Origin of the sequence: Morganella sp. HSTU-ASny43 (genome assembly GCF_022819185.1) — a bacterium.
Lineage (GTDB): Bacteria > Pseudomonadota > Gammaproteobacteria > Enterobacterales > Enterobacteriaceae > Morganella > Morganella morganii.
Genome location: NZ_WSPG01000013.1, coordinates 56,153 through 100,280 on the forward strand (window position 1 = coordinate 56,153; position 44,128 = coordinate 100,280).

The window sequence follows — 44,128 nt, forward strand, 5'->3', positions numbered from 1 at the left end:
CGCCGATGCCTGCGTTTTATCATCAGCCGGAAACGGTGCAGGATATTATTGACCAGACGGTCAACCGTGTGCTCGATCAGTTTGATATTGCATTACCGGAAGATTTATTTACCCGCTGGAGCGGGGCGAAAAATCCCCGCTCTGCACAGCCGTAATCTGAATCACCCGGCCGTTTGTTTCCGGCCGGGCTCTGCATTAATAGTCCGCCGGACTGTCCAGTAAATCCCGCAGTGCTTCTTCCAGATTAATAAACTGACAGCCGAACCCGGCTTCCTCCAGCCGTTTCGGCAGGGCATTCTGACCGCCGAGTACCAGTACCGCCGCTTCTCCCATCAGCGCCTTCACCACAAATGCCGGAACACGCAGCAGATGCGGGCGGTGAAGGATCTGCGCCAGTACCGCTGCAAACTGCTCATTATGGGACGGATAAGGCGCGGTCATATTGAACGGGCCGTTCTGTGCGGGATCGTCGAGCAGAAACAGAATGGCGCTGACCATGTCACTGATATGGATCCACGGCATATACTGACGACCGTTACCAATAGGGCCGCCAAGACCGGCGCGGTACACCGGCAGCAGTTTCGCCAGCGCGCCGCCTTCCGGGGAGAGCACAATCCCGGTGCGCAGCAGACAGACGCGGGTTTTCTCACTCTGTGCTTTCATCGCCAGGGATTCCCAGCGGTCGCACAGAGTGTGGGTGAATTCCTGATTCGGCTCGTCATCCTCCGTCACGACGGATTGTCCCTGATCACCGTACCAGCCCACGGCAGAGCCGGAGAGAAACACCGCCGGCGGCGTTTCACTGGCATTGATAAGCTCACTGAGCCGTTCGGTTATCTGCCAGCGGCTCTCACACAACAGCTTTTTCTGCTCTTCACTCCAGCGTTTATCCGCGATAGGCTCACCGGCGAGGTTAATCACCGCATCGATGTCATTCAGATGTGTTATATCATTGAGTGAATTAATGTTTTCTGCGGCTGAGCAAAAACGGGAATAGACTTTCTGCGGTGAGCGGCTCAGAACCACCACCTGATATTTCCGGGCAATCAGTGCCTGCACCAGCGGAGTGCCGACAAGTCCGGTGCCGCCTGTGATCAGAATACGCATAGATGCTCCTTCTGCCGGTAGGTTTCTCTGACTATAGCAGTTTTTGCCGCCGGGGGATGTGATCGGCAAGAAAGAAAAACAATCATAGAACCGCTATCAATTCTTGATATACTGATTCAATGACCATAATGGCACACTATCATTATTAGTTTGGTATATAAAAGCGGTATAAAGCAGCGGCCCGCGGATTAACAGCGTGTGTCACTGAAAAAACAGAAACAGCATCCGTAATGCTGATAAAAAAGAAAAGGTTAGAGGATGGAACAAGATAGCGCTATCGAGTGGGTGGACGTGGTCGATGAGAATAATGATGTCATCGGCCAGGCGACCCGCGAGCAGATGCGGGCGGAAAACCTGCGTCACCGGGCAACCTACATCGTTGTGCATGACGGCATGGGAAAAATTCTTGTCCAGCGCCGGACTGAGCACAAAGACTACTGCCCGGGTCTGCTGGATGCCACTGCCGGCGGCGTGGTGCAGCAGGGCGAGCTGATGCTCGATTCTGCCCGGCGCGAAGCAGAGGAAGAACTCGGGATCGCCGGTGTGCCGTTTGCCGAACACGGTCTGTTTTATTATGAAGAGCCGGTCTGCCGTGTCTGGGGCGGGTTATTCAGCTGTGTGACTCACGGGCCGTTCGCGCTTCAGGAAAGTGAGGTATCGGAAGTCACCTGGCTGACCCCGGCAGAAATCACTGCCCGCTGTGACGAATTTACGGCCGATTCACTGAAAGCACTCTCACTCTGGCTGACCCGGAATAATCAGAATTATACCCCGGCAGAGCGGCAGAAGCCGGTTGCAACGCCTGAAGCTGAAATGAGCAGCGACAGCGAATAAAAAAGAATAAAAACCGGAGAAGCCTGCAATATGCAGGCTTTTTTATATTTAAAATACGGTGAAATAAAACGCAGGCAGTAAATATATCGGCAAAATAGAATATTATCAGAGACAGTTCAGTATAATTTGTATTATTCCGGTTTCTGGCTTTAATCATTTTCCTGTAGAATGCCGTTCTGAATACAGATAATAATATCAAACCATAAAAACTTCCGTTAACGGCATGAATTACAATGATTTTATGTAATAGGCCTTATGCTTTATTAAAAAATATTAAATAACAAAGCCCGGTTAATAAGAATTATCCGGAAATAGACGGAAGATGATAAAATACAACCTGAACGAGAATAATGATGAGAAATAAATTAGCAGGATGGCTGTTGTTATTACCGCTGCTGCTCACCGCATGGGGTGCATTTCAGTATTGGCGCATCAGTGATGAATATCAGGCTTACCAGTATATTATGTCAGAAAAAGCGGAGCTTCAGCGTCTGATTGCGGAAGATCTGAATACACAGATTACCTACGATGACGGGGAAACTGTGTCTGCCGGTCAGCAACTGGGGATGATTAACCGTGATCTGAATAAATACAGCAGCGAAATTGCCATGATTCTGGCCAGGGCGGGTGTCAGTCTGGGAACTGTCGCCACCGGGATTTTATCACTGCTGTTTGGCGCAGGGGCGATTTATCTCTGCATCAGCAGCGGCCGGGCTGCCCGGCGCTCCCGCGATACGCTGCTGAACGTCTTTGCCCGCTGCCGCAAAATGCTGCCGTTTATCCTGACCGGGCAGATGACGCTGGTCGGCCTGAGCATCATTTGTGTGATGGCGTATGAAGCGCTGTGGTTCGCCGGTAATTTCGTGCTGAGCGGCGGCGGTGCGAAAATCATGATCTTTATTCTGATCAGTATCCTGCTGATTATCTGGTACATCATCAAAGGGCTGTTTAAGCTGCGCAAGAGTTTTGCCATGTTCCGCAGCGAACCGTCGGATGTGACAGGGCATGCCGTCAGCCGGGAGGAAGCACCGGGGCTGTGGCAGTGGGTGGATGAGATTGCCGCGAAAGTCGGCACGCCGTCGCCGGATCATATTGTTGTTGGTATGACAGAGTGTTTTTATGTGACATCCCACAGTATCAGCCTGAATGAAAATCAGCTGATTGAAGGGAAAACGCTGTACTTTCCGCTGCTCTATTCCGCACTGCTCAACCGTGAGGAAGCCAGTGCGGTTATCGGGCACGAACTGGGGCATTTCACCGGCGAAGATACCACGTATAGTCTGAACTTTGCGCCAATCTATGCCGGAATGAGCCACAGTATTTCGCTGGTGGCCAACGAGGTGCAGGATTACTACAGTAAAGTGATTATGAGCCCGTCGGTGTATCTCGGGATCTTTTTCCTCGAGCAGTTTGATTTTGCCGTCAGTCACTGGAGCCGTATCCGTGAGCTGGAAGCGGATAAAGCGGGGGCATCGGTCAGCTCACCGGCGGCTGTGGCGTCATCACTGCTGCGTATCTCTGCGGTCAGTGAGGTGATTTCGGAAACTCTGGGTGAGTTGTATGAAGGTACCCTGAAAACAGATGATTTACTGCCTGTGGTGATGGCGCGTCTGCGTGAGCGCGGTGTGCCGGAAGCCGGACAGTTCCTGAATGAGGCAACCAGTCACCCGAGCGACACACATCCGCAGACCCGTACCCGTATCGAAGCACTGTCTCAGGATCTCAGTGATGAGCTGCTGGCCGACGCTTCCCGTGAAGTGCAGTCGGATGATTACGCCAATATCGCGGACCTGTTCACGGATGCCAAAGCGATTTCCATGATGCTGACGGCGTCACTCTCCGGCATGGTCGCGGAGTACACCACACAGCGGACAGAAGCACTGGAAACGATGCTGCATGAATCTGACGCGGCAGATGAGGTGATCATCACCGAGCGGCGGAAAATGTTCCGGATGATGTTTATCTTTGGTCTGGTGGTTGCGGCCGGGATGGGTATTGCCACGGTGAAACTCGGCGCGGAAGATCTGGTAGCTTCCGGTGCGGTTCACGGCTTCTGGCTGTTACTGCTGTTCTGGGGTGTGGCCTTTATGTACCGCGACAGAGGCAAAGCACCACTGTTTGCGTTCCGCCACGGGCAACTGGTCAGTGAAAAGCTGACACAGCCGTATCCGCTGCACTACATCGTTGATTATGACATCGCGGAAACTTCCGGTGTGGCGACACTCACACTTCATGTGGCTGATGGTGCACCGGCACCGGGTATGGCAGCAAAAAGCCGTTTCTTTAAATACGATGCCAAAAAGCAGAAGCTGATGATTATGATGGCCGGTGTCCGGATCTGGCAGGGAAAATCATTATCTCTGCAGGATTTATCAGAACTGGTACATGGTCAGTTGCAGACGGCACATGTGAAGCACGAGCTGCGGCAGTAATTTTTCTGCTGAAATACAGGGAACCGCCGCAAGGCGGTTTTTTTGACAGGATACATAAAAAAATCCCGGCGGGGAAACCCGGCCGGGATTATGGTCTGTAACTTTTCAGTCAGCAGAACTTATTTTTTCTTCGCTTCGTCCTGCGCTGCCTGAATAGCAGTCAGTGCGATGGTGTATGCGATATCGTCAACTAACGCACCACGGGACAGGTCGTTAACCGGTTTGCGCATACCCTGCAGCATTGGTCCGATAGAGACCAGGTCTGCTGAACGCTGAACCGCTTTGTAAGTGGTGTTACCGGTGTTCAGGTCAGGGAAGATGAAGACGTTTGCTTTACCCGCAACCGGAGAGTTTGGTGCTTTGGTTTTCGCAACGTCAGCCATCACGGCGGCGTCGTACTGTAACGGACCGTCGATGCACAGGTCAGGACGTTTTTCCTGAGCAATGCGGGTCGCTTCGCGGACTTTCTCAACATCGTCACCCTGGCCGGAGGTCCCGGTAGAGTAAGAGATCATCGCAACACGCGGGTCGATACCGAATGCTTTCACAGAGTCAGCAGACTGAATTGCGATTTCTGCCAGCTGTTCAGGGTTCGGATCCGGGTTGATTGCACAGTCACCGTAGACCAGCACTTCTTCAGGCATCAGCATGAAGAACACGGAAGATACCAGTGAGCTGCCCGGTGCAGTTTTGATTAACTGTAACGGCGGACGAATGGTGTTCGCAGTGGTGTGAACCGCACCGGAAACCAGACCGTCAACTTTATCCTGCTCCAGCATCATTGTACCCAGTACAACGTTGTCCTGTAACTGCTCGCGGGCAACGACTTCGGTCATGCCTTTGTTTTTACGCAGTTCAACCAGACGCGGAACATACAGCTCGCGGATGTCAGCCGGGTTAACCAGCTCGATACCGGTGCCCAGAGTCACCCCCTGTGCAGCTGCCACGCGGCGGATTTCTTCCGGATCGCCTAACAGTACGCAGGTCGCCAGACCACGTTCAGCACAGATAGCGGCGGCTTTGATAGTACGCGGCTCATCACCTTCAGGCAGGACAACGCGTTTTTTCGCTTTGCGTGCCAGTTCGGTTAACAGGTAACGGAATGCCGGTGGTGACAGACGGTTCGGACGCTCTGAATCCGCAACCAGGGAATCGATCCATTTGGTATCGATGTGGCTTGCCACGTAGTTCTGAACCAGTTCAATGCGCTCACGGTCATCAGCAGGGACTTCCAGGCTGAAGCTTTGCAGGTTCAGCGAGGTCTGCCAGGTGTTGGTGTTCACAGTGAAGATTGGCAGGCCGGTTTCGAACGCACGTTCGCACAGTTTAGCGATGCTGTCGTCGATTTCATAACCGCCGGTCAGCAGGATCGCACCGATTTCCACGCCGTTCATCGCTGCCAGGCAGGCAGAAACCAGAACGTCAGGACGGTCAGCAGAGGTCACCAGCAGAGAACCCGGACGGAAGTGCTCCAGCATATGAGGAATGCTGCGTGCACAGAAAGTCACAGATTTCACACGGCGGGTTTTGATGTCGCCTTCGTTGATGATTTTCGCGCCCAGGTGGTTCGCCATGTCGATTGCACGGGTGGCAATCAGTTCGAAGTTCCACGGTACACTGCCGACAACCGGCAGAGGCAGGGATTTCAGATCATCTGCGCTCAGGTGAGCGATAGTGGCTTTGGATGAATCATCAAAGATTTCAGACAGATCAGGACGGGTACGGCCCTGCTCATCAACCGGAGCGTTAACTTTGTTAACGATCACGCCGGCGATGTTGGTGTTCTTATGGCCACCGAATTCATTGCGGATCAGTTCCAGACGCTCTTTGATTTCCGCTGCGGTGTCATTGCCCGGTGCTGTCACGAATACGATTTCCGCACCCAGAGTCTGGGCAATATCGTAGTTCAGGGACTGAGCATGCGGGTAGTTGCGGGTCGGTACCAGGCCTTCGATCAGGATCACTTCCGCACCCTGAGTATGCTCGTGGTAACGGGCAACGATTTCTTCCATCAGAATATCTTTCTGATTGGTGGTCAGCATGGTTTCGACATAATCCATATCCAGCGGCTCTGCCATCTTCAGGGAAGAGTGAGCGCGTAAGATCTGGGTGGTCTGATCTTCAATACCTGCACGGCGCGGCTGTGCAACCGGTTTGAAGAAACTCAGGCTGACGCCTTTTTGTTCCATTGAGCGGACAACCCCGAGGCTGACGCTGCTTAAGCCGACACTGGTGCCGGTAGGAATGAGGATAATAGTACGGGACACATGAACCTCTTATTTTTTCACAATTCGGTGTTCAAAATAAATCCGCCGGCGGGGGCCGGCGGAGAGCAAAGATTATGCAGTCAGACGGGCTGCATCCTGTGCGATGACTAATTCTTCGTTAGTCGGGATCACCAGGGCAATGCTGCTGTCGTCAGTGGTGATTTTGCCTGCGTTACCGAAGCGGGCAGCCAGGTTGCGTTCGTGATCCAGTTTGAAGCCCAGCAGAGCCAGTTTCTCCAGAGTGTGTTCACGAACCATCGCTGCGTTTTCACCGATACCACCGGTGAAGATGATCGCATCCAGACGGCCTTCCATCAGGGTTGCATAACCACCGACGTATTTCGCCAGACGGTGGCAGAATACGTTCATTGCACGGGTCGCATCAGCTTGTTTACCGTAGTTTTCTTCAACATAACGGCAGTCGCTGGTGACTTCAGTCAGACCCTGCAGGCCGGATTCTTTGGTCAGCATTTTGTTGATTTCTTCAACGCTCATGCCCATTGAATCATGCAGGTGGAAAATGATAGCCGGGTCGATATCACCGGAACGGGTACCCATGACCAGACCTTCCAGCGGAGTCAGACCCATAGAGGTGTCCACGCACTCGCCGTTAACGATAGCTGCAACAGAACCACCGTTGCCTAAGTGGCAGGTGATTACGTTCAGTTCTTCAACCGGTTTGTTCAGCATTTTAGCTGCTTCACGGCTGACGAAGTAGTGGCTTGTACCGTGGAAACCATAGCGGCGGATACCGTGGTCTTTGTACAGGCTGTACGGCAGGGCATACAGGTAAGCTTCTTCAGGCATGGTCTGATGGAAAGCGGTATCGAAAACACCAACGTTTTTATCAGCCAGGTGAGGGAAGGCTTTCAGTGCTTCTTCCACGCCTAACAGGTTAGCCGGGTTGTGCAGAGGAGCAAAGGCAGAGCACTCTTCCATTGCTTTGATAACTTCGTCAGTGACGATAACAGAGTGAGCAAATTTCTCACCGCCGTGAACCAGACGGTGGCCGATGCAGCCGATCTGTGCGGACAGCTCAGGTTTGTCGCCCATGATATCTTTCACGATGAAACGCAGTGCTTCGCTGTGAGCAGCGCCCGCGCCTAATTGTGCTTCGTGTTTAGCACCATCCATTTTCCACTTGATACGTGCTTCCGGCAGGTTAAAGCATTCTGCCAGACCCGTCAGATATTCATCACCAGTTGTAGGGTCAATGATCGCAAATTTCAGTGAAGAACTACCGCAGTTAAGTACCAGTACCAGCTTACTTGACATGGAATTACCTATAATCTTGTTGTGGATAAGTCTTATGTATTAAGACAGTGGTTAAAACGTAATCTAACTAAGCGTAGCGCAATATTTCAGCGCCGTTCATGATTAACATCATGCAATTTTTATATTGAACGATAAATCATCGCTGCAATCTGTTGTCTGAGGCCTGCTGGCGTAAAAACACACATTTTGCCCTTGAAAAAGGCGGCATCAGACAAAATAATTAACTCAGGATTATTTCACCGTGATTAAACGGGCGTAGCATACCCGCAGATGACAGCAATTTCAAAATATACTTAATCCTACAAAAATATTTTGACTGAATGTAGCCATATTTTAATTATTATGTTTTTTATTGATTGAGGTCATAATGCCTGATAACACACCGGCAAAACCGGGTCTGTTCCGCGCACTGCGTCTCGGTAAACGTTACGCCGCCACCTGGCCGGCCGCGAAACAGCTCGCCCCGGTTTTCCCGGAGAATCGTGTCATAAAATCGACACAGTTCGGTATCCGTTTTATGCCGCCGCTGTCGGTGTTTACCCTGACATGGCAGATAGCCCTCGGCGGGGCATTAGGTCCCGCAGTCGCCACCGCACTGTTTGCCTGCTCGCTGCCGCTGCAGGGGTTATGGTGGCTGGGACGGCGCGCCGCCACGCCTTTACCGGCCGGGCTGCTCAGCTGGTTTTACGAAATCCGTGCAAAATTTGCCGAAGCCGGGATTGCGATTGCGCCGGTTGAAGGCACACCGGATTATATGGCACTGGCCGAGTTACTGAAACGCGCTTTTAAGCAGCTGGATAACTCTTTTCTGGATGACCTGTAAGTTGCGCTGTTTTCCGCCCGGTTATGCGGGCGGAAGAACCCCTTCCTTTATTAATCGATTCAGCTTCTGTAACCCCCTGTTTTTCCTCTCCGTATAATTACCCGGGCGAAATTCCCCGCTGAGATCAAAAAAGGTGTGTATTTCACTATCTTATAGATTTGAGTAATGCGATGATTCTGACCATACCCCGGATTACTTTTTCAGGAGATACACCATGGAAATGACCAACGCACAACGCCTTATCCTCTCTAACCAGTATAAAATGATGGCTATGCTGGATCCGGATAATGCCGAGCGCTACCGCCGCCAGCAGACTATTATTGAGCGCGGCTTCGGGCTGCAGATGCGCGAACTGGATCGCGATTTCGGCGAGCTGCCGGAAGAAATCTGCCGCCGTGTGATTGATATGATGGAAATGTACCACGCACTGCGTATCTCCTTCGACAACCTGAAAGAAGCAAAAGATATCGACCCGCGCCGTATCCACTTCTTAGGTTTTGATGCGGCGACCGAAGCACGTTATTTAAGTTATGTGCGTTTTCTGGTAAATACGGAAGGGCGTTATACCCACTTTGACAGCGGCAGCCACGGCTTTAACTCCCAGACGCCGATGTGGGATAAATATGTCCGTATGCTGGGTGCATGGCATAACTGCCCGCGCCAGTATCACCTGAGTGAAGTGGAAATTAATCAGATCCTTAACGCATAATATTCCGGTATCCGTAACGGCGAGGCACGCATGGCACTGACTGCAAAAGGTTTTTTGTTTGATCTGGACGGCACACTGGCCGATTCCCTGCATGTGGTGGAGCGTGCCTGGCTGGCGTTTGCCCGCCGTATCGGTGCGGATGAGGATGAAGTAAAACATTTTATTCACGGCAAACCGGCGGTTGAGTCCATCCGCCATTTTCTGCCGGATGCGGATGAGAATGAAATCGCCGCGCAACTGGCGTGGGTGACAGAGCAGGAGATCAGGGAGAGTGATCAGGTCACGGATCTGCCCGGTGCGCAGGTACTGCTGGCGCGTCTGACCTCCCTTGATATTCCGTGGGCAATAGTCACCTCCGGTTCTGTGGCTATTGCCCGTCCGCGGCACAGTGCGGCAAATCTGCCGGAGCCGGATGCCTGGGTGACGGCGGATAATATCACCCGCGGCAAACCGGATCCGCAGCCCTATCTGCTGGGCGCGGAAAAGCTGGGGCTGGCGCCGCGCGACTGTTTTGTGTTTGAGGATGCCACCGCCGGTCTGCTCTCCGGGCTGGATGCCGGTTGTCAGGTAATTGCCGTGCATGTTCCTGCCGGAACACCGCGCACGGATGAACTGGCTATGCGGGTGGATTCACTGACAGAAATTGAGGTTGAGAAAGCGGCGGACGGTACGGTAACACTGACCCGCCGTCCCGGCTGACAGCCGGAACACCGCTGCACAGCACCGATCAGACGATGAGGGAAAACGGGCTGTGCGTTAACAAAAACGATGAGACAGGATGTTCGCTGTCCGGGCATTGACGAAAGAGGACGTTGGTGAATACGGAACTCGTGTGGGTGCTGACCCTGCTGTTTATCGCCATTGTTTTATTTACCACCAACAAAGTCCGGATGGATGTTGTGGCGTTGCTGGTGATCACCGCTTTCGTACTGAGTGGTACGCTGACGGTTAATGAGGCCGTCGCCGGTTTCAGCGACCCCAATATTCTGCTGATTGCCGCCCTGTTTGTGATCGGGGAAGGGCTGGTGCGTACCGGGGTTGCCTATCAGATGGGGGACTGGCTGGTGCGGGTGGCCGGTTCCGGTGAAACCCGCCTGCTGGTCTTCCTTATGGTCAGTGTTGCCGGGCTCGGCGCGTTTATGAGTTCGACCGGTGTGGTGGCCATTTTTATCCCTGTCGTGCTCAGTGTCTCCGCACGTATGAAAATCTCCCCTTCGCGGCTGATGATGCCGCTCGGCTTCGCCGGGCTTATCAGCGGCATGATGACTCTGGTGGCAACACCGCCGAACATGGTGGTGAATAGTGTCCTGGAAATGGAAGGCATCAAAGGCTTTAACTTCTTCTCGATTACCCCTGTCGGATTACTGATCCTGCTGGCCGGTGTCGGCTATATGCTGATTGCCCGTCACTGGCTGGGCAGCAAACAGCCGGAAAAAGCAGGGGACAATGTGCGGCGTACCTTTCGTGATCTGATCCGCGACTACAAACTGAGCGGCCGTGCGCGGCGTCTTGCTGTCCGTAACGGTTCGCCGCTGATCGGCAAAACGCTGGATGAACTGCATCTGCGCACCCGCTATGGCGCGAATGTGGTGGGGATTGAGCGCTGGCGGCGTTTCCGGCGGGTGATGGTCGGTGCGACCGGCGGTATGGAGCTGCGTGACCGTGATGTGCTGCTGATAGATATGTCTGCCAGTGATATGGATTTGCGCGAATTTTGTGCCGAGCAGATGCTGGAGCCGATGATCCTGCGCGGTGAATATTTTTCCGAACACTCCCGCAACGTGGGCATGGCGGAAGTCTCCCTGAACCCGGAAAGTGAGCTTATCGGCAAAAGTCTGCGGGATATCGGTTTCCGTACCCGTTACGGGCTGAATGTGCTGGGTCTGCGCCGGGGCGGGGCCGCCCTTGACGGCAACATTGTGGATGAGCCGCTGCAGCTCGGGGATATCCTGCTGGTGGTCGGGGACTGGAAAATCATCCGCGTGCTGGCGACCAAACGGCGTCACTTTATAGTGCTCAACCTGGCGGCGGAAGCGGAGGCGGTGGTACCTGCTGCATCCCAGGCACCGCATGCGTTGTTTTGTCTGGCACTGATGGTGGCTATGATGGTCACCAATGAAATCCCGAATTTTATCGCGGCACTGATTGCCTGTCTGCTGATGGGAAAATTCCGCTGTATCGATATGGAAAGTGCTTACCGGTCAATCCACTGGCCGAGTATCATTCTGATTGTAGGGATGATGCCGTTTGCGCTGGCGTTACAGAAAACCGGCGGTATCACGCTGATTGTCAGCGGGCTGATGGACGTGGCCGGTGATCTGGGCCCGCATGTGATGCTGACCGCCCTGTTTGTGCTGTGTGCGACTATCGGGTTGTTTATCTCGAATACCGCGACAGCGGTTCTGATGGCACCGATTGCTATCCAGGCGGCACATGAAATGCAGGTGTCGCCGCTGCCGTTTGCGATGGTGGTGGGCGTGGCGGCATCGGCTGCCTTTATGACACCGGTTTCCTCCCCGGTAAACACGCTGGTGCTCGGGCCGGGGAATTATACCTTCGGGGATTTCGTCAAAATCGGTGTGCCGTTTACGCTGGTGGTTATGGCAATCAGTATCGCGGTGATCCCGTTACTCTTTCCGTTCTGACGGCGTGCCCTGATGAAAGCACAGTTGCCCGGTTACTGGCTGATTTCATCCAGTGACAGACTGAATCCCGGAATAAACACGTCGCGGAAATAGTCCATTTCCGGGCTGCGGCGTTCTTCGAGGGTTTTTTCCAGCCGCGCTTTCGCCAGATGAAACTCGGTATTACCCGCACCTATCTCTTCCAGACACTTGAGATAAGCACACAGGGCATCGGCCTGTTTGACGATTGCCGCATCTTCCGGTGAATGCGCGTCTTCATCAATCAGCGGAGCAAAATCCGCCTGTAACTCTTCAGGGATCATGGCAATCAGTTTCTTTTGCGCCATGCGCTCAATTTTTTTGTACTCATGAGCTATCTGCGGATTGTAATACTTGATAGGTGTCGGCAGGTCGCCGGTAATCACTTCACTCGCATCATGGTACATCGCCAGCAGGGCAATTTTTTCCGGATTGAGTGTGCCGCCGAATTTGCGGTTTTTAATCACGGCCAGTGCATGTGCCACAAACGCCACCTGGAGGCTGTGTTCAGAGACGTTTTCCTGAATCACATTGCGCATCAGCGGCCAGCGGGTGATCAGTTTCAGACGGGAAAGGTGGGCAAAAAAGTAACTCATAGACAACATTCCTGGCAGCAATCTGTTGATAACAAGAGCGGATATTCTGCGGTGTTCCGGGCGGGATGTAAATAAAAACGGCTTCCCGGGGGAAGCCGCTGACAGCAGAAACGATTACTGACGGTAGTGAGAGAGGAAACGCCCGAAGCGGTTAATCGCCATCTCCAGGTCATCCTCACGCGGCAGTGTCACGATACGGAAGTGGTTCGGTTCCGGCCAGTTAAAGGCAGTACCCTGTACCAGCAGTACTTTTTCCTGTAACAGCAGGTCGAGGATCATCTTCTGGTCATCGTGAATATTAAAGCGCTTGGCATCAAATTTCGGGAACATATAGAGTGCGCCCATCGGTTTGACACAGGAGCAGCCCGGTATCTGGTTAATCAGTTCCCAGGCTTTGTTGCGCTGTTCATACAGACGGCCGCCCGGATGAATAAACTCATTGATGCTCTGGTACCCGCCGATTGCGGTCTGGATAGCATGCTGCATCGGCACGTTGGCACACAGACGCATGGACGCGAGCATTTCCAGCCCTTCAATATACCCTTTGGCGTGTTTCTTCGGCCCGTTCAGGACCATCCAGCCCTGGCGGAAACCGGCGATACGGTAGGTTTTTGACAGGCCGTTGAAGGTGACGGTCAGCAGATCCGGCGCCATTGCGGCGATAGAGTGGTGGACGGCATCGTCATACAGAATTTTGTCGTAGATTTCGTCAGCAAAAATGATCAGGTCATTCTGACGGGCGAGTTCGACAATCTCCTGTAACAAATCTTTGCTGTAAACAGCCCCGGTCGGGTTGTTCGGGTTAATCACCACAATACCGCGGGTGCGCGGGGTGATTTTCTTTTTGATGTCCTCAATGTCCGGCATCCAGCCCTGTTCTTCGTCGCACATATAGTGCACGGCAGTACCGCCGGAGAGGGAGACCGCACCGGTCCATAACGGGTAATCCGGTGCCGGTACCAGCATTTCATCACCGTTATTCAGCAGCGCCTGCATGGACTGCACAATCAGTTCAGAAACCCCGTTACCGATATAGACATCTTCCACCGTCATATCGCGCATGCCGCGTTCCTGGTAGAACTGGACAATGGCTTTACGGGCGGAATAGAGGCCTTTTGAATCGCTGTAACCCTGGGAGCTTGGTAAATTACGGATAACATCAACCAGAATTTCGTCCGGGGCATCAAAACCAAACGGCGCCGGGTTACCGATATTCAGTTTGAGAACTTTCTGGCCTTCCTCTTCGAGACGTTTAGCCTCTTTGAGCACCGGCCCGCGAATGTCGTAACAGACATTATCGAGTTTGCTGGATTTCTTTATTATATTCATCTGTTCAGGACCTTAGCGCGTTAATCTTATATTTTATCAGGTAAAACCCGTTATAACCCACTCTACTCTTACCGTACGGGGTTTTGAAGACAGTAAACGTCTTTTGGTTAAAAACAACAGGATTTGTTTTGGAAAGGATCGGGAGTGCCGGTTAATCATTGATATGGCGGAGTATAATGCCTGATATTGTGATTAATTCAGAGCTTACAACTGGTAGGAGGAGGGGGTATTGAGTTTTGTAAAGTTATCTATCGGAAGATCATAATTGGTAAAGTAATACAGTGTTTTTACTAAATAGTCAGCAGTTGTTGAAATTGTATAATCTTTTCTTATATATTAAACCCTGATGCTGGTAATTATTAGTAGTATAACTAATAGGATTTTACGGCATAATGTGGTTTTCAGAGTATTTGACCTTAAAGTTGCAGAATAATCGGGTTTATATTGCAGCAAGGCTTATTGGCAGCATGCATTTTCGTCAGTTACAAATTGTCTTATTTCGTAATATTCGGAAAACAGTGTTGTAAGATACGAAAAATTTGTGTGTTTGTATAGCAGGTCTGCTGTTTTAGTATGCAGCATTACATAATGGAGTTACTCACAGTTACGTATTTTTGTTAGTGTTAGTTATGTTTTACTCTACCCTGATGTATAGGGTAATGTCTTCGTTGGCGAAGCAATTTTTCACGCCAATAAACACCAGGTAGTTATTAAAAATCAAAATTAGTGAAGAAAAAACAATGATAAATTCAAACCGTCCAGTGTTAAACCTGGATCTCGATCTGCTGCGGACGTTCGTGGCAGTCGCGGATCTGAACACCTTCGCAGCGGCAGCTGCGGCAGTATGCCGCACCCAGTCTGCCGTCAGTCAGCAAATGCAGCGTCTCGAGCAGCTTGTCGGGCGCGAACTGTTTGCGCGTCATGGTCGTAACAAATTACTGACCGACCATGGGTTACAACTGTTAGGTTACGCCCGTCAGATCCTGCGGGCAAATGATGATGCCACCGCATCACTGGCATACAACGACGCAGAAGGGGAGTTACGCATCGGTGCATCCGATGATTCCGTTGACTCACTGCTGCCTTTCTTACTCAACCGTATTGCATCGGTATACCCGCGTATGGCAGTTGATGTCCGCATCAAACGCAGCCAGTACATTGAAGGTATGCTGGATAATCACGAGATTGACCTGGCGCTGACCACTGCGCGTATTGCCCATCACCCGCGTACTGCTTTGCGTACCGCGCCGGTGCTGTGGCACTGTGCGCCGGATTTCCAGTTACAGCCTAATGAGCCGATTCCGCTGGTGGTGATGGACGAAACCAACCCGTTCCGTCATCTCGCGGCTGAAACCCTGGATGAGGCAGGGGTGCAGTGGCGGATTGCTTACGAGGCGGCATCACTTTCTGCTGTCCGCGCAGCAGTGAATGCCGAAGTCGGGATCACAGCCCGTCCGCTGGAAATGCAGAATGCCGACCTGCGTATTCTGAGCGTCAGCGAAGGGCTGCCGCGTCTGCCGGAAATTCAGTACTGGTTATACCGCAACAGTGACGAGCAGAGCGAGTCAGTGCTGACGGTGTATCAGGCCATTGAAAACAAGAAGACACCGTATACTGTCACACCGGTTGACGATGACAAAACAGCGGAGTAACGCTGTCATAATCTGACGCCTGACTGACATAATTTGTGACAGTCAGACACACAGCCGGGGGATCATTTCCCCCGGCTTTTTTGTATCCTCTCCCCCTTACGCGGAAATATCATATAAATGTTAACAGCATCACGCCGTGTTCAGGTTTTTGATGCCGTTTTAAGCGCCGCATCGCAGTTTTGTTTACTTGTTTGTTACAATGTTAACAAAACGCATGTTCTGTGATTGCCAAAATTAACAGTGCTCATTACATTGCAATAAAACTTTGTTAAAAACCTGACCTGTTTTCTCAGGTTTTAAGAAATGGTTATGAATTAATCATTTGTTAAATAATTTTCAGCCAAACTGTGATTGAGATCAAAAATATTGCCCCTGTTTGCCGATGGAAAGACAGGTTTTTCCTGAGATAATGGGTTAGTAAAAGCGATGTATCCGTTAATATAATAAAGTTAATTTTCAATTTAGTTACTTACTGACACGTTTTAGCGATAAAGTCGCACAACGGGTTAATCTTAAGTTGACGGTTTGTAACAAAATTGGGAAGAGCGGGGAACAATCCGGGTTACCGGCTTTCTCATCACGATAAGTGTTGTATCCGCCACTGAGTTGTTCCTCTCGTGTGTCGCTGTGGTGCTGTATGCAGGTACGGCAGGCAACACCACCTTTAATGAGTAAGCAATGAGTATGTCAACAGCCACTGAAGTTCTGGCCCATAACTGGGCATTTGCCATCTATCTTTTAGGTGCTCTCGGGTTATGTGCATTTATGTTGCTGGGCGCCCGTTATCTCGGGGGCCGTGCAAAAGCACGCGCCAAACATCTCCCTTACGAATCAGGTATTGACTCGGTCGGCAGCGCACGTCTGCGGATGTCTGCAAAGTTCTACCTGGTTGCCATGTTTTTCGTGATTTTCGATGTTGAAGCCTTATACCTTTTCGCCTGGTCTGTTTCGGTCAGAGAATCGGGCTGGATAGGGTTCACCGAAGCCGCGATCTTTATTCTGGTGTTATTGGCAGGTCTTTTCTATCTGGCACGTATCGGCGCGCTGGACTGGACTCCTGCACGTTCGCGCCGCGAGGTGAAACACCCGAGCGTTGTGAACAAAATCAATAACAATCAACCGTAGTCAATAGTGAGGCACAAGATGGATTATACGCTCACCCGCATCGATCCAAACGGTGAGAATGACCGTTATCCCCTGCAAAAACAAGAGGTTGTTAGTGACCCGCTTGAGCAGCACGTTCACCGCAGCGTGTATATGGGGAAACTCGAGCATGCATTACACGATATGGTTAACTGGGGCCGTAAAAACTCCCTGTGGCCGTATAACTTCGGTCTTTCCTGCTGTTATGTAGAGATGGTGACCTCCTTTACGGCGGTGCACGACGTTGCCCGTTTCGGTGCGGAAGTGCTGCGTGCCTCCCCGCGTCAGGCGGATTTTATGGTTGTGGCCGGAACCTGCTTTACCAAAATGGCCCCGGTTATTCAGCGCCTGTATGACCAGATGCTGGAACCGAAATGGGTTATCTCCATGGGCTCCTGTGCCAACTCCGGCGGTATGTATGACATTTACTCTGTCGTGCAGGGCGTGGATAAATTCATTCCGGTGGATGTGTATATCCCGGGCTGCCCGCCGCGTCCTGAAGCCTATATGCAGGCGCTGATGCTGTTACAGGAATCTATCGGAAAAGAGCGCCGCCCGCTGTCGTGGGTGGTGGGTGATCAGGGCGTTTACCGCGCCAATATGCAGTCAGAAAAAGAACGAAAACGCGGTGAACGGATTGCAGTGACCAACCTGCGCTCCCCGGACGAAATTTAAGGCTTTCGGGCCACCGGGCGCAATATTTGCAATGTGTTGCGTCCATTGAACCCTGAACAACTGTTGTGGTGAAGAATGATGACAGAAAGTAATACGCAGACCGCACAGCGTCCCGCGTGGCAGACTCACGATTACCTGGATGATCCGGTAATTGAGGAGCTGCGCCGTAAGTTCGGTCCTGACGCATTTACGGTTCAGCCGACACGTACCGGGATGCCGGTCGTCTGGGTGAAGCGTGAGCAGCTTCTGGAAGTGATGTTTTACCTTAAGTCGCTGCCGAAACCGTATGTGATGCTGTTCGATCTGCACGGGACGGATGAGCGCCAGCGCACCCATCGCGAAGGTCTGCCTGCGGCGGACTATTCCGTGTTTTATCACCTGATTTCCATTGAGCGTAACCGCGATATCATGCTCAAGGTGGCGCTGAGTGAAAACGATCTGCATGTGCCGACGGTGATTTCCGCATTCCCGAATGCAAACTGGTATGAGCGCGAAACCTGGGAAATGTTCGGTATCATTATCGACGGACACCCGAATCTGCGCCGTATTATGATGCCGCCGACATGGGAAGGGCATCCGCTGCGTAAAGATTACCCGGCGCGGGCAACGGAATTTGATCCGTTTGTCCTGACCAAACAGAAAGAAGATCTGGAAATGGAGGCGCTGACCTTCAAACCGGAAGAGTGGGGCATGAAACGCGGCAACGAGAACGAGGACTTTATGTTCCTGAACCTCGGCCCGAACCACCCGTCTTCTCACGGTGCTTTCCGTATCATCCTTCAGCTTGACGGTGAAGAGATTGTCGATTGTGTGCCGGATATCGGCTACCACCACCGTGGTGCGGAAAAAATGGGCGAGCGCCAGTCCTGGCACAGCTACATTCCGTACACTGACCGTATCGAATACCTCGGCGGCTGCGTCAACGAGATGCCGTATGTGCTGGCGGTGGAAAAACTGGCGGGGATTGAAGTTCCGGCACGTGTGGATGTGATCCGCGTGATGCTGTCAGAACTGTTCCGTATTAACAGTCACCTGCTGTATATCAGTACATTTATTCAGGATACCGGGGCGATGACGCCGGTCTTCTTTGCCTTTACCGATCGCCAGAAAGTTTATGATGTGGTGGAAGCCATTACCGGTTTCCGTATGCATCCGGCCTGGTTCCGTATCGGCGGCGTGGCACACGATCTGCCGAAAGGCTGGGATCGCCTGCTGCGTGATTTCCTCGACTGGATGCCGAAACGTCTGGAATCCTATGTCACTGCCGCACTGAAAAACTCCATCCTCAAAGGCCGTTCCGTCGGTGTGGCCGCTTACAACGCGAAAGAAGCCCTCGACTGGGGTGTGACCGGTGCCGGTCTGCGTGCCACCGGGATCGATTTCGACGTGCGTAAATGGCGTCCGTATTCCGGCTATGAGAATTTCGATTTTGAAGTGCCTGTTGCCGCCAACGGCGACTGCTATGACCGCGTGATGCTGAAAGTGGAAGAAGTGCGTCAGAGTCTGCGCATTCTGGAACAGTGCCTGAAAAACATGCCGGAAGGGCCGTTCAAGGCGGATCACCCGCTGACCACGCCGCCGCCGAAAGAGCGCACGTTACAGCACATTGAAACCATGATTAACCACTTCCTCCAGGTGTCATGGGGTCCGGTGATGCCGGCTCAGGAATCTTTCCAGATGATTGAGGCCACGAAAGGGATTAACAGTTACTACCTGACCAGTGACGGCAGCACCATGAGTTACCGTACCCGAATCCGTACACCAAGTTATGCCCATCTGCAGCAGATCCCGTCGGTGATCAGCGGCAGCCTGGTCTCTGACCTGATTGTGTACCTCGGAAGTATCGATTTCGTAATGTCGGATGTGGATCGCTGATTATGCAAGAACTGAACCCTGAAGCAAAAAAAGCACTGCAAGGCGCAGTGAATGCGGCGCAGCCAGCCGGAAAACAACCTGATTTTGTGCTGAGTGACGAAGAGCGCGCCGAAATCGAAGCGGAAAAACACCATTACGAAGATCCGCGTGCCGCCTCTATCGAAGCGCTGAAAATTGTGCAGAAGCACCGTGGCTGGGTTGAAGACGGCGCAATTTACGCCATCAGCGATGTGCTGGGCATTCCGGCGAGTGATGTGGAAGGTGTGGCGACATTCTACAGCCAGATCTACCGTCAGCCGGTCGGCCGTCATGTGATCCGTTACTGTGACAGCGTGGTGTGCCACATCACCGGTTACCAGGGGATCAAGGCCGCACTCGAGCGCAAACTGAATATTCAGCCGGGACAGACAACCGCCGACGGCCGCTTTACGCTGCTGCCGACCTGCTGCCTCGGAAACTGTGACAAAGGGCCGACCATGATGGTTGATGAAGATACCCACAGTCACGTTACGCCTGAAGCCATTGAAACGTTACTGGAGCAGTATCCATGACAGTGAAAACGGTTTGCCGTACTGCGGAAACGCATCCTCTCACCTGGCGGTTGCGCGACGACCATCAGCCGGTGTGGCTGGATGAATACCGCAGCAAAAACGGTTATGCGGGGGCGGAACGCGCCCTGAAAGGCATGGCACCGGATGAGATCACCAGTCTTGTCAAAGACGCGGGTCTGAAGGGCCGCGGCGGTGCGGGGTTCTCCACGGGTCTGAAGTGGAGCCTGATGCCGAAAGACGAGAGCATGAATATCCGTTACCTGCTGTGTAACGCCGACGAAATGGAACCGGGTACCTACAAAGACCGGCTCCTGATGGAACAACTGCCGCACCTGCTGGTGGAAGGGATGCTGATCAGCGCCTTCGCCCTGAAAGCATACCGGGGCTATATTTTCCTGCGCGGCGAGTACATTGAGGCAGCGAAACATCTGCGTCATGCCATTGAAGAAGCGAAAGCCGCCGGTCTGCTGGGGAAAAATATCCTCGGCAGCGGGTTTGATTTTGAGCTGTTTGTGCACACCGGTGCCGGGCGTTATATCTGCGGGGAAGAAACCGCACTGATTAACTCCCTGGAAGGCCGCCGCGCCAATCCGCGCTCCAAACCGCCGTTCCCGGCCAGTTCCGGGGTCTGGGGTAAACCGACCTGTGTCAACAACGTCGAAACCCTATGTAACGTACCGGCGATTCTGGCACACGGCAAAGAGTGGTATATCGGTCTGAGTGAAGGTAAAAGCACCGATGCCGGTACCAAACTGATGGGCTTTTCCGGCCGCGTGAAAAATCCGGGTGTCTGGGAACTGCCGTTCGGCACCACCGCCCGTGAAATCCTCGAGGATTACGCCGGGGGCATGCGCGACGGACTGACTTTAAAAGCCTGGCAGCCGGGTGGTGCGGGAACCGACTTTCTGACACAGGATCACCTTGATTTACCGATGGATTTTGAGCACATCGGCAAAGCGGGCAGCCGTCTGGGAACGGCGCTGGCAATGGCGGTGGACAATGAAATCAACATGGTGTCACTGACCCGTAACCTCGAAGAGTTTTTCGCCCGTGAATCCTGCGGCTGGTGTACACCGTGCCGTGACGGACTGCCGTGGAGCGTGAAAATTCTGCGCGCAATAGAAAAAGGGGAAGGCCAGCCGGGAGACATTGAGACATTAGAGCAATTATGTCGTTTCCTGGGACCGGGTAAAACCTTCTGCGCACACGCGCCGGGCGCGGTAGAGCCGTTACAGAGTGCGATCAAATATTTCCGTGATGAATTTGAAGCGGGGATCGTACAGCCGGTTTACGGCAACGTGCAGACCATTGCCGGGATCCAGCCGAACCTGCTGAAGCAGCGCTGGTGATCCCTTACGGATTTTCGTTTAACGCCTGCATAGCAGGCCTTTTGGAAGCATGCTGACTATGGCTACAATACATGTAGACGGCAAAGAATATGAAGTCGACGGCGCGGATAACCTGCTGCATGCCTGTCTTTCGCTCGGACTTGATATTCCGTATTTTTGCTGGCATCCGGCGCTGGGAAGCGTCGGCGCTTGCCGCCAGTGTGCGGTAAAGCAATATCAGAATGCCGATGACACCCGTGGTCGTCTGGTAATGTCATGTATGACACCGGCACAGGACGGCACCTTTATCTCGATTGATGATGAAGAAGCCAAAAAGTTCCGGGAAAGTGTGGTGGAGTGGCTGATGACCAACCACCCGCACGATTGTCCTGTCTGTGAGGAGGGCGGTAACTGCCATCTTCAGGATATGACCGTCATGACCGGGCATTCAGTGCGCAAATACCGCTTCACAAAACGTACTCATCAGAATCAGGAGCTGGGGCCGTTTGTTGCACATGAAATGAACCGCTGTATCGCCTGTTACCGTTGTGTCCGTTACTACAAAGATTATGCGGACGGTACGGATTTCGGGGTTTACGGCGCACACGACAACGTGTACTTCGGGCGCCCGGAAAGCGGCACGCTGGAAAGTGAATTCTCCGGTAACCTGGTGGAAATTTGTCCGACCGGGGTCTTTACCGACAAAACCCACTCTGAACGTTATAACCGCAAATGGGATATGCAGTTTGCACCGAGCGTCTGCCAGCAGTGCAGCGTCGGCTGTAACATCAGCCCGGGTGAGCGTTACGGCGAACTGCGCCGTATCGAAAACCGTTATAACGGTACCATCAACCATTACTTCCTCTGCGACAAAGGCCGCTTCGGTTACGGTTATGTCAACCGTGATGACCGTCCGCGTCAGCCGCAGCAGCGCCGTGGTGATGACTGGCTTACTATCAATGCGGAGCAGGCGGAACGCGCGGCGGCAGATATGCTGTATCACGCGAAACGCACCATCGGTATCGGTTCGCCGCGTGCCAGTGTGGAAAGCAACTTTGCACTGCGTGAACTGGTCGGGGCGGAAAACTTCTTCAGCGGCCTGTCAGCCGGTGAACAGCACCGTCTGGAAATGATGCTGGAAATCTTACAGCAGGGCGGTATCTACACCCCGTCACTGCGTGAGATGGAAAACTATGATGCCGTGCTGGTGCTGGGTGAAGATCTGACTCAAACCGCTGCCCGTGTGGCACTCTCTGTCCGTCAGGCCGTGAAGGGCAAAGCCCGCGAAATGGCCGCAGCACAGAAAGTGGCGGACTGGCAGATTGCCGCTATCCAGAATATCGGTCAGCGTGCGAAATACCCGCTGTTTGTCACGGCGGTGGATACCACCCGTCTGGCAGATGTGGCGGCACTGCACTACAACGCGCCGGTGGATGACCAGGCGCGTCTGGGCTTTGCTGTTGCTAATATCATTGATAACACCGCGCCGGCAGTCACGGATTTACCTGCGGATGTGAAAGCACAGGCTGAAATGATTGCACAGGCGCTGAACGGTGCGAAAAAACCGCTGATTATCAGCGGCAGCAATCCGGGCAGTGATGCACTGATTCAGGCTGCGGCAAACGTGGCCTGGGCACTGAAAGATAAAGGCATTGATGCCGGGCTGACCTTTGTCGGCGCGGAAGCCAACAGCTTTGGTGCCGCGATGACAGAAGCGCAGCCGCTGGATAAAGCACTGGCTCTGCTGGCAGACGGCAGCGCGGATACCGTGGTGGTGATGGAAAACGACCTTTACCGCCATGCGGATAAAGCCGCTGTTGACCGTGCGCTGGATGCAGCAGCAAATGTGATTGTGCTGGATCATCAGCGCACTGACATTATGGATAAGGCTTCGCTGATCCTCTCCGCCAGCAGTTTTGCGGAAAGTGACGGTACACTCATCAACCACGAAGGCCGCGCACAGCGCTTCTTCCAGGTCTATGAGCCATCCTTCTACGACAAATCCATCATTATGCATGAAAGCTGGCGCTGGCTGACTGCCCTGTACAATGACCTCAATGAAAACACCCGTGACTGGTCACAGCTGGATCATGTGATTGATGCCTGCATTGAACAGATGCCGCACCTGGCCGGGATCAAAGATGCCGCACCGGATGCTGCATTCCGTATCCGCGGACAGAAACTGGCCCGTGAGCCGCACCGCTACAGCGGGCGTACCGCGATGCTGGCGAATGTCAGTGTGCACGAGCAGCGTCAGCCGCAGGACAAAGACACGGCGTTTGCCTTCTCGATGGAAGGGAACAACAGCCCGTCAGCACCGCGTCAGCAAATTCCGTTTGCCTGGGCGCCGGGCTGGAACTCACCGCAGGCATGGAACAAATTCCAGGCGGAAGTGGGTGGTCATCTGCGTTTCGGTGATCCGGGTGTGCGTCTGTTCAGCGAAAAAGACGGCGGTATGGATTACTTCAGTACCATTCCGGCGGCATTTGCGCCGCAGCAGAATGTCTGGACGGTTGCGCCGTATTATCACCTGTTCGGCAGTGAGGAATTATCACAGCGGGCGCCGGTGATTCAGGAACGTATGACGGACAGCTATGTGATGTTAAATGCACAGGATGCACAGCAGCTGAATGTGGCGGAAGGTCAGATTCTGTCGGTACAACTGACTGACGGCGCACTGACACTGCCGGTACGTATCAGCACACAGCTGACAGCCGGGCAAATCGGTCTGCCGCTGGGTATGCCGGGCATTTCGCCGGTACTGGCGGGTGCGGTGGTTAATCTGCAGGAGGTGGCACAATGAGCAGCTGGTTTACACCTGAATTAATCGATGTGCTGATTAATGTTCTCAAAGCCGTTGTGATCCTGCTGGTGGTTGTAACCTGCGGTGCCTTTATGAGTTTCGGTGAACGCCGCCTGCTGGGGCTGTTCCAGAACCGCTACGGGCCGAACCGTGTGGGCTGGGGCGGGTCGCTCCAGCTGGTCGCGGACATGATCAAAATGTTCTTTAAAGAGGACTGGACACCGAAATTCGCTGACCGCTTTATCTTCACCCTGGCGCCGATGGTGGCATTCACCTCGCTGCTGCTGGCCTTTGCGATTGTACCGGTCAGCCCGGACTGGGTGGTGGCGGATCTCAATATCGGGATCCTGTTCTTCCTGATGCTGGCGGGACTGGCGGTATATGCTGTTCTGTTCGCGGGCTGGTCGAGTAACAACAAATACTCACTGCTCGGCGCAATGCGTGCCTCGGCGCAGACGGTCAGTTATGAAGTGTTCCTCGGACTCTCGGTTCTGGGTGTGGTGGCGCAGGCGGGTTCCTTTAACCTGCTGGATATCGTCAACTCGCAGAGCACAGTCTGGAACGTCATTCCGCAGATTTTCGGCTTTATCACCTTTGCGATTGCGGGCGTGGCAGTGTGTCACCGTCACCCGTTTGACCAGCCGGAAGCCGAGCAGGAACTGGCGGACGGTTATCACATTGAATATTCGGGGATGAAGTTCGGTCTGTTCTTCGTCGGGGAATATATCGGTATCGTGACAGTTTCCGCCCTGATTGTGACGCTGTTCTTCGGGGGCTGGCACGGACCATTCCTGCCGCCGTTTGTCTGGTTTGCGCTGAAAACCGCTTTCTTTATGATGATGTTTATCCTGATCCGTGCGTCGCTGCCGCGACCGCGTTATGACCAGGTAATGTCATTCGGCTGGAAAGTGTGTCTGCCGCTGACACTGATAAACCTGCTGGTGACAGCAGCCGTGATCCTGATAGCTCAATAAGGGGTGATTGAACCATGACATTGAAAGAGTTAGTGGTTGGTTTCGCCACCCAGGTACGCAGTATTTGGATGATAGGGCTTCATGCCTTCCATAAACGCGAAACCCAGATGTACCCGGAAGAGCCGGTTTACCTGCCGCCGCGCTACCGCGGCCGGATTGTGCTGACGCGCGACCCGGACGGTGAGGAGCGCTGTGTCGCCTGTAACCTGTGCGCCGCGGTATGTCCGGTCGGCTGTATCTCTCTGCAGAAAGCAGAACATGAGGACGGCCGCTGGTATCCGGAATTTTTCCGCATCAACTTCTCACGCTGCATTTTCTGCGGATTATGCGAAGAAGCCTGCCCGACCACCGCAATCCAGCTGACGCCGGATTTCGAACTGGGTGAGTTTAAGCGCCAGGATCTGGTGTATGAAAAAGAAGATTTATTAATCTCCGGTCCGGGTAAATATCCTGACTATAACTTCTATCACAAAACCGGGATGGCGGTTGCGGGCAAAGCCAAAGGCGAAGCCGACAACGAAGCCAAGCCGATTGATGTGAAAAGTCTGCTGCCATAAGGGGAGAAAATCCATGGAAATTACCTTTTATGTCGCCGGACTGATCTCCATTCTGGCTACGCTGTGTGTGATCACACAGACCAATCCGGTGCATGCGCTGCTGTATCTGATCACCTCGCTGCTGGCACTCTCTGCGGTCTTCTTTGCTCTCGGCGCCTATTTCGCCGGGGCACTGGAGATTATCGTCTACGCAGGTGCCATCATGGTGCTGTTCGTGTTTGTGGTGATGATGCTCAACCTCGGGCGGGCGGTTGTCGACCAGGAACGCAAATGGCTGTCCCCGTCTGTCTGGATGGGGCCGGGCCTGCTCTCGGCAGTTCTGCTCGGCGTGATGATTTACGGCATCAGCTCTCTGAAAGATAACGGTATCGCCGGTGAGGTGGTTACCGCAAAACAGGTGGGTATCAGTCTGTTCGGCCCGTATGTTCTGGTGGTTGAACTGGCCTCCTTCCTGCTGCTGGCGGGTCTGGTGGTGGCATACCACATCGGGCGTGACGAAAAAGCGGGCGGCGATATTGTCAGTCAGCGCAACACGGAGGAAAAAGCATGATCCCTCTGCACCACGGATTAATTCTCGCGGCTGTGCTCTTCATCCTCGGTTTCACCTGTCTGGTGATCCGCCGCAATCTGCTGTTTATGCTGATTGGTCTGGAAGTGATGATTAACGCGGCGGCTCTGGCGTTTGTCGTCGGCGGCAGCTACTGGAACCAGCCGGACGGACAGGTGATGTATATCCTGGCCATCAGTCTGGCGGCGGCTGAAGCGAGTATCGGGCTGGCACTGTTGCTGCAATTGCATCGTCAGCGTCAGGATCTGGATATTGATAAAGTCAGTGAGATGCGCGGATGAACTTACTCTTTTTAACCATTTTGCTGCCGCTGATTGGCTTTCTGTTATTAGCCTTTTCACGCGGCCGCTGGTCAGAAAATGTGTCAGCCACCATCGGCACCGGTTCGGTGGGACTGGCGGCACTCACAGCGCTGTGGGCGGGGATGGATTTCTTCGCTAACGGCGGCGGGGTGTATCAGCAGACACTGTGGACATGGATGGATACCGCTTCCTTCTCCATCCCGGTTACCCTGGTGCTGGACGGCCTGTCGCTGACCATGCTGGGTGTGGTCACAGGTGTCGGTTTCCTGATCCACATGTATGCCTCCTGGTATATGCGCGGTGAAGAGGGCTATTCCCGCTTCTTCGCCTACACCAACCTGTTTATCGCCAGTATGGTGATTCTGGTGCTGGCCGATAATATGCTGCTGATGTACCTCGGCTGGGAAGGGGTGGGGCTGTGCAGTTATCTGCTGATCGGCTTCTATTACACCAACCCAGCCAACGGCGCAGCGGCAATGAAAGCCTTTATCGTCACCCGTATCGGTGATGTGTTCCTGGCGATCGGCATGTTTATCCTGTGGGATAAACTGGGCACCCTGAGCTTCCGTGAACTGGCGGTTCTGGCTCCGCAGCATATTGCGGCCGGTTCTGACCTGATTTTCTGGGCGACTCTGATGATCCTCGGCGGTGCGGTCGGTAAATCCGCGCAGTTACCACTCCAGACCTGGCTTGCGGACGCAATGGCCGGTCCGACACCGGTTTCGGCACTGATCCACGCCGCAACCATGGTAACCGCGGGTGTGTATCTGATTGCCCGTACCCATGAGCTGTTCCTGTTATCACCGGAAGTGCTGCATTTAGTCGGCGTGGTCGGTGCTGTCACCCTGGTGATGGCCGGTTTTGCCGCGCTGGTGCAGACGGATATCAAACGTGTTCTTGCCTACTCCACCATGAGCCAGATTGGTTATATGTTCCTGGCACTCGGTGTGCAGGCGTGGGATGCGGCGATTTTCCACCTGATGACCCATGCATTCTTCAAAGCCCTGTTATTCCTGGCCTCCGGCTCGGTGATCCTGGCCTGCCACCACGAGCAGAACATCTTTAAGATGGGCGGACTGCGGAAAAAAATTCCGTTTGTCTATCTCTGCTTCCTGGTGGGTGGTGCCGCACTGGCCGCACTGCCGCTCATCACCGCCGGTTTCTACAGTAAAGATGAAATCCTGTGGGGTGCGGTGGTTCAGGGTCAGAACCCACTGTTTATCGCCGGTCTGGTCGGTGCCTTTATGACATCGCTCTATACCTTCCGGATGATTTTCATCGTGTTCCACGGCAAAGAGCATACACAGGCGCATACGGTGAAAGGCTTTACCCATACTTTCCCGTTACTGGTGCTGATGGTGCTCTCCACTGCCGCCGGTGCCTTTATCCCGCAACCGCTGCACGGCGTGTTCCCGGCGGAAACCCTTACCGGTTCTGCTGACGGCAAACTGACTACCGAAATTATTTCCGGTGTGGTTGCTGTGGCGGGGATTGTGCTGGCCGCAATGCTCTGGCTGGGCCGTCGTACGCTGGTGACAGCGGTTGCGAATTCCGCGCCGGGACGCTTCTTCTCGGCCTGGTGGTTCCGCGCATGGGGCTTTGATGACCTGTATGATGCGATTTTTGTTAAGCCGTTTAAAGCGGTGGGCTGGTTGCTGCAGAGTGACCCGCTGAACAGCCTGATGAATCTGCCTGCGCTGTTTGCCCGCTGGAGTAACAAAGGACTGAGCCTGAGTGAAAACGGACAGGTCCGCTGGTATATCGCCTCTATGGGGCTGGGTGCAGTGCTGGTTCTCGCTCTGCTGTTTTTGGTTTAAATAAGGGACACATTGCGCCATGCTATTACCCTGGCTGATTTTACTTCCCTTCATCGGCGGCCTGCTGTGCTGGCAGGCTGAGCGCTTCGGCACAAAGCTGCCGCGCTGGATCGCGCTGCTGGCGATGGGGATCACGTTATTTCTTTCTCTGTATCTGTGGATGCAGGGGAACTACAGCTTAGTTAACCCGAAAGGTGTTCCGGACTGGCAGGAGCAGTATTTCCTGGAGTGGATCCCGCGTTTCGGCATCAATATTCATCTGGCTCTGGATGGTCTGTCGCTGCTGATGGTGGTGCTGACCGCGCTGCTCGGCCTGCTGGCTATCCTCTGTTCCTGGGGTGAAAACCAGCCGTATCAGGGCTTCTTCCATCTGAACCTGCTGTGGATCCTCGGCGGTGTGATGGGCGTGTTCCTGGCGATGGATCTTTTCCTGTTCTTCTTCTTCTGGGAAATGATGCTGGTGCCGATGTACTTCCTGATCGCACTGTGGGGACACAGTGGTTCCGACGGCAAAACCCGTATCGGGGCGGCAACCAAGTTCTTCATCTACACCCAGGCGAGTGGTCTGGTGATGCTGATTGCCATTATGGCACTGGCGATTGTTCATCATAACGCCACCGGCCAGTGGAGCTTCGCGTATGAAGATCTGCTGAACACGCCGATGAGTTACGGTGTGCAGTATATGCTGATGCTGGGCTTCTTTATCGCGTTTGCGGTCAAGATGCCGGTGGTTCCGCTGCACGGCTGGCTGCCGGATGCACACAGTCAGGCGCCGACAGCAGGTTCTGTCGACCTGGCGGGTATTCTGCTGAAAACCGCTGCTTATGGTCTGCTGCGTTTCAGTCTGCCGCTGTTCCCGGAAGCCTCTGCGGACTTCACACCAATCGCCATGTGGCTGGGTGTCGTCGGTATCTTCTACGGCGCGTGGATGGCGTTCAAACAGACGGATATCAAGCGTCTGATCGCCTACACCAGCGTGTCGCATATGGGCTTTGTGCTGATTGCGATTTACTCGGCGAGTATGCTGGCGTATCAGGGTGCGGTGGTGCAGATGATTGCACACGGTCTGTCGGCGGCGGGTCTGTTTATTCTGTGCGGTCAGTTATATGAGCGCCTCGGCACCCGTGATATGCGTCAGATGGGCGGTCTGTGGAAGCGGATTAAATTCCTGCCGGCACTGTCACTGTTCTTTGCGGTGGCAACGCTCGGGATGCCGGGTACGGGTAACTTCGTCGGTGAATTCATGATCCTGTTCGGCAGCTTCGGCAGCTACACCCTGATCACTGTGATTTCCTCTGCGGGTCTGGTGTTTGCTTCCGTTTACGCGCTGTGGATGATGCAGCAGGCGTATTACGGTGCACCGAAGTCTGAAGAGCCAATCGCGGGCATGAATCTGCGTGAATTTTCCATCGTGATGCTGCTGGTGGTCTTACTGGTGATTCTGGGTATTTACCCGCAGCCGGTGCTGGATACCTCGTCAGCGGCGATGGCAAACATTCAGCAGTGGTACACTGCTTCAATTTCAAATACAGGGTTGTAACGCGCCATGACAATAACTCCTCAACAACTGATCGCACTCTCACCACTGCTGATTATCGGGTTGACAGTGGTGGTTGTGATGCTGTCCATTGCGTGGCGACGCGATCACTTTATTAATGCCACACTGACCGTCGTTGGTCTGAACCTCGCGCTGCTGTCTCTGTACTTTGTCGGACAGCAGCCGGCGATGGATGTGACACCGCTGGTGCACATCGACGGCTACAGCATGTTTTACACCGGGCTTATCCTGATCTCGTCACTGGCCACCACGACCTTTGCGTATTCATGGCTGGAGACCTACCCGGATAACAAAGAAGAGTTCTATCTGCTGGTACTGATTGCCACACTCGGCGGCATCCTGCTGTCGGGCGCGGATCACCTGGCGTCCTTCTTTATCGGGATTGAACTGCTGACACTGCCGCTGTTCGGGCTGATCGGCTATGCCTTCCGCCAGAAGCGTTCGCTGGAAGCGTCCATCAAATATATGCTGATGTCAGCGGCGGCTTCGTCCTTCCTGCTGTTCGGGATGGCGCTGCTGTACGCGGAATCCGGTGACTTATCTTTTCAGGGCTTAGGCCGCAGCCTGGCGGACAGTCAGAGCCATCAGCCGCTGGTTCTGACCGGACTGGGGATGATGATTGTCGGTATCGGCTTTAAACTGTCCCTGTTCCCGTTCCAGTTATGGACACCGGATGTGTATCAGGGTGCTCCGGCACCGGTCTCCACCTTCCTGGCAACCGCCAGCAAGATCGGGATTTTCGCTGCGGTGCTGCGCCTGCTGGTACTCGCGCCGATGGCGGATTCCGGGACATTGCAGACCGTTCTGACGGTGATTGCGATTGCCTCAATCCTGTTCGGTAACCTGATGGCGATCACCCAGAACAGCATCAAGCGTATGCTGGGTTACTCTTCGATCGCACACCTCGGTTATCTGCTGGTGGCCTTTATCGCGGTGAATGACCCGAAACTGGCGGAAGAAACGGCCGGTATCTATCTGGCCGGTTATCTGTTTGCCAGCCTCGGTGCGTTCGGTGTGGTCAGTCTGATGTCCAGTCCGTACACCGGGCCGGATGCGGATTCCCTGCATGCCTATCGCGGCCTGTTCTGGCGTAAGCCGGTTCTGGCTGCGGTCATGACCGTAATGATGCTGTCACTGGCCGGGATCCCGATGACGTTCGGCTTTATCGGTAAGTTCTTCGTGGTGGCGACCGCCGTGAATGCGGAACTGTGGTGGCTGACAGCCGCTGTGGTACTCGGCAGTGCAATCGGTCTGTATTACTACCTGCGTATGATGATCAGCCTCTATATCCGCGGTTCGGAATCTCCGGCCCGTATGGCACCATCCAACTGGGCGATGAGTGCAGGCGGTATTGTGGTTCTGCTCTCCGCGATTATCGTGGTCGTGCTCGGTATCTGGCCGCAGCCGTTTATCACACTGACCGGATTCGCAGTTCTGAGTTACTGATATCTGTACTGAGAAAAACCGGGCTGATTTCAGCCCGGTTTTTTTATGCCATACCGATAAAGACCGAAAAATAGCGGCGGTGCGCCAGAATAAGGCTATCGAGCCCGGGAAGAGGGACATTCTGGCTTAAATAAGGCTCATACTGACTGACACTTTGCAGCCAGTGCAATAATACCGTACTGATCCGGTTGTTAAATTCCCGCAGCTCAGGCAGTAACACCTGCGCATTACTGACTTCCTGCATCTGATCCTGCATGTGTTTCAGGTCTTTTTTCAGATTACGGATAATTTTACTGAGATCATAGATCCGTTGACTGACTGTTGTTCTGGTATCGACCAGCTGAGCATAGCTCAGCCCCTCTGTCAGAGTATTTACTACAGCGGAAATAACACGCTGGAGTTCATTGAGAATAAATCGTTCGGAAGAGGACAACTCTACATCCTTCAGTTGTTCAGCGGTTGGCAGTGTGGTTGTACCGAAGATTGACTGAAATCCGCGCTGATGAATAATCTCTTCTGACTGAATAATTACAGCCAGTTTTTCCTCCCAATACAATTTATCACAGGTAAATTTTTCAATATCCGGCAGTGCCATGGTGATCGTTTTGTCCAGATAGGACTGCTGATGTAATAATCCGCCCTGCAGTAACGGGAGCGCGGTAGTATCATATTCAGTATTAAACTGAGTATTAATCGTATTCACAGAATGATAGATGGTATTAATCTGACTGAGCAAAAACCCGTAAATTTGTTTTTCATGAGGTAGTGAAAAAGAATTAGCTTCGGTATCCGAAGAGAGGGCATTAAATAGAACATCCGGATCTAAACTATGCAGCTGAGAATAAATGGTTGCGGATTCTGATGAAATAATATTCAGCATCCGTGTCTGCCATTTTTTAATATCACGGAGCTGAGCATGCAGATCAGCGGTAGGTAATGACAATGCTTCAATATTCTTACTGATATCATTAATTTTAGCTTTAATATGTGCCAGGGTAATGTTTTCAGGATTGATGTCAGAATATATCATAATAATCTCCTTCATTATGCTGCCAGATTAGCGGTATCAAAAATAGCGACGAGTTCTTTTGCATAGCCACGAACACGCTGCCAGGGAAGTGTGATTTTTTTCAGATGCAAAGAAAATTGTAAGAGGCTGTATGCATCATTTATCTGCATAAAGGTATTCAGGGATTCAGTAATTTCTGTCAGCATGACCTGCCACATGAAATCGAGATGATCGACGGCAACATGAACATCAGTAAAATAACCGTCCAGTGTGCTCAGTTCTTTATCCAGTCTGATAATCAGCTGTTGTATAGCTTGCCGGGAAATAACCTGTTCTTCCAGCTCTGCTACTTCTTCCAGTAATTTATTTTTACGGCGGCGTACCTGTTCGGCGCGGTAACCAAAAATACCCCCTGTGATAATCAGCCCGATAATACCGCCGACCAGACCGGAGAATGAGAGCTTCACAAACTGGCTGTACTCGCGCTTCAGAATTTCAATCTCTTCATTTCTGACCCGTATCTCAGACTGCAGTTCGCGGGTGGTGTCACCATCCCGGTTTTTTAATAATATTTTTTGTTTACGTTTGACTTCATAAATCAGAGACGGAATTTCATTCCCGGATTCATCTGTTCCGCCGGTTAATTCCAGCCGGAAGCGGGAAATGATATTTTTTACCTGCTGTGTTTTTTGCCGTTCTTCCGTAATATCGTCTTTCATGGCAGATAATATTTTTGTCAGTTCTCCGGAAATAACGTTGTCCTGCCTCCTGTAAGTGATATCTTTTAATTTATCCGCGGTTGCATCCTGTAATAAAACTTCAGCCCGGCGGATCACCGGCATTTCATTGATGGCATTCAGAATATAGTTACCGGTTGCCGTAATAGCGGCACCGGCAATTTCAAGATCAATCGCCTGTTGTTTTGTCATGGATTCAACATGCTCCCAGCTCAGAGCATGCTGATGAATATGGACAAATAAATGCTGAATATTATGAGGCTCAAAACCGGGCAGCTCTGTATCTCTGTATCCGATAAACTCAATAACATCTTCTGTTTCCCGGGGAAGGGTCATTCCGTAGTGAATATAACGTTTGATATGAACCAGATCATTATGTGTGAATATACCCGCAGGCCGGAAAGTATCGTCTTCTTCATTCAGAAGTAACTTTAACGTGGCGGGGGCAATTTCATCCGCTGTAATAATCCGGTCAACCGGCATGGTTTGTGTGTGCATAAATATCTCCCTGTAATGAGATACGTAACTCTGTGGTGAATGGGGCCGAAGCAGAATCGGTTTCCGCATTAATTGTTCAAAATGCACAACGGTGACAAGGATAAAAAAGAAGGATGGTTTTAATAATTTTTATCTCACCGTATAATCACAGAGACCCGCGCATTTTGCATATCCGGAGCAAGCAGTGACTCTTTTTTCTGATTTTATTTCTCAGGTCTGTACTGAAATAACGCATAACAAAAATAAACCCGATGGTATTTATCAGTACGCGGTGACTCTGTCGCCATTACTGGCAGCGGTATTACCCCCGTCAGCGCTGACCGGCTGGCTGAATGCGCAGACCTGCTGGCCGCAATTCTACTGGCAGCACCGCGACGATACAGAAACAGCGGCAGTGTGCGGGGAAGTGTGTCGCTTCACGCATATCAGTGATGCTCAGGCGCTGCTGGATACCTTACCGGCACAGAGTCAAATCCGGATCTGGGGGCTGAACAGCTGGCAGTTTGATACCCCGTCTCCGCCACAGGGTACCGGCGGCAGTTATCTGTTTGTTCCCCGTGCCGAACTGCGGATATCCGGCAGTGAAACACACTTTCTGGTCAATATTGACAGCCGCCGCCCGGCGGAAGAGACCACAGAATTTCTGCGTTCGCTGGTCTGGCAGACAGAAATTCCGGCATTGAACAGCACGGTTATCAGTGCGCGGCATCAGCCGGATGAAGCGGGCTGGACACAGCTGGTGACGGATGCGGTGACAGCCATTACCGGCGGAGAAATGGAAAAAGTAGTGACGGCCCGTAAAACCGCACTGGAACTCTCCGCGCCGGTCTCTCCGGCGGCATTTATGCAGGCCAGCTGTGACTGCAATCACCGCTGTTTTCACTATATGCTTGCCACCGGACCAAATACTGCGTTTGTGGCTTCACCGCCGGAACGCCTCTATTTCAGGGCCGGAGCTCAGTTGTATACCGAAGCGCTGGCGGGAACAGTGGCAAACTATCCGGAAGATGACCGCGCGGCACAAGCGGCGCAATGGCTTCTGGCTGATAAAAAGAATGTGCATGAAAACAGTGTGGTGGTTGATGATATTTGTCAGCGCCTGCAGGGGGCAGTCAGTGCGCTGGATGTGAGTGCAGCGGCGGTGATCCGCCTGCGCAAAGTGCAGCATCTTTACCGTGTTATTTCTGCCACGTTATATGCCCCCCGTGACAGTGATTGTTTACAGCGTCTGCAGCCGACGGCCGCCGTTGCCGGTCTGCCGCGCAGTGCCGCGCTGGCCTTTTTACGGGATAACGAACCGTTTGACCGTGACTGGTATGCGGGCAGCGGCGGTTATTGCAGCCCGTCCCGCAGTGAATTTGCGGTGTCGCTGCGCTGTGCGAAAATCAGCGGCAGCCGGGTGGATTTGTATGCCGGAGCAGGCATTGTTGCCGGTTCGGATCCGCAGGCAGAGTGGTGTGAAATTGAAAATAAAGCCGCGGGTCTGAGAACACTGCTGGAGAGCGACGCTCACTGATTGTGCAATTTTCTGCTTGCCGGGGCAGAAACCGTGAAATAATCCACCGGTTTATTGAACTACATTAAGGTATTTCCTGAGTCAATCCGTAGACTACGGAGAACTACAGGTCAGGAAAGGTGAGCTATGTCAAACAGTGCATTGAACCGCCGCTGGGCGGAAGTGATTTTGGAGGCGCTGAGGCGTCACGGGCTGCGTCATATCTGTATCGCCCCGGGATCCCGGTCAACACCGCTGACACTGGCTGCTGCCGCCGATGACAAATTTATCTGTCACACCCATTTTGATGAGCGCGGACTCGCGCATCTGGCGCTGGGGCTGGCGAAAAGCACCCGGCTGCCGGTGGCGGTGATTGTCACCTCCGGTACGGCGGTGGCAAATCTTTATCCGGCACTGATTGAGGCCGGACTGACCGGCGAACGCCTCGTTTTTCTGACCGCCGACCGCCCGCTGGAACTGATTGACTGCGGTGCAAACCAGGCTATCCGCCAGCCCGGTATTTTTTCTTCTCATCCGTTTGCCGCACTGGCATTGCCGCGTCCGGTTTTTGATATCCCGGCGTCCTGGCTGGTCTCTTCCCTCGATGACATCATGAACCGCCTGCAGCACGGCGCAGCGCATATTAACTGTCCGTTTGCCGAACCGCTGTATGACGATGACGGACAGACCGGCAAAGAATGGCAGGCACAACTCGGCAACTGGTGGCAGAGTGATAAACCCTGGTTGCAGCAGACCCGTTGTACATCGGTGATCAGCGTGGATGACTGGTTCTTCTGGCGGCAGAAAAAAGGTGTGATTATTGCCGGACGTATGCAGGCCGCCGAAGGTAAACAGTTGCGTCAGTGGGCTGAATGTCTCGGCTGGCCGCTGATCAGTGATGTGCTTTCCCAGACCGGGCAACTGCTGCCGCATGCGGATCTCTGGCTGGCATCCCCGCGTTACCGCGAAGTACTGGCTCAGGCGGATGTGGTGATCCAGTTCGGCTCAAGCCTGACCGGTAAACGGCTTTTACAGTGGCAGGCTGCCTGCATGCCGCCGGAATACTGGATTGTGGATACCATCCCGGGACGGCTGGATCCGGCAAATCACCGGGGCCGCAAATTTGAATGCAGTGTCAGCGAATGGCTGGATGACCATCCGGCACAAACCCGCACATCGTGGGCTCCGCAACTGGCGGAATGGACGCGGGCACTGAACACGCATGTTACAGAAACCCTGGGCGATGGCTGGGGCGAAGCGCAGATTGCCTGCCGCCTGCCGGAACTGCTGCCGCCGCAGGGCATTTTATTTGCCGGTAACAGCCTGATTGTCCGGCTGATTGATGCGTTTGCTCAACTGCCGTGCGGTTATCCTGTGTACAGCAACCGGGGCGCGAGCGGTATCGACGGCCTGATTTCCACGGCGGCCGGTGTTCAGCGCGGCAGTGCCAAACCGGCACTTGCTGTCGTCGGGGATATCTCCGCGCTGTATGATCTCAACAGCCTGGCACTGCTGCGTTATACCTCCGGGCCGTTTGTTCTGCTGATCGTCAACAACAATGGCGGACAAATCTTTTCCATGCTGCCGACACCGGAACAGGAGCGTCAGCGCTTTTACTGTATGCCGCAGTCGGTCAGTTTTGCCGGTGCGGCGCAGATGTTCGGCCTCAGCTACAGTGCCCCGCAGGACTGGCCGTCACTGAAAGCCGCCGTCAGCAAAGCCTGGTCACAGCACTCTGCTACCGTGATTGAGGTGGTGACAAACGGCGACGAGGGCGCAAAATACCTTCAGCAGCTGGTCCGTGAGGCAGCATAATGACGGTTCTGGCCGCACAGCGCTGTTATGCGGACAGGCCCGGTCCGTGGCTGGTCTGGCTGCACGGTCTGTGGGGAAATAAAGAAGAGTGGCTGACGGCAGCAGCAGAAGCCGGAAATTATCCCTCATTACTGATTGATTTGCCGGGTCACGGCGGCTCACAATCCGTCCGCGCAAAAAATTTTCCGCATGTCAGTCAGCTGATTGCTGATACCCTGGCCGCACATCAGGCAGACGATTACTGGCTGATTGGCTACTCTCTCGGCGGGCGGCTGGCGATGTATCACGCTGCATACGGTGAGCGGGCAGGGTTGCGCGGGCTGATTATTGAAGCCGGCAACCCCGGGCTTGCCACACTCGATGAGCGCAATGCCCGGCTGCTGCATGATAACCGCTGGGCACAACAGTTACGTGAACGTCCGCTGGCATCGGTGCTGTATGACTGGTATCGTCAGGGCGTTTTTGCTGATCTCAATGAGGTTCAGCGACAGCAGCGGGTAGAGCAGCATCTGCATCATAATGCTTTTGCGATCGCGGATATGCTGTCGGACACCTCGCTCGGGCATCAGCCGCAGCTGGCGGAGAAACTGCATGCCCTGAATCTGCCGCTGCTCTATCTCTGCGGTGAGCGGGACAGTAAATTCCGCGCCATTGCAGAGGCACACCATTTTCCGTTACGGACTATCCAATATGCTGGGCATAACACCCATCAGGCAAATCCCGCTGCGTTTGCGGAGACAGTCCGGACATTTTTATCATTACATTCTGTTTAAGGAACTCACCGCTATGATGTATCCGAGCGAAGAAAAGCTCTCTGCCCCGGTTGAATGGGTCGACTGCACCGGCGATTATCAGGATATTCTGTTTCATAAATCAAAAGACGGTATCGCCAAAATCACCATTAACCGTCCGCAGGTGCGCAACGCGTTCCGTCCGTTAACAGTGAAAGAGATGATCAGTGCGCTGGCGAATGCCCGTTATGATGACGGCATCGGTACCATTATTTTTACCGGACAGGGCGAAAAAGCCTTCTGTGCGGGCGGTGACCAGAAAATCCGCGGTGACTACGGCGGCTACCGTGATGACAGCGGCACACATCATCTGAATGTGCTCGATTTACAGCGTGATATCCGTACCTGTCCGAAGCCGGTGGTGGCGATGGTGGCGGGGTATGCTATCGGCGGCGGCCATGTGCTGCACATGATTTGTGACCTGACCATTGCGGCGGATAATGCGGTATTCGGCCAGACCGGGCCGAAAGTCGGTTCATTTGACGGCGGCTGGGGTGCTTCTTATATGGCGCGGATTGTCGGCCAGAAGAAAGCCCGTGAAATCTGGTTCCTGTGCCGTCAGTACAATGCACAGGAAGCACTGGATATGGGACTGGTCAACACCGTGGTGCCTTACGCGGATCTGGAAAAAGAAACCGTGCGCTGGTGCCGTGAGATGCTGGAAAACAGTCCGATGGCGCTGCGCTGCCTGAAAGCGGCACTCAATGCGGATTGTGACGGCCAGTCCGGTCTGCAGGAGCTGGCGGGTAATGCCACCATGCTGTTCTACATGACCGAAGAAGGTCAGGAAGGGCGTAATGCATTCAACGAAAAACGCTCACCGGATTTCTCTAAATTCAAACGTAACCCGTAATGCGCCACGCTACACTGTACAGTTTCAGCCTGCCGATGGAGGCAGGCGTTATTCTGCGTAATCAGCGCCTGAAAACCCGTGACGGACTGCTGGTCTGTCTGCGGGAAGATGACCGCGAAGGATGGGGGGAAATCTCCCCGCTGCCGGAATTCAGCCGAGAAACCCTCACTGAAGCACAACAGGCGGCGGAAGCGTGGATTGCGGCCTGGTGTCAGCGCAGCAATCCGGCGGAAAGCCCGCTGCCGTCAGTCGCATTCGGGCTGAGCTGCGCACTTGCTGAGCTGGATGATACGCTGCCGCAGACTCTCAATACCCGCAAAGCACCGCTCTGTACCGGTGACCCGGATGATCTGATCCTTGCGCTCGATGCCATGGAAGGTGAGAAAATCGCTAAAGTGAAAGTCGGGCTGTATGAGGCGGTTCGTGACGGTATGGTGGTCAATTTACTGCTGGAGGCGGTGCCGGATCTGCGTCTGCGCCTGGATGCCAACCGCAGCTGGACCCGTACCAAAGCGGATGGTTTCGCGAAATATGTGGCACCGGAGCACCGCACCCGGATTGATTTTCTCGAAGAGCCGTGCAAAACGCCGGAAGAATCCCTGTGTTATGCGCAGGATACCGGTATTGCTATCGCCTGGGATGAATCTGTCCGTGAACCGGGCTTTACGGTAACAGCACAGCCCGGCGTGGCAGCGATTGTGATCAAACCCACGCTGACGGGCAGTATCGCCCGCTGCCGTGAACTGATCACAGCGGCGCACCGCGAAGGGTTGCAGGCGGTGATCAGCTCCTCGGTGGAGAGCAGTTTCGGCCTGACACAACTGGCCCGTCTTGCCGGATGGCTGACGCCGGATACCCTGCCGGGGCTGGATACGCTCTCCCTGATGCAGTCACAGCTGGTGCGTCCGTGGCCGGGCAGTACACTGACACTGATAACCGCAGATCAATTAACTCAGACAGGACAATGGTAATGACGGCAGCACAATGGCCGTGGGTTGCGCATGCTCAGCAGACACCGGATAAAACTGCGCTGCGCTGTGCGGACTCATCGCTGACATGGACAGAACTGGCAGCTCTCGCGGATGCCCGCGCCGCCGGGTTTTATCAGCAGGGATTGCGGGAAAGTAACTGCGTGGTGCTGCGCGGCAAAAACAGCACAGAGCTGGTAATCGATTTTCTGGCGCTGCTGCGCTGCGGGGCAGTGATTCTGATACTCAATCCCGCATTACCGCGCGGGTTACAGACAGAACTGGTCGCGTCTCTCGATGCGGATTATGTGTGTGACCGGAGCGACGGTACAATCGCGCTGCCGCTGAAAACACTGGATCCGTCTGTGACCGGCATGGCTCCGCCGGACGTGATCCCGCATCCGAAACGGCTGGCAACGCTGATACTGACCTCCGGATCCACCGGGTTACCGAAAGCTATTGCCCACCGTCCGGTCGCACATCTGGCTGCGGCGCAGGGCGTGGTTTCACTGCTGGACTATCAGGCAGATGACAGCTGGCTGTTATCACTGCCGCTGTGTCATGTTTCCGGACAGGGGATTCTCTGGCGCTGGCTGCTGCAGGGCGGGGAAATGGTTCTCAGGGCGGAGGGGGAAACGCTGGCGGAATCGCTGCGCGGATGTACTCATGCTTCTCTGGTACCAACACAGCTCTGGCGTCTGCTGCAGTCACCGGACACGCTGCCGCCGCTGCGTGATGTCCTGCTCGGTGGTGCGGCTATCCCTGTTGCGCTGACGGAAGCAGCGGAAGCCCGCGGGATCCGCTGCTGGTGCGGCTACGGTATGACCGAATTTGCCTCAACTGTCTGTGCCAAACGGGCGGACGGCAAACCGGGTGTCGGACATCCGCTGCACGGCAAAGATATCCGCCTGGATGAACAACAGCAAATCCTGGTTAAAGGTGACAGTTTTGCCGCCGGTGTCTGGCTGAATGGTGCACTGCATACACTGCCGTCCCATGACGGCTGGTATCCGACCCGCGACAAAGGCCATATGCAGGACGGTGAGCTGGTGATCGACGGCCGGCTGGATAATCTTTTCTGCTGCGGTGGTGAGAATGTGCAGCCGGAAGTGACAGAAAAGCAGCTTATGTACTATCCGCTGATCACGGAGTGTCTGGTGGTACCGGTCAGCAGCGACGAGTTTGGTGCTGTACCGGTGTATCTGATCCGTGATTATGATGACTGGACAGACGAACAGCGTCAGCATTTCAGTGACTGGTGCCTGGCGGAACTGCCTGCATTTATGCGCCCGGCGGCCTGCTATGCATTACCGGAAGCGGATGCGGCCGGTGGTATCAAACGCACCCGCGCACCGCTGATTCAGATGGCACAGGAGCGTTTTCACGCCAACTGAATGCATATAAAAAAACCGCTGCGGTCACGGACTGCAGCGGTTTTGTCAGGTTATCACACGATTATTTTTTCAGTTTTGCGATCGCGGCTTCCACACCGGCACCGTACTCCGGATGCACCTGTTTAAACAGTGCTATCTGGCGGGCTTGTGTTTCTTCGGCTGCCTGCACCAGTTCACCGGCGATACGGGCAAACATACGCTGATGCTCGGCGTCGCTGAGTAATTCATACAGCGCACGAGGCTGGCTGAAGTAATCGGTATCTTCGCGGTGGTTCCAGTGGTCGGCGGCACCGTCCACAGACAGTGGCGGCTCGCTGAAATCCGGCTGCTCCTGAAAGAGACCGGCACTGTTCGGCTCATACGTTTCCGCATTACCGCTGTTACCGTCAATACGCATTGCGCCGTCACGGTGATAGTTGTGGAACGGGCAGCGTGGTTTATTGACCGGGATCTGATGGTGATTGCCCCCTAAACGGTAGCGGTGAGCATCGCCGTAGGAGAACAGACGGCCCTGCAACATTTTATCCGGTGAGAAACCAATGCCGGGAACCACGTTGGCCGGGCTGAATGCCGCCTGTTCCACATCGGAGAAATAGTTTTCAGGGTTACGGTTCAGCTCGAAATAACCGACATCCATCAGCGGATAATCCGCATGCGGCCATACTTTGGTCAGGTCAAACGGGTTATACGGTACTTTTGCCGCATCAGTTTCCGGCATCACCTGAATTTGCAGGTTCCAGCGCGGATAATCGCCTTTCTCGATCGCATTGAACAGATCACGCTGTGAGCTTTCACGATCTTTCCCGATTAACTGTTCTGCTTCATCATCCATCAGGTTGGCAATACCCTGCTGGCAGCGGAAATGGAATTTCACCCAGAAACGCTCGTTATTACCGTTGATAAAGCTGTAAGTATGACTGCCGAAGCCGTGCATATGGCGGAAGCTCTGCGGCAGACCACGGTCACTGACATCGATGGTCAGCTGGTGGAGGGATTCAGGCAGATGAGAGAAGAAATCCCACTTATAAGCCATATTGCGCAGGTTGGTGCGCGGGTCACGTTTCACCACGTGGTTCAGATCCGGGAATTTCAGCGGGTCACGCAGGTAGAACACCGGCGTGTTGTTACCGACCATATCCCAGTTACCTTCCTCGGTATAAAATTTCAGGGCAAAGCCGCGGATGTCGCGCTCTGCATCTGCCGCGCCGCGCTCACCGGCCACGGTGGAGAAGCGGGCAAACATATCGGTTTTTTTACCGACCTGAGAGAAAATTTTTGCGCGGGTAAAACGGGTAATATCATGGGTTACTGTAAATGTACCGAACGCACCGGAGCCTTTGGCGTGCATACGGCGCTCAGGGATCACTTCGCGGTCAAAATGCGCCAGTTTTTCCAGAAACCACACATCCTGTAACAGCATCGGGCCGCGTTTTCCGGCAGTCATGACATTGTTGTTATCAACGACGGGTGCGCCCGCAGCCGTTGTTAATCCTTTCTTTTTCATCACATATCTCCAGTCGGTAAAGGAAAAAAGACACTGATTGCAGAAATTGGCGCGATGTGCAAAATCAGCATGGTAAGTCATAAATTGCACTGAGCATTGTTGTTTTTATCTGTATTTATAACTTGGTATAAAATATAGCACTGTCATAAAAAGAATGTGTCGATTTGATGGATTGGTGTGACCTATTGATGGCGGATATAGATAACTTTACATAAAAATCAGAATATTAACTTTCAAACGGTGACAGTTTCGGGGAAAATGCCCGAAACCCTGTCTGAATTTATGTGGTGGCAAAAATGAAAAAATATAAAGCAGCTGTGGCTGCAACACTGATGCTTGCGGCAGGTGCTGCAAACGCAATCTCTATGGATGTTGAAGCCGGTAAGAAATTTACTGATATCAATGTGGGCTTAGGTGACCCGTACTCCGGTCTGTCATTTGACGGTAACTGGGCGCGCAGTGATCACCAGGGGCAGTTAGGCGGCGCGCGTGCCAAATTTGCTTTCCCGCTGGGCCCGGTTTCCGCGAGTGTCGGCGGTAAAGCGGTTTACATCGACCCTGAAGTGGGTAAGAAAGGTATGGCCGTGGCTCCGGGTGTCGGTGTGGCATGGAGCATTCTGCCGTCAGTACGTGTTTACGGTGAGTTTTACGGTGCGCCGTCAGGCCTGACTTCCGGTAACGACTCTTATAAAGAAGCGGATGTCGGTGCAAACTGGACAGTATTTGCCCCGCTGAATGTCAAAGCCGGTTACCGTAAGATTGAAGTTGAATCCAACAGCGGTCATGAAAACCGTATTGCGGATGGCGCTTATCTGGGCGCGGGTCTGAGTTTCTGATCCCCGTTTTGCAGACAAAAAAACCCGTTCACTGAACGGGTTTTTTTATACAGAAATCGTGTCATCAGGCGTGACGTTCACCGATTGGTAAAATTGTCCGGCCATACTGTTCATTCAGAACTTCAGCCATTGCCAGATAAAATGCAGTCGCACCACATAAAATACCTTCATAACCGGCAAATTTCAGTAATGCGGCATTACCGGTAGCATTACCGATAACGAGCAGGGCAAATAAAATCACCAGTAAAAAGAAAACCGCGCGCAGTGTCAGGTTTGCTTTCAGTGTGGCAATAAACATAAAGAACGAGAAAATACCCCACAGTGCCAGATAGACAGCCAGGAATTCATGACTGGTTGCTTCACCGAATCCCATTGACGGCATCAGCAGTATGCCGACCAGACTTATCCAGAAAAAGCCATACGACGTAAAGGCAGTCGCACCGAACGTATTTCCTTTCTTAAATTCAAAAATACCCGCGATGACCTGCGCAATACCACCGTAGAAAATCCCCATGCTCAGAATAACAGAAGCCATCGGGAAGAATCCGGCGTTGTGGACATTCAGCAGGATAGTCGTCATACCAAATCCCAGTAAGCCCAGCGGGCCTGGATTCGCAATACGGTCAGAGCTCATAGAACCTCAATCAGATAAATAAAGGAGAGACACACTATTCAAAGGCGCGGATGATAAGGGGAAATGTACAGAAATACAACTATAAAAAACTGATTTTTGCAGGGTAAATGTTAAATATTAATATATTGTAAAACAAGATGTCTTGTTTACGGCAGATTTGTTTAAAAATATGGCAGATCGGGTGTGTTTACCCGCTGTTCAGAATAACCTGTTTTTTTGACCGGTAATAAGTGTATTCAAATTATGATTAGGCGTAATTACGATGAAATATTTTATTATCTTATTTAAATAAGGAAATAAAAAATAATAG

The 44,128-nt window shown here is 53.2% G+C and carries 37 protein-coding genes (1 of these 37 only partly in view); 28 read left to right on the top strand and 9 right to left on the bottom strand.

All coding sequences use genetic code 11. The annotated features are described in order from the left end of the window. Nucleotides 1–155: the end of a UbiX family flavin prenyltransferase gene (locus GN208_RS09005; protein ID WP_004235132.1), read on the top strand. 439 nt of this gene lie to the left of the window's left edge; the window shows 155 of its 594 coding nt (coding positions 440–594); its start codon lies beyond the left edge, outside the window; it ends in the stop codon at nt 153–155. A 40-nt stretch (nt 156–195) separates the two neighbouring features. On the opposite strand, the gene GN208_RS09010 is transcribed toward GN208_RS09005, so the two are convergent. Further along, nucleotides 196–1,107: a TIGR01777 family oxidoreductase gene (locus GN208_RS09010; protein ID WP_004235134.1), complete on the bottom strand. Its 912-nt coding sequence runs from the start codon at nt 1,105–1,107 to the stop codon at nt 196–198. Between the two features lie 258 nt (nt 1,108–1,365). Between GN208_RS09010 and yfcD the strand changes: the two genes are divergently transcribed. Together yfcD and GN208_RS09020 are read left to right on the top strand one after the other, a co-directional pair. Further along, nucleotides 1,366–1,941: an NUDIX hydrolase YfcD gene (gene yfcD / locus GN208_RS09015; RefSeq protein ID WP_004235136.1), complete on the top strand. Its 576-nt coding sequence runs from the start codon at nt 1,366–1,368 to the stop codon at nt 1,939–1,941. A gap of 350 nt (nt 1,942–2,291) precedes the next feature. Then, a complete protein-coding gene (locus GN208_RS09020) occupies nt 2,292–4,373 on the top strand; it encodes a M48 family metallopeptidase (protein ID WP_004235138.1) in 2,082 nt (693 codons plus the stop codon). A gap of 119 nt (nt 4,374–4,492) precedes the next feature. Here the strand turns inward: GN208_RS09020 and pta are convergent, their stop codons facing one another. Both pta and GN208_RS09030 read right to left on the bottom strand, forming a co-directional pair. Then, complete coding sequence (gene pta / locus GN208_RS09025; protein ID WP_004239858.1) at nt 4,493–6,640, bottom strand: phosphate acetyltransferase; 2,148 nt, start codon at nt 6,638–6,640, stop codon at nt 4,493–4,495. 72 nt (nt 6,641–6,712) lie between these two features. After that, nucleotides 6,713–7,915 (bottom strand): acetate kinase, encoded by a 1,203-nt coding sequence (locus GN208_RS09030; protein ID WP_004235141.1) that lies wholly within the window; start codon nt 7,913–7,915, stop codon nt 6,713–6,715. Nucleotides 7,916–8,282: 367 nt separating this feature from the next. Between GN208_RS09030 and yfbV the strand changes: the two genes are divergently transcribed. The 4 genes from yfbV to GN208_RS09050 all read left to right on the top strand — a co-directional run bounded on the left by yfbV (nt 8,283) and on the right by GN208_RS09050 (nt 12,092). Continuing rightward, nucleotides 8,283–8,738 (top strand): terminus macrodomain insulation protein YfbV, encoded by a 456-nt coding sequence (gene yfbV, locus GN208_RS09035; protein WP_004235143.1) that lies wholly within the window; start codon nt 8,283–8,285, stop codon nt 8,736–8,738. Nucleotides 8,739–8,952: 214 nt separating this feature from the next. Further along, nucleotides 8,953–9,447 carry a YfbU family protein gene (locus GN208_RS09040; RefSeq protein WP_004235144.1) on the top strand — a complete coding sequence of 165 codons (495 nt, stop codon included), beginning with the start codon at nt 8,953–8,955 and terminating at the stop codon, nt 9,445–9,447. Between the two features lie 30 nt (nt 9,448–9,477). Then, the gene (locus GN208_RS09045) at nt 9,478–10,146 is read left to right on the top strand and encodes a sugar phosphatase (RefSeq protein WP_004235145.1); all 669 of its coding nucleotides are present in this window, start codon (nt 9,478–9,480) and stop codon (nt 10,144–10,146) included. 116 nt (nt 10,147–10,262) lie between these two features. Then, nucleotides 10,263–12,092, top strand: coding sequence for an SLC13 family permease (locus GN208_RS09050; RefSeq protein ID WP_015422780.1), 1,830 nt, complete (start codon nt 10,263–10,265; stop codon nt 12,090–12,092). Between the two features lie 32 nt (nt 12,093–12,124). Here the strand turns inward: GN208_RS09050 and yfbR are convergent, their stop codons facing one another. Together yfbR and GN208_RS09060 are read right to left on the bottom strand one after the other, a co-directional pair. After that, a complete protein-coding gene (gene yfbR / locus GN208_RS09055) occupies nt 12,125–12,706 on the bottom strand; it encodes a 5'-deoxynucleotidase (protein WP_004235147.1) in 582 nt (193 codons plus the stop codon). A gap of 114 nt (nt 12,707–12,820) precedes the next feature. Next, nucleotides 12,821–14,035 carry a pyridoxal phosphate-dependent aminotransferase gene (locus tag GN208_RS09060; protein ID WP_004235148.1) on the bottom strand — a complete coding sequence of 405 codons (1,215 nt, stop codon included), beginning with the start codon at nt 14,033–14,035 and terminating at the stop codon, nt 12,821–12,823. A gap of 740 nt (nt 14,036–14,775) precedes the next feature. On the opposite strand from GN208_RS09060, the gene hexA reads away from it, so the two are divergent. The 14 genes from hexA (at nt 14,776) to nuoN (ending at nt 31,284) form a co-directional block, all read left to right on the top strand. Then, entirely contained in the window at nt 14,776–15,687 is a 912-nt protein-coding gene (gene hexA, locus GN208_RS09065; protein WP_004235149.1) for a transcriptional regulator HexA, read from the top strand. A gap of 678 nt (nt 15,688–16,365) precedes the next feature. Beyond that, a complete protein-coding gene (locus GN208_RS09070; RefSeq protein ID WP_004235150.1) occupies nt 16,366–16,812 on the top strand; it encodes an NADH-quinone oxidoreductase subunit A in 447 nt (148 codons plus the stop codon). 18 nt (nt 16,813–16,830) lie between these two features. Beyond that, nucleotides 16,831–17,505: an NADH-quinone oxidoreductase subunit B gene (locus tag GN208_RS09075; protein ID WP_004235152.1), complete on the top strand. Its 675-nt coding sequence runs from the start codon at nt 16,831–16,833 to the stop codon at nt 17,503–17,505. Between the two features lie 78 nt (nt 17,506–17,583). Continuing rightward, nucleotides 17,584–19,380: an NADH-quinone oxidoreductase subunit C/D gene (gene nuoC, locus GN208_RS09080; RefSeq protein WP_048884237.1), complete on the top strand. Its 1,797-nt coding sequence runs from the start codon at nt 17,584–17,586 to the stop codon at nt 19,378–19,380. Between the two features lie 2 nt (nt 19,381–19,382). Beyond that, a complete protein-coding gene (nuoE, locus tag GN208_RS09085) occupies nt 19,383–19,931 on the top strand; it encodes an NADH-quinone oxidoreductase subunit NuoE (protein ID WP_004235157.1) in 549 nt (182 codons plus the stop codon). Further along, entirely contained in the window at nt 19,928–21,280 is a 1,353-nt protein-coding gene (gene nuoF / locus GN208_RS09090; RefSeq protein ID WP_004239866.1) for an NADH-quinone oxidoreductase subunit NuoF, read from the top strand. The genes nuoE and nuoF overlap by 4 nt, the downstream gene beginning before the upstream one ends. A 49-nt stretch (nt 21,281–21,329) precedes the next feature. Continuing rightward, nucleotides 21,330–24,062, top strand: coding sequence for an NADH-quinone oxidoreductase subunit NuoG (gene nuoG / locus GN208_RS09095; protein WP_046024470.1), 2,733 nt, complete (start codon nt 21,330–21,332; stop codon nt 24,060–24,062). Beyond that, nucleotides 24,059–25,036, top strand: coding sequence for an NADH-quinone oxidoreductase subunit NuoH (gene nuoH / locus GN208_RS09100; RefSeq protein WP_004235162.1), 978 nt, complete (start codon nt 24,059–24,061; stop codon nt 25,034–25,036). The genes nuoG and nuoH overlap by 4 nt, the downstream gene beginning before the upstream one ends. 14 nt (nt 25,037–25,050) lie before the next feature. Beyond that, a complete protein-coding gene (nuoI, locus tag GN208_RS09105; RefSeq protein WP_004235164.1) occupies nt 25,051–25,593 on the top strand; it encodes an NADH-quinone oxidoreductase subunit NuoI in 543 nt (180 codons plus the stop codon). A gap of 13 nt (nt 25,594–25,606) precedes the next feature. Then, complete coding sequence (gene nuoJ / locus GN208_RS09110) at nt 25,607–26,143, top strand: NADH-quinone oxidoreductase subunit J (RefSeq protein ID WP_243828342.1); 537 nt, start codon at nt 25,607–25,609, stop codon at nt 26,141–26,143. Further along, entirely contained in the window at nt 26,140–26,442 is a 303-nt protein-coding gene (gene nuoK, locus GN208_RS09115) for an NADH-quinone oxidoreductase subunit NuoK (protein ID WP_004235168.1), read from the top strand. Before nuoJ ends, nuoK begins: the two co-directional genes overlap by 4 nt. Then, nucleotides 26,439–28,280 carry an NADH-quinone oxidoreductase subunit L gene (gene nuoL, locus GN208_RS09120; protein ID WP_004235169.1) on the top strand — a complete coding sequence of 614 codons (1,842 nt, stop codon included), beginning with the start codon at nt 26,439–26,441 and terminating at the stop codon, nt 28,278–28,280. The genes nuoK and nuoL overlap by 4 nt, the downstream gene beginning before the upstream one ends. A gap of 19 nt (nt 28,281–28,299) precedes the next feature. Next, nucleotides 28,300–29,820, top strand: a complete 1,521-nt coding sequence (gene nuoM / locus GN208_RS09125; protein WP_004235171.1) for an NADH-quinone oxidoreductase subunit M — start codon at nt 28,300–28,302, stop codon at nt 29,818–29,820. A 6-nt stretch (nt 29,821–29,826) separates the two neighbouring features. After that, nucleotides 29,827–31,284, top strand: a complete 1,458-nt coding sequence (gene nuoN / locus GN208_RS09130; RefSeq protein ID WP_004235172.1) for an NADH-quinone oxidoreductase subunit NuoN — start codon at nt 29,827–29,829, stop codon at nt 31,282–31,284. Nucleotides 31,285–31,327: 43 nt separating this feature from the next. On the opposite strand, the gene GN208_RS09135 is transcribed toward nuoN, so the two are convergent. Then, on the bottom strand, nt 31,328–32,314 hold the full coding sequence (locus GN208_RS09135; RefSeq protein ID WP_032098405.1) for an alpha-xenorhabdolysin family binary toxin subunit B: 987 nt from the start codon (nt 32,312–32,314) through the stop codon (nt 31,328–31,330). A gap of 14 nt (nt 32,315–32,328) precedes the next feature. Continuing rightward, nucleotides 32,329–33,528 carry an alpha-xenorhabdolysin family binary toxin subunit A gene (locus tag GN208_RS09140; RefSeq protein ID WP_096875174.1) on the bottom strand — a complete coding sequence of 400 codons (1,200 nt, stop codon included), beginning with the start codon at nt 33,526–33,528 and terminating at the stop codon, nt 32,329–32,331. A gap of 184 nt (nt 33,529–33,712) precedes the next feature. On the opposite strand from GN208_RS09140, the gene GN208_RS09145 reads away from it, so the two are divergent. The 6 genes from GN208_RS09145 to menE all read left to right on the top strand — a co-directional run bounded on the left by GN208_RS09145 (nt 33,713) and on the right by menE (nt 40,844). Then, nucleotides 33,713–35,044, top strand: coding sequence for an isochorismate synthase (locus GN208_RS09145; RefSeq protein ID WP_015422778.1), 1,332 nt, complete (start codon nt 33,713–33,715; stop codon nt 35,042–35,044). A 126-nt stretch (nt 35,045–35,170) separates the two neighbouring features. Continuing rightward, entirely contained in the window at nt 35,171–36,838 is a 1,668-nt protein-coding gene (gene menD, locus GN208_RS09150) for a 2-succinyl-5-enolpyruvyl-6-hydroxy-3-cyclohexene-1-carboxylic-acid synthase (protein WP_015422777.1), read from the top strand. Further along, nucleotides 36,838–37,611 carry a 2-succinyl-6-hydroxy-2,4-cyclohexadiene-1-carboxylate synthase gene (menH, locus tag GN208_RS09155; protein ID WP_004235179.1) on the top strand — a complete coding sequence of 258 codons (774 nt, stop codon included), beginning with the start codon at nt 36,838–36,840 and terminating at the stop codon, nt 37,609–37,611. Before menD ends, menH begins: the two co-directional genes overlap by 1 nt. A 13-nt stretch (nt 37,612–37,624) precedes the next feature. After that, nucleotides 37,625–38,482 carry a 1,4-dihydroxy-2-naphthoyl-CoA synthase gene (gene menB / locus GN208_RS09160; protein ID WP_004235182.1) on the top strand — a complete coding sequence of 286 codons (858 nt, stop codon included), beginning with the start codon at nt 37,625–37,627 and terminating at the stop codon, nt 38,480–38,482. Further along, nucleotides 38,482–39,453: an o-succinylbenzoate synthase gene (gene menC, locus GN208_RS09165; RefSeq protein ID WP_004235184.1), complete on the top strand. Its 972-nt coding sequence runs from the start codon at nt 38,482–38,484 to the stop codon at nt 39,451–39,453. Before menB ends, menC begins: the two co-directional genes overlap by 1 nt. Continuing rightward, complete coding sequence (gene menE, locus GN208_RS09170) at nt 39,453–40,844, top strand: o-succinylbenzoate--CoA ligase (RefSeq protein ID WP_004235186.1); 1,392 nt, start codon at nt 39,453–39,455, stop codon at nt 40,842–40,844. Before menC ends, menE begins: the two co-directional genes overlap by 1 nt. Before the next feature lie 61 nt (nt 40,845–40,905). Here the strand turns inward: menE and GN208_RS09175 are convergent, their stop codons facing one another. Continuing rightward, entirely contained in the window at nt 40,906–42,348 is a 1,443-nt protein-coding gene (locus tag GN208_RS09175; protein ID WP_243828343.1) for a catalase, read from the bottom strand. A gap of 296 nt (nt 42,349–42,644) precedes the next feature. Between GN208_RS09175 and GN208_RS09180 the strand changes: the two genes are divergently transcribed. After that, a complete protein-coding gene (locus GN208_RS09180; RefSeq protein ID WP_004235190.1) occupies nt 42,645–43,184 on the top strand; it encodes a YfaZ family outer membrane protein in 540 nt (179 codons plus the stop codon). Between the two features lie 64 nt (nt 43,185–43,248). On the opposite strand, the gene satP is transcribed toward GN208_RS09180, so the two are convergent. Continuing rightward, entirely contained in the window at nt 43,249–43,818 is a 570-nt protein-coding gene (satP, locus tag GN208_RS09185) for an acetate uptake transporter (RefSeq protein WP_004235192.1), read from the bottom strand. Nucleotides 43,819–44,128: the final 310 nt, after the last annotated feature.

Bases quoted from the DNA above. Each gene is read 5' to 3' on its own strand.
- GN208_RS09010 (WP_004235134.1), bottom strand. From the start codon at position 1,107: ATGCGTATTCTGATCACAGGCGGCACCGGACTTGTCGGCACTCCGCTG.
- yfcD (WP_004235136.1), top strand. From the start codon at position 1,366: ATGGAACAAGATAGCGCTATCGAGTGGGTGGACGTGGTCGATGAGAAT.
- GN208_RS09020 (WP_004235138.1), top strand. From the start codon at position 2,292: ATGATGAGAAATAAATTAGCAGGATGGCTGTTGTTATTACCGCTGCTG.
- GN208_RS09030 (WP_004235141.1), bottom strand. From the start codon at position 7,915: ATGTCAAGTAAGCTGGTACTGGTACTTAACTGCGGTAGTTCTTCACTG.
- yfbV (WP_004235143.1), top strand. From the start codon at position 8,283: ATGCCTGATAACACACCGGCAAAACCGGGTCTGTTCCGCGCACTGCGT.
- GN208_RS09040 (WP_004235144.1), top strand. From the start codon at position 8,953: ATGGAAATGACCAACGCACAACGCCTTATCCTCTCTAACCAGTATAAA.
- GN208_RS09045 (WP_004235145.1), top strand. From the start codon at position 9,478: ATGGCACTGACTGCAAAAGGTTTTTTGTTTGATCTGGACGGCACACTG.
- yfbR (WP_004235147.1), bottom strand. From the start codon at position 12,706: ATGAGTTACTTTTTTGCCCACCTTTCCCGTCTGAAACTGATCACCCGC.
- GN208_RS09060 (WP_004235148.1), bottom strand. From the start codon at position 14,035: ATGAATATAATAAAGAAATCCAGCAAACTCGATAATGTCTGTTACGAC.
- hexA (WP_004235149.1), top strand. From the start codon at position 14,776: ATGATAAATTCAAACCGTCCAGTGTTAAACCTGGATCTCGATCTGCTG.
- GN208_RS09070 (WP_004235150.1), top strand. From the start codon at position 16,366: ATGAGTATGTCAACAGCCACTGAAGTTCTGGCCCATAACTGGGCATTT.
- GN208_RS09075 (WP_004235152.1), top strand. From the start codon at position 16,831: ATGGATTATACGCTCACCCGCATCGATCCAAACGGTGAGAATGACCGT.
- nuoC (WP_048884237.1), top strand. From the start codon at position 17,584: ATGACAGAAAGTAATACGCAGACCGCACAGCGTCCCGCGTGGCAGACT.
- nuoE (WP_004235157.1), top strand. From the start codon at position 19,383: ATGCAAGAACTGAACCCTGAAGCAAAAAAAGCACTGCAAGGCGCAGTG.
- nuoF (WP_004239866.1), top strand. From the start codon at position 19,928: ATGACAGTGAAAACGGTTTGCCGTACTGCGGAAACGCATCCTCTCACC.
- nuoG (WP_046024470.1), top strand. From the start codon at position 21,330: ATGCTGACTATGGCTACAATACATGTAGACGGCAAAGAATATGAAGTC.
- nuoH (WP_004235162.1), top strand. From the start codon at position 24,059: ATGAGCAGCTGGTTTACACCTGAATTAATCGATGTGCTGATTAATGTT.
- nuoI (WP_004235164.1), top strand. From the start codon at position 25,051: ATGACATTGAAAGAGTTAGTGGTTGGTTTCGCCACCCAGGTACGCAGT.
- nuoJ (WP_243828342.1), top strand. From the start codon at position 25,607: ATGGAAATTACCTTTTATGTCGCCGGACTGATCTCCATTCTGGCTACG.
- nuoK (WP_004235168.1), top strand. From the start codon at position 26,140: ATGATCCCTCTGCACCACGGATTAATTCTCGCGGCTGTGCTCTTCATC.
- nuoL (WP_004235169.1), top strand. From the start codon at position 26,439: ATGAACTTACTCTTTTTAACCATTTTGCTGCCGCTGATTGGCTTTCTG.
- nuoM (WP_004235171.1), top strand. From the start codon at position 28,300: ATGCTATTACCCTGGCTGATTTTACTTCCCTTCATCGGCGGCCTGCTG.
- nuoN (WP_004235172.1), top strand. From the start codon at position 29,827: ATGACAATAACTCCTCAACAACTGATCGCACTCTCACCACTGCTGATT.
- GN208_RS09135 (WP_032098405.1), bottom strand. From the start codon at position 32,314: ATGATATATTCTGACATCAATCCTGAAAACATTACCCTGGCACATATT.
- GN208_RS09140 (WP_096875174.1), bottom strand. From the start codon at position 33,528: ATGCACACACAAACCATGCCGGTTGACCGGATTATTACAGCGGATGAA.
- menD (WP_015422777.1), top strand. From the start codon at position 35,171: ATGTCAAACAGTGCATTGAACCGCCGCTGGGCGGAAGTGATTTTGGAG.
- menH (WP_004235179.1), top strand. From the start codon at position 36,838: ATGACGGTTCTGGCCGCACAGCGCTGTTATGCGGACAGGCCCGGTCCG.
- menB (WP_004235182.1), top strand. From the start codon at position 37,625: ATGATGTATCCGAGCGAAGAAAAGCTCTCTGCCCCGGTTGAATGGGTC.
- menC (WP_004235184.1), top strand. From the start codon at position 38,482: ATGCGCCACGCTACACTGTACAGTTTCAGCCTGCCGATGGAGGCAGGC.
- menE (WP_004235186.1), top strand. From the start codon at position 39,453: ATGACGGCAGCACAATGGCCGTGGGTTGCGCATGCTCAGCAGACACCG.
- GN208_RS09175 (WP_243828343.1), bottom strand. From the start codon at position 42,348: ATGAAAAAGAAAGGATTAACAACGGCTGCGGGCGCACCCGTCGTTGAT.
- GN208_RS09180 (WP_004235190.1), top strand. From the start codon at position 42,645: ATGAAAAAATATAAAGCAGCTGTGGCTGCAACACTGATGCTTGCGGCA.
- satP (WP_004235192.1), bottom strand. From the start codon at position 43,818: ATGAGCTCTGACCGTATTGCGAATCCAGGCCCGCTGGGCTTACTGGGA.